Consider the following 57,671-nt stretch of genomic DNA (forward strand, 5'->3'; position numbering starts at 1 on the left):
CATGCTTCCACCGTGCAGGTCCTTAAGGGCGATGGCCGATTCAAGCGAAATCTCGAGCATTAATAGATCGTTCACGGCGTTGGACGGGAGCCTGGGAACACGTGTTTTAGGTGACCACAACCGAGCAGCTGCACGAATCTCTGAGAGAGCGAGTACGCATTGCGCAATGTGAGTGTCGTAGTTTTGCGAATAGACGTCCAAGCCAGACCGAGTGATGCTGCATAGCACCAACAAACTGATTGACTCAAAAACAGAAGGAATGCGACGCATGAAAGTTATCATTGTAGGTGGTGTCGCTGGCGGTGCTTCCTGTGCCGCACGTTTGCGCAGACTTGACGAAAAGGCAGAGATCTTGATGGTCGAGCGTGGGCCTTACGTTTCCTATGCGAACTGTGGGTTGCCGTACCACGTCAGCGGCGTGATCGAAAAAGAAGCGAGTCTGCTGGTCGCCAGTGAAAAACTGTTCCATGACCAGTTTGCGATCGATGTGCGCACCCACTGTGAAGCGGTGTCAATTTCCGCAAAGGATAAAACCGTCCTGCTGCGGAATGTGTTGACGGGTGAAACCACCACGGAATCTTACGACAAACTTGTTCTGTCGCCGGGTGCTCCGTCGTTTTGTCCGCCGCTACCAGGCGTCGACTTGCCAGGGATCTTTCATGTTCGCACCGTGCCCGATGCTCGAACGATCCGCCAATGGATCGAAAGCGGGACGACACTTTTAACTGGGATGGCTAATTATACCGGCATGCAAATGGACAACGGTGGCATCGAGGTCCAAACCATGTCCGGCAAAACTTATCCAGCCGACATCGTGATTTTTGCGATCGGTGTACGGCCCGAAACCAAGTTAGCTCAGACTGCGGGGATTGAGATTGGAGAGTGCGGTGGGATTCGTGTTAGCGATTCGATGCAGACGAGTGATCCCGACATCTACGCCGTTGGCGACGCGATCGAAGTGAAGGATTTTGTTACCGGTAAGTGGAGCCTCGTCGCGCTGGCAGGACCGGCGAACCGCCAGGGCCGAATCGCAGCCGATGTGATTGCCGGACGCGATTCAAAGTACCGCGGAACCCAAGGGACTTCGATCATCGGTTTGTTCGGAGGCGCAGCGGCTTGGACCGGGGCCAGCGAAAAAACGTTAAAGCGGCTCGGTGATGACGACTACGAGACGCCGTCAGATGATCTGGTCAAGCATCTACAAGCGATCATTGACGAAGCATTCGGACGGACGCCGGTGAGCACTGCTCCCTAACTGGACGGCACTACTTTGGGTGAGCGGCAAGGCGCTTGCCGCCGGTATTTCACGGGCAAAACCGGCGGCTAGTGTCTTGCCGCTCACTGAATGACAAGCGGGCGATGTCCCGCTAGAAACCATTTCCCGAAACCAATCCGCAACGAATTGGAAATCAAGAGAGAAAGAGAATCCGATGCCAGAAAACATACCCTCCGTCGCGAAAGCGAAGCAAACCGTTTTGGGTCTCTATGTCACGGCGCAGGAAGCCTATGCGATCTGGCAGGCCGATCCCGACAACGTGAAGATTCTGGATGTTCGCACACCCGAAGAATTCCTCTTCGTCGGACATCCACCGATGGCATGGAGGGAGATGGAAACGGAGATTCAGATAGTCCGGCTCAGGGCGGCTGGGAAAACTCGGGCTGCCCGTGGACAAAAAAAGCTCACTCCCGAGCGGATGATTCTGCCTAAAAGCCCCCTGAGTACTTGATGCCGTTGATGGCACCGAAGTTTTCATGGTTGTGAACAGCTAAGTGAAAAAGCTGTGCCCCGTGAAGAAGAGGTCCCCAGCGAAGGCTAGTGTGCGTCCGGAAATTGGTCCGAACGGGGATTTTGTTTACTTCAAAGCTACCATTTTGCCACGAAGATAACTGTTCCGCCATGATCTACCGCTGTGATTTGAGCTAGTCCCCAATTCCTGTACCACCGACTAAGGTAGACTTTTTGAGAAAAAATCGAGTAAGCTCCGGTCGTTAGTTGTCCTGGAATCAAAGGAGAGATTCATGACCAAACGACGTAGAAGCATTAGCTCGGCCGTAAAAGCAAAGATTGCTATCGCCGCCGTAAAAGAAGAAAAGACCGTTCGCGAGCTTGCGACTCAGTACCAGGTTCATTCGACTCAGATCCACACTTGGAAGAAGAAGCTGCTCGACGGAGCAGCCGAACTCTTCGAGCGAGGGTATGTAAGCAATCGCGAGCAAGAGTTCAAAAAACGCGAAGCAGAATTCTTTGAAGAAATTGGCCGCTCGAAGATGGAACTCGAGTGGTTGAAAAAAAAAGCTGCCCAGTTCGAATGACAGCCTGCGATCCATGATCGAGCCTGATCACGCTGACCTTAGCATTCGCCGCCAATGCGAAATCCTGGGCTTGTCCCGATCAACCTACTACAGCGAGCCAGCCCAGGAAAGTCCGGAGAACTTACGCCTGATGCGAATGATTGATGAACAACACTTGGAGCATCCCCACATGGGACGACTGAGCATGACTCAGTGGTTGAACCTGCAAGGTTACCACGTCAATATCAAACGGGTACGACGCCTGATGGACTTGATGGATTTGACCGCAATTTACCCGAAACCACGCATGACGATCCCCAACAAAGAGCATGTGATTTATCCTTACTTACTACGAGGAATCCAGATTGAACGTCCAGATCAAGTCTGGAGTACGGACATCACTTACCTACCGATGTACCGCGGCTTTATGTACTTGGTGGCCGTCATCGATTGGTATAGTCGCCACGTGCTGTCGTGGCGCGTGTCGAACAGCCTGGAGAATTCATTCTGCATTGATGCTCTGGAGGAAGCATTTGCAACCACACAACGTCAACCCGAAATATTCAACACTGACCAAGGTGCACAATTCACGAGCCAATCATTCACATCGATTCTCAAATCGAAGGAGATTCAGATTAGTATGGATGGCAAAGGAAGAGCATTGGACAACGTGTTCATCGAGCGTCTTTGGCGAAGTTTGAAATACGAAGCCATCTATTTAAAGGAGGATGAAACAGTAGCCGATTTAATCAATAGCGTAAAAGGTTACTTTGAGTTTTACTCATTGCAACGTCCGCACCAGGCCCTTGGCGGTCAAACGCCGATGAGCGTTTACGGGCAAGCGGCGTAACAAGGGCAGCCTTGCTGTCACCAACAACCAACCATTCCACAGACCCAATTCCACTTCAATGCCCGACCAGGGGCACTCTCGGTGTTTCTTAAATTTCGCCGCCGGTGGTACAGGAATTGGGGACTAGCTCAATTTGTGCTCGTATCACAGCTACTTGTTCAACTTTCCAGTGCCAGCGCGGACCGCTAGACAGACGATTGACGATCTGTTTTAACAAGCGGCTTTAGCGGTTATGCCGCTTTTCGTTTGCTCTGTGCTGCAAGTGCTGTCGCCTGATGACGCGAGATCAGAAGCCTGCCGAGAGTATGGAAGTTGCGACCCAATATCGCTAAGCCAAAGTAACGTTCAAAGCCTAACTCGCTTCGATCGCGACAACGATTCAATCCGTTACCTCGCTGCATCGCACCGATCGCCGATTCGATTCCCGAATGATGCAAACGTGTCTTATGGAATTGAACCGAACTTTTCTTCAGACGCTCAGCATACTGACCGGGATGACGTGGTAGAACACAAACTTCGTTAATGATTCCATGCAACTTATCTTCATTCTCATCAGAGTGAAAACCACGATCGAACGATGCGGTACAGATTTCACCGCCATGCTCCTTTGAGCAACATTCGTTTGCTCCACCACCACTTCTTGGTCTTGTGCGGTGCGATCCATCAAGTGATAGTGGCTGATAAAACCTGCGTCATCCTCGTACACCAATACTAAACGACCGTATTGATTGGGCTGTCCCGCTTTGCCACGCCGGTATAGCTGAGTGTGACTCTCAAACATACTGAATAGCTTCTCGCAATTAGGAACCGATTCGCCTAGTAGGACACGTCGCCGTGCAGTATCGCAAACCTGCTGCGTCAGATTAATCCAATGCTCAAGGGCAGTGATTTTCAATAAAACGTCGATCCGCTGCGACTCGCCCCGTGCTGTTTGGATCAATGATTTAGCTCGCCCAAGCAATTGGCCGGTCCGTTGCAGCAGATCACCATAGAGCGATTCCAGAACGTCTTTCTTCTTCGTGCTCTTACTGGCAGCGATGCGACCAACGCTCTGCACCAGTTTCTTGATCTTCTTGGGGAGATGTTTTTCTTGTCGCCAAACTGGTACCGTTTGAAGCGCAAACGGCTGGTACTGTTTGTGGCGCCAAATGACAACATTCCAAATGCGAGGACCGGGAGGTCTCATCAGTCTGTCGTGCAGAGCCAATTGATGGCTAACTACGAAAGCGGTCCGAAAACTCTCCAGGAGGTAATGCGGATATGAACGCTGATGAGAATTCAGATCAGAGCTTAGTGCCAACGAAATCAGCGATCTTCAAGGTCGAGTCCACCGTGCAGACTACCGAGCGAAACCATCTCGCCGCCTGCACCTGTCAAGGCCCGATGGTCGCACGCGACCATCGGGGATTTCGATCGTCATCGATAACTAGCCAAAAAGTGACCGAAATGGAGGAAAATCCGCTCGCCCGTCGGGTGGTTTGCACATACACTAACGGAATGGGTGAAGTTACCGAATTGTTGTGCCAATTGCGATCGGGCGATGCCGGGGCATCGGAGGGTTTATTCCGCACGGTGTATGAGGAGCTGCGTTTGATTGCCGAGAGCCAATTTGCGCGGGAGCAGGGTGAACAGACGCTTCAGCCGACGGCACTTGTGAACGAAGCCTATTTGCGGTTGGTGTCGGGTGGTCGGCTGCAAAAATTCGACAGTCGAGGACACTTTTTCGCGGCCGCTGCCGAAGCGATGCGGCGAATCCTAATTGATGCCGCTCGTGCCCGCGGAAGTCAAAAGCGTGGTGGCCATTGCAATCGCATCGAATTAGGCGAATGGGTTGACGATTCCGCGCAAGCGACCGACTTGCTACTGGACCTAGACGATGGGCTCGATCTTTTGGTCGCGGTCGACTCCGCCTCGGCAGATCTGGTCAAGCTTCGCGTCTTTGCCGGCTTATCGGTTACCGAAGCTGGCGAGTTATTGGGGATGTCGCGTAGCTCTGCCTACAAGAATTGGGAGTTTGCGCGTTCTTGGTTCGCGGTGCGCTGGGAAGGTTGAGCGTGGCGGTACCTGGCTCTGTTGGTCCTGCCCTTCCTCATTCTGCCAATGCCGCGTTGGTGATTTTCGGAAGGCAGGACGAAAACCTCACGATACCATCAAACGCCGAGATAGAATGTTTTTTGGTGGACGATGCCGCGACTCTTTTCGCATGGAAGAACAGAGGTAGTGCGAAGCATGGAGCTGGGAATCTTTCGGTTGCTCTTGTTTGCTCCTGCCGAGCCTTAGCGAGGGAGAGGGCTGGTGTTGCTGCATCGAGTAAAGACCCTCCCCCTCGCTGCGCTCGACCCCTCCCGCTGCGCGGGCAGGGGTTCTTTGCGCAACTCACTTCTGAACAACGACTTAAGAACGGCACGACGCCTTCGCGGTGGAGGTGACTGTATTGCTTCGATACGGAACGTAATCAGACGCCCTCGCAAATCCCGAACGTCTTGCCAACTTCCGCCCCGTCTAGAATCTAAAACTCGCACATGTCTGATCCATCGCAAAGTGACTCCATCAAGTCGGTTTTCATTAAGGCGATCGCGATTGACGATGTTGACGAGCGGCGGAGGATGGTCGAGCAAGCCTGCGGATCGGACGAAGTGATGCACGCGGCTGTGGAGCAATTGTTGGCTGCTCGTGATCGTCAGGACTCTAATGTTTTGGATGAAGTTGTCGACTATTTTGGAAGTCGCGAGACCCAGGGGATGTCGACCCGGTCGGGAATTTGTCCGCAGCCGATCGACAGCGACGTTCTACCACAGATCGATCGTTACAAGATTTGCGAGTTAATCGGCGAAGGTGGTATGGGAGCCGTCTATGTAGCCCAGCAGGAGGAGCCGGTCCGCCGCAAGGTGGCCGTGAAAGTGATTCGTGCGGGTATCGCCACAAAAGAGACGATGGCTCGATTCTCGGCCGAGCGTCAGGCTTTGGCGTTGATGGATCATCCCAACATTGCCAAAGTCCTTGATGGCGGTGCGACGACAGCCGGGCAACCCTACCTGGTGATGGAATTGGTTCAGGGGTTACCGATTACCGAGTACGCCGATACCAAGAGGCTAAGTACGGAGGAACGCTTGCAGATTTTCGTAAAGGTTTGTCGTGCGGTCCAGCACGCTCATCGAAAAGGGGTGATTCATCGCAACTTGAAACCATCGAACATCTTGGTAGCCGAAATTGATGATGAAGCGGTCCCCAGCGTGATCGATTTTGGATTGGCCAAGGCCCTCGATCATCCACTCACGGACAATACGATCTACACCGGTTTCGCCCAGATGGTGGGGACGCCGATGTATATGAGCCCCGAACAAGCCGAGATGGGGGTGATTGATATCGACACTCGCAGCGATGTTTATTCGCTCGGTGTATTGTTGTACGAACTCGTAGTCGGTGCTCCGCCTTTTGATCACGCCACATTCAAGGCGGCGAGCTTTGACGAGGTCCGCCGGATCATTCGCGACGAGCACCCACCACGACCGAGCACAGCGATCAGCACGCGACAAGCCCAGAAAGGATCGACGGTTGCTGATTGGAGACGGCTCCATCGGCGCAAGCTATACGAAACGATTCTCGGAGAGCTGGATTGGTTGATCATGAAGGCGTTGGAAAAAGATCGCCGGCGTCGCTATGGGGCGGCATCCGAATTGGCCGACGACATTCAACGATTCTTGTCCGGCGAAGCGGTCCTGGCTTGCCCACCATCACGGATCTATCAACTTCGCAAAACGTTCCAGCGTCATCGCTTGGCGATCGCGTTTGCAGCACTGGTCCTGTTTTCACTCGTCACCATCAGTGTCGTTTCGACCTGGCAAGTGATTGAAGTTCGCCGTGCCAAGTTAGCCAGTGAGATGCGCGAACGGCGAGCCAATGACTTGCTCGAGAGTAATCAATTGCAATCCGCCATTGCGGCGTATCGGAATGCCGATCTTGTGCAACTGACTCAGCTCACCGGCGATGCACTGAGTCAACGCCAGCTATCGTCACTTGACGGGATTGGCGAGCGCAGTGCATTGTTGGAATTCTTGCGTCCCGCAGCATCTCCGTCGCCACTTTGGCGCATCGACCTCTCGTCGCCCGTGCATGAGATCGCGATTTCGCCCGCCGGGGCACAAGCGATCTGTGTTTGTGAGGATGGCAACGTGATGCAGGGGCGGCTTGACGGAGCGACGATGGACTGGCGGCTATTGGGAAGTCATGGGGAACCGACCCAGGCGGTTGCGTTCTCTCCGGATGGTTCCATGGCGGTCAGCGGATCGACATCGGGAGTGATCAAATATTGGGATTTGGGACAAGCAACCTGCACGAGACAGGTGCGGCCGGTGCATAACGGGATTGAATCGCTTGTCTGGTCCCCCGACAGCCAGTCGGTTGCGGCGGGCTCTCGATACAAGGGTGTCTGGGTTGGCGATGCGGAAGGCAATGAAAAATTTCGCTTCGAAAATGATCAGCGGCACGAGACCCTTTTGTTCTCGCCCGACAGCAGCGAATTGTATGTGCCGACGCGGGAAGGTATTCACGTTTGGGATGTCGCCGCCGCGAAGCAGACTCGATCGATTGATACGAAGCCCTTTTCCAACATTCGTGCGATGTGTTGGGCAGGCCCCAGTAGCGAGTGGTTAATCGCCGGCGAACGCTATTTAGATTCGTTGGCGGTCTTTGATCGGGTTTCCGGCGCACGGATGGGTTCGTTTAACGTCAGTGCATCCTACGCGCAATCTTTGTCAGCTTCGCCCGACGGAATGTGGCTGACCGTTGGGTTCGGTGATGGACGGCTACAATTGATTCAGCTTAGGCGTTTCGATACCACGCACGTCGACGGAACGATCCATGCACAGATGACCGCACATCAGCAGGATAAGTCACGACTTGCGGTGAAATGGCTCGGCGATGACTCCCAGCAATTTGTCACCGCGGGAAGTGACGCCGTGGTACAAGCTTGGGATCGCGATGCCGTCATGTGTCGGCGTGAAATTAGCGCGGCGGTCGCGATCGAGACGGCTTATCTGCTCGACAACGCGGCGGAGCCGGTGTTGCTTCTGCGGGGACAAGAGCCGCTCGGATTGCCGATTGAAAAGTTTTCTCCTCAGGTCGCCAGGGGACTGGCGGCGATGGAAAGCGCTCATCAGATTGCGATCGTGGAGTTGCGAACTCAGCAACCGCTTGCCACGATCGAGTCGCCGCTCGAAAAACACGAGCACGTCAGTCTTTCGCGTGATGGCGGTCGGCTTGCTGCAGTCGGTGCAGGGCAAATTTGCATTTGGAAATCTGCCGATCGCTGGGCCAGCCATGAGTTGATCGCGGCGTTTCAAACCGTGGACGATGCCAATGCCGTCTTCGCTGATAACAATCAAACGTTGATTTGCGTTACTGCTGAGGACACGCGGGTGCAAGAGTTGGATATCGAGTCGGGCAAGATCCACCGTTGGCACCGTTTGGCCGATCCCGATGTCGTCGCTTTAAGTAACGATCAACGCCTGATTGCCGCCGGAAACGATGTCACGCTGCAGGTTTGGGATCGCCAGTCCGATCGAATCTTATTGGACATTCAGAACCAATCGAGTCTCTGGGCACTTTGTTTCCTGGCCGATGACCGGGTCTTGATCTCGGGTCACAACGACGGCCGGATCATGGCATGGCACGTTCCAACCGGCCAACCACTCGGGGTTGTATACCATCCGAGAAACGGATTACGCCGGCCAAGAAGCATCCAAGTGTCGCCTGACGGACGACGAATACTGATCATCTACCCCAGCGAAAACGGTTACGTCCCCGTGCTGCTGGGCCGCTAGACCCTGAACTCCAGCATTCTCAGTCCAAACGTTGGAGTTTAGGCTTTGGCCGCTGACCGAGATTTTTACGGCAAAACGCTTCACAGCGTTGCCTGACGGGCCTCCGATTCTTAGTTTGTTTTCCGATTCGCTGGGTAGGGGACGCCCAAGATGGGGAGACGGGCTTTGTCGTCGGGCGGAGTGGCATTCGATCTGCAACTTAAGCTTGAAACCAGCTTTTCAGAAATAGTTGTGGACGGATTGGGCTCGGTTTTCGCATGTTTTCTTGAGACGCCGTTCCCCCTGCGTTCAAGAAAAGATCGCTTTTTCTTGCATAGGGTGTCCCGTTTGTCTGAATGGCCGCAGGTATGTGGCTAAGCAAACGCTCTTCCCCTCATCCCATTTCCCACTCGGCTTTTCCATGACATTTTCAGGCATTCGCAAGCTCGACCAGTTCCTTGCCTCCCGCAAATCGCAGCGTGTGCATCGCAAACACGCTTTGATCGCCGATTGAGCTGATCCCTCCGACGCGCGTTCGCATCTGGAATCACCCGATCGTTTCTCCCCCACTTTTCTCGTTTTCCGAGCTCTTTCAATCTCATGTCCCGTAAACAAAACTCACAGCGCTCGTCTGCCCCGCGTCGCCGCCGCTTGCTTACTTGCTGAGCGGTTAGAACAACGCTGTTTATTGGCTGGCGATGTTCTACTTTCGAGTAATTTCGTTGACGAAAAATTGCCAGTTGATTCTAAAGTGGGTCTGTTATCCGTCGTCGATCCCGAGGGGACGCTTCCGTATAGCTTTGAGTTGGTCGCCGGAGAAGGCGGAGAGGACAATGCCCGTTTCGACATTGATGCCGACCAAATCGTCACCGCCGATTCATTTGACGACGAATTGCAGTCTGCCTATTCGGTGCGCGTCCGCGCGACCGACAACTTGGGAGTGATCACCGAAGCCGCGTTTGTAATCGATGTGCTCGATACGGATGCTGACTACCACGATGTGATTGGTACCGTCGGCAATGATGCCTTCACGGCACAGTACACCGGCAGTGGAACCAACGAGTGGTTGGTCAGACGCGGAGGGACAACGGTACGCTCAACACGGCGACCCGCTTTTACGATGTCGAATCGCTGGTCGGCGGCTTGGCAGACGATACGTTCCAGTTTATCGGCAACAGTTCGGACTACATTTACGGAACGTTGGATACCGGTGCTGGCTGGGATACACTCGACTATTCTCAGTACACCTCCACGGCGTTTGTCAGCTGGAGTAAGAACCAGGCCAGCGGCGTCGGTTCCAGTAGCGGCGCCCCGGGAAATGCCCTGGGCTTTGAGACAGTCGTCGGCTCGGGCGCCACGAACCAGCGAGTGCAGGGTCCCGACGCGATCAACCAATGGCGAATCAGTGGCGAGAACTCCGGTACGATCAACAACGGTCAGTACGGCTTCACCAACATCCCTTTGCTTCAGGGTGGTCCCCAGGAAGACGTGTTCCTGATCGAAGGTGGCGGATCTTATGCTGGTTCCTTCATTGGCAATGGCGGCACGGATCGGCTGGAGCTTGCTGCACGCAGCGAACCGTTGGAGGTGAGTGTCAACAGCCTGAGTATTCCGGGAATACTCGGCTCTTACAAATTTGATCATCGATATCGATCCGGAAAATCTAGTCGCCTCCGAAATCGTTACAACGTTCAGCGCCACCAATACGACGGACACTCTCATCTCCTTCAGCGAATCGCTGGGCGGAATTATAGTGAGTAACGTGACCGGAAGGCTGAGTATCCAGGGCGACGCGGTGGACGGTGACACCATCGTCCTCGCCGGACTCGGCACTTCTATTGCTGCTGATGTCGTCGTCGACGGTGTTGGCGGAGTCGATCAAGTACGCTTCGACGACAATTTCATTCTGAAAAACAATGCTGATTTGGAAGTCTTCGCGGAACAGATCACTGCGGCCGCCAACGTGGTCGTGCAGACCCAAGGGGCCGGACGCGTGATGCTCTACGGCGACGAACTTGACCTGGCTCTCACATCGACCATCGAGTCCGCAAACTCTGTCACCCTTGCACCTCTCTCTCCTAACCGGGATATCGAGGTGGGAACAACCAGCGCGAACACGCTGAGTCTACCGGCATCAGTACTCGATCGAATCCTGACTTCATCGCTAACGATCGGACGCGATGGTTTGCTCAGCGGTTCGCTTTACCAGGGTAACATCACGGTCGCCGGTGATGTGGCTTTGGCGCCGAAGACCAATCTGCAATTCATAACAGCCGCAGATATTATTCTCGCCGGTACAATCGACACCTCCGGCGGTGTGCTTTCGCTAAGCCCCGGTGCTACGCCCCATGCCGTACAGGTCGAACTATCACACAACGCCGTGATTGCTAGCGAGCTGGTCATTGCTGCGGGCAGCGACCTTCGCTTTACAATCGATGGCACCACGGCGAACAGCGAATACTCTCAGCTCAACCTCAGCGCGACCCTGGATCTGACAGGCATTAATCTGGTCGTCGACGGCCAGCATCAAATCAGTCTCGCGGAGAGCTTCGTCCTGATTAGCAACGATGGTACCGATCCCATCGCCGGCGCCTTTTCAGGTTTGCCGGAAGGAATCGCGATCCGCAACTTCCTTGGATCGCCACTGAGTGTTCAGTTGTCTTACCTGGGGCTGGACGCTGCCACCGGAAACGACCTGGTGTTGACGGTGATTGAACCGCCTAACTTCCCACCTGTCGCCGATGCTGGCGGGCCTTACCAGGTCAATGAGGGAGCTACCGTGCAGTTGGATGCGTCTGGGTCGAGTGATCCTGACTTACCGGACGACACGCAGCTATTCGAGTGGGATTTGGACGGCGATGGAATCTTTGGAGAAGTCGGAATCGGTGCGCAACGAGGCGACGAAGTCGGAACCAATCCAAGCTTCAATGCCAGTGGGCTGGATGGAGAAACGAGCGTGCCGGTCGCAGTACGCGTGCCTGATGATTTTGGTGATTCCGACACGGCTGTTGCAACGATCAACGTGAATAACGTGGCTCCGACGATTGAAATGGTATCGTCGATCACCGTCGAAAGAGGCATCGCATTTACACTCGATGGCTCTTTCGTTGATCCTGGGCAGGATACTTGGGTGGCCACCGTCAACTACTCGGACGATACCGGCGTTCAAATGCTGACGCTCGTTGGCAACGACTTCCAACTGGCCCACACATACAGCACCGCTGGTGTCTATACCGCTGTGGTCACCATCGACGACGGGGATGGCGGTGTCACCCGCAAGAACGTGACTGTTGAGGTTGATCTACCGCCGTCGCCGGATTTGAAGTTGATCTCGTCGGATGTGTTGTTCAATCCGATCAATCCAGACGCCGGTGAGGTGGTCAACTTTGAGATCGATGTGACCAACCAAGGGACGCTGGCCGCGACCGACGTGCCTTTCAGTGTTCAAGTGTACGACGGGGACAGCGAAGAGTATGTGGATATTGGTGGTGGTGTGATTGCCTCCCTGGATGCCTGTGCCGTGGGCCAGCAACCGAATGATTGTCCGGAAACTCAGGTCACCTTGACCTGGGATGGCAACGGCGGTCAGCCTGCGTTGCCGACCGTGGACTCCTACCTGCTGGTCCGCGTCGTTGTAGATCCGGACTCGATCATCGAAGAACTCGACGAATCGAACAACGAGGCCATTCAAGTATTACAGATCAGCAGTCCCGATTTCGGTTCAGCCGGACTGGTTGCCGACATCTCGCCTTTCACTGCGTACCGAGGTGAACGCGTCGCGGTGGGCGGTCAGGCATATTATGATTTTAGTTCCATTCCGGGCGACTACGACTTCCCCGTGCAAAACGCGAGTGTGACCGCTCGTTTGATTCACCCGAGTACTGACGAAGTGCTACGGGTCTCCGGGGGCCGCACGGTGGTCAACGGTAACATTTTCCATACGATTCGAGTTCCCGAGATAGATGATGTTTACTGGCTTCAGTTTGAAGTCAGTGATGGGACGTTTAGCCGTGTGTTTGAGACGACACTCACCGTCGAGGGTGAATCCCCTGACCCTCTACCAGAGCGGCCGCTGATTTGCCACCGGGATCGGCATACCTGTTCAACACCGCGATCGTTCTCGATTCCACATTCCTATGGCGTGGGCCATGCGGCGTTGACGACCGATTATCAAATCGATGTTCGCGTTACCGACGCAACCAGTCAGCAGGATTCGGATAGCGTCAGCACCGAGGTGCCGACGGATCAGATCTCGCCACTTGCGAGCACTGACCGCTATGACGTTGACCAAGCAACAACGCTTTCGGTGGGAATTGCCGACAGTGTGCTGTCCAACGATATTGCAGCCACACACGATCCACTCGAAGCAGTGCTGGTGATTGCGCCGGAGCGCGCCAGCAGTTTTGTATTGAACACTGATGGTACCTTCACCTATACGCCACAAGCGGATTTCCGAGACATCGACCAGTTTGTTTATGTGGCTCAGTCCAGTGGCAGACCCAGCGCAGAGACCGTTGTCGAAATCGAGGTTCGTAATCTTGCTCCGACCATCACTTCCGTAGTGATTTCGGGATCGAGCGAACAAGTCGTCGCGGGTGAGACTCTGACGCTTGATGGATCGTTCCTTGATGCTGGAACGGTTTTGGCTCATGCCGGTACGGTCGATTGGGGCGACGGAGGTGACCTACAGTCATTGTCGTTGTCCTTCGATTCGGGCAGCGGGACTTTCCAGGCGACTCATGCCTACGCGAGTCCAGGAACCTATACGGCAACGGTCACGATCAGCGACGGTGAGATGGAAGCGATCGATGAGAACCTTCAAGGTGAGTCGCTGAATGATCAAATCATGGCGGCTTGGAACAGCAACGAATCCTACACGGATCGAACCGACGCACTGACAGCTTTGATCGATGATGTTGACGACAACGAATTCTCTTCCTGTGACTACGGTTCGCTGATATTTGAAGCTCCAATGTGATTGCGCCAGAGGACAGTTCCGTAACGGACATCATCTTGTCCGCTGCTTTACCGTCGCCTGTTCGCCACCCTCCCTACTTACCAAACCTTCCATTGATGAGTTTCGGTTTCGGCGCTGCTTCGCTTGCTCTTTTCAAACGGGCCAACACTCGGATCCGTCACGTTTCTTGGCTTTTCAAGGTAGTCCAAGTCGAGCCGATACGGTTTGCCATTGGGTTGCTCGTACGGCAGATCGGGGGTCTTGGCCTTGCCCAATCGTTCCGTTGTCACTAATGCGCTTTGTGTGTTCTCAATGATAGGATCAAGGGTTGCTCTCAAATAGACGCTGTCGCCTTTCTCAACGACCTGGAAACTCGGGTCGATGTCAGACAGCACCACCGGATCTCGTTCATGCCGCGATGGTTTTGCACCTTTGAGGAACACATTGCCAGCCATGTAGACGGGCAATACTGCGGAATCGTATTCGGCTAACCCGCCTGAAACAAAGAGGTTGTTGTAGTATCGTTCATCGCCGCTTGGGTTTTCCGCCAGCCCCGCAACCTCGGACGAGTGAGCATCCAAAAACGGAGTTAACCGCTTTTCGCCGACGAGCACATGAACGCGACCCGCGATCAGATTGTGTACATAAGCGGCTCCTTGCGAGTTGACCAAGATACTGTTGGTCGACAGCATCAAGTTGTGGTCGACAAGTGCGGGGCCATGGTTGACTTCCAAGAAAAGATCTTCACTGGGGCCATTGTCATACAACAGGTTTCGGCTCACGCGTGTGCCCTGAGTCATCCAGTCCAGCCAAATGCCGCGACTACAACGGTAAATACGGTTGTGACAGATTGTCGAATCAATCGCTCCGTGAAACTTGATTCCAGCCATCTCAGCACCCGTGAACAGGCGGCGGATATGGATATCATGGATCACATTATCCGTGACGTTGCTGAATGTGGCTCCCATACTGCCAACGATTCCTGCCTGCTCGCAATGAGAGATGTGGTTGTTGCGAACAACGTGGTGACCGATCTTGTCTTTAGACCAGCCAGCTTGAGTGGCGCGATGAATCGTCTCGACATAGCCCTCCGCTGAATTCTGGGATGTATTGTCAAACTCGTCGCCGTGCTTCCCGAGCGTAATCCCGGTGCAAACGGAGTAGCCAATCTCATTGTCCTCGATAATCCATCCTTTGCTCCAATGCGTGCCAATCAAACCGATCTGCTCGGACGTTGGTGGTGCCCATGGCGTCGCCGCGTGAACCAGCTTGAACCCACGAACGGTAAGGTAGTCGATGCCTGGCTTTGACGGGTAAAGGATTGCTTGCCGAACATTGATCTCAACTTCGGTCTGATTCGGATCTACGTCCTTAAACTGAGCCCAGATGGTTGTCTCTTTGTCATCGACGGTGGCGAACCACAATCGCAGATCGGATTTTGATTCCTCTTCAAAGCTCTTGAAGAGGAGGCAAAGTGAGTGTGTTCCACTCGTCGGTTTGATCTTGGCGTTGACGGTGGACCACGCTTGCCAGTCGCCAGTCGAGGGCACCTTGCATGTGCCGAGCAACTCGCCATCCGGATCATCCATGTGAGCTTCGATCATCCCACCGCGGGTAGCCGAAGCGACGCGGAACGCGATCCGGTCGCTGTGAGTTCCGAAATTGACGTTTTCGTAACAGACCGAATCGCCCGATTCGATCCAGCCAATGCACTCCCCTCCTTCGGAGCAGGGAGCCTTTTGAATGCCATGTTGCGACGTAAAGCCGCTCGCATCCAAATGGCTGGTCGCTCGATCTCCACTACCGGGTTCCAACCAAGCTACATTCAACAACGTCCCAGAACTTCGCCGTAGGTAAGAGGATGTCGCTTCGCCGATCGGTTTGAGTACATCGGTTTCGTTGGCGGCTTCGGTCAACCAGTGACCGTCAAGGTAGACTGCACCGGAGTGGTGTACTCGCCCGAGAGGATTAAACCAGTCACCCTTGATCACATCGGAAAAGGGATTGAAGCTACCAAAATCCTCGTTCGGCACCTTGACCTTCCAGGTGCTGTTTTGCACACGTTCCCATCCCTTCACGATTTCAGAACCTTTGATGCAGACCTGCTCTGCTTCCGCTGCTTGATACACAATTCGCTGAAGATCGGAAGTGCCACCGCGAGGCGGATCGATGCGTTCGCGGTAAACACCGCCGTGGACCGTGATGGTGTCACCCGGCTGGGCAACGAGAGACGCGGCGGAGATTGTTTTCAGCGGAGCAGCTTCCGTACCCCGGTTTGTATCCGATCCGCTCGGCGAAACATGGTATTCCGTAGCCGAAACCAAGCTGGAGGTTAGTAACCAAGACGCAAGCACCAAGAGACATCGATTCATCGGAATGGCTCAATTTGTGGAGTGGAGGGCGATTTGAGCAGGTGGGAAGACGCCATCTTCGTCGGACGGGAGGACGCTGTCAATGTCGTCGTAGATGTACGTGCATTTGCAACCACAAGCGTCTACAATGGCTCGACTCATTGACCCACCCCCACCTTTCACTTTTGGCTTCCCACCATGAAACGACGAACCCTGCGTCCTGGATTAAGTCCGCTCGTCTCGGCAATTGTTGTGCTCTCCTGTTTGCTCGGCTCGGATGCATTTGCGGAAGTTCGCTTACCAAGCATCTTCAATGATCACATGGTGATACAACAACAGATGCCGATTCGCGTTTGGGGATGGGCCGATCCGGGAGAAACGGTCGAAGTCAGCCTCGGTGATAACCACTTCGACGCCAATGCGGATTCATCAGGCCGTTGGCAAGTTGAACTGCCAGCGATGCCCGCTGGCAAGACTCCGCTAACTCTCGTTGCAAAAGGAAGCAACACCGTCGAGATCAAGGACATTTTGATCGGAGAGGTTTGGTTGTGTTCCGGACAATCCAATATGGAATGGACGGTTCGCAATTGCAGCAACGGGGCGGACGAGGTTGCGGCAGCTCAGTATCCGATGATTCGGCACATCAAAATCCCTCGCAACCCTAACATGCTTCCACAAGAAGAGGTTGAGGCGACGTGGGAGATTTGCTCGCCCGAAACGGCTGGCAACTTCACCGCGTGTGGCTACTTCATGGCTCGGGAGTTGCAAAAGGAACTCGATGTCCCGGTAGGTCTCGTGAATGCTTCATGGGGTGGGACTCGTGTTGAGCCCTGGACACCGCCCATCGGTTTTCAAAAGGTGGAAGCACTTCAAGACATCTATCAGTCGGTCGTGGGGCGCACTCCTGGAACCGCCCAGTACGAAAATCGATTACAGACGCATGTTGCGGCATTGGAAGCTTGGCTAACAAAAGCGACGAAAGCCTTGAACACCTCGGAACTTCTCGAACCAAGTCCAAGTTATCCCGCAGAGCTGACTCCGTTTACCAGTCACCAGGATCCAACGATGTTGTACAACGGCATGCTTCATATGCTGGTTGGCTTCCCGATTCGCGGAGCAATCTGGTATCAGGGGGAATCGAATCACAATGAAGGAATGCTGTATTTTGAAAAGAAGAAGGCTTTGATTCAGGGATGGAGGGAATTGTGGGGCGAAGGCGATTTTCCGTTCTACTACGTTCAAATTGCTCCCTACCAATACGGCACCGAGGACCCCGCGATTCTGGCGGACTTCTGGGAAGCACAAGCTGCGGTCCAACAGCTCCCCAGCACGGGGATGGTCGTCATCAATGACATAGCAACCCTTGACAACATTCACCCACCGAACAAGCAGGATGTCGGCAAGCGCTTGGCGATGTTAGCATTGAAGAACGACTACGGTCGTGAAACTTTGGTTGCGAACAGTCCTGAGCTCGAATCCTTAGACGTACTCGACGGTTCCTTGCGAGTGAACTTTAAGAACACGGGCGGCGGTTTGAAGACTCGCGACCGCAAAGCACCCTCGCATTTTGAAATCATCGGCCCTGGCTCTTCTGGATTTCATGCCGCGACCGCACGTATTGATGGGGATTCGATTGTGCTCACCGCGGACGAAGTCAAGAATCCTGTCGCGTTTCGTTTTGCTTGGCATAAGTTGGCAGAACCTAACCTGACGGGCGGAACCGGATTGCCCGTTGGAGCACTTCGAGCGGGTGAGCTGCCCGATTTTCTAAGTCAGCTGCCGATCGGGACGGACTACAAACTCGTTTACGACCTGGACTTATCGAAGTTGGCCAAAGAGGTCCGCTATGACGTTGATAACAGTGGCACGGTGGATTCATTTGAGCGGATTGGCTATCTGTTGGAATTGACCACTGCTGGCGGCGAGGAGCAAAAGGTGTTCGTGTCGATGGATGCCTTCACCGACAATGTAAAGACGATTGCGATTCCCACCTTTTCTTCCAAGGCGAACTATCAACAGAATATTGAGTCGATGGATGTCTACTCGACGGTGAGCGGCGTGACCACTGGTACCGGAATTACGACGGGAAACATCGAATTTTGGCCCAACAACTATTCGGCAGTCAGCGGCTCGGAAGTCAAGGGAGCATCATCGTCGGTCTTTGACTTCGGAGACAAGCCGGGTCCGCCTGTGGATGGTTACGGCAGCATGCAAGTTCATAACTACGGTGAGAAACAAACCCTCTTTGCGATCAATCACTGGGGGGCGAATGCCGATATCGGAATCGGTAACAGCGAGGGCAATACGCGAGATTGGACCTTCGCTGGGAATGCCGCCTCGTACACAAGTAAGCGTCTAAGGGTTTATGTGAAATGAACTCTCGGTGAGGTGCCCTTTACGCGGGGCGCCTCCGATTCATCGATGTCCACCCACTGGAATCATGCCCGGCCAACCGTCGTCCGATGGAGCTGAGGTTGATGGCGTTTGATTTGTGATAACAATCGAGCCGTCGCGGGGTCGTGAATTCGGAACGGTCCTAGATCGAATGCGGCATAAAGGTGCTGCAGTTGGCCGACGGGGTCGTACAGCATTTCATCAAAGTCAATCACATGCAATTGACTGGCGGGCAAAGACTGACGAGCTTTTTGAATGCTCTTGGAAAATGCGTCAAACGAGTCACACGATCGCCGCCAAAGATTGCGCTGCAATTCGTCATGATCAACGACGGTCAGGGAGGTGTGATTGAGCAGCTTGGACCACATCGTAACGGCCGATGCGATTGTGGCGTCCCGCTCGCGTGTGATCACAACGAACTGTGCATTGGGATACATTCTTAGAAGTGTTCGCCAACGCATCGTATGTGCAGGCGATTTCAAGACGAGCCTTTGGGGGCAACGGACGGTTAACGCCTTGAGGAACCATTGCAGTTTTTCAATGAAGTCCGATTCTTGACTGGCTGACATTTCGGCGGAGCGAAGCTGGGAAACCAGATCGAATCCGTTGGACGGGGTCGCGAGCAAACGGTACGGCGACGGTGCACCGAGCCCCAACAACGCGAACTCGTCCTCCTGTGGGCCACTCGCATCCAGGACCAAGTCGTCGATCACCCGAGTCGTCGGTGCCAGGGCGTTGAAATCGTCTGCAAACATCCTTTCGGTCAACAGAAAATGATGGGGACAGAAGCACGCGTAGCTACTCGCAAACCCGAATTGTGGGTCCGCACTCAAGATTTGTTGCAGCACGGTCGTCGCGCTACGCCAATGCCCCAAAACAAACAGCGGCGATTTTGGCTTACAGTGTTTGATCCGACGACTGTAAACTAATCTCTGAATCCATCCCAGGACCGAATTGAACGCGCTGATGCATAAGATTGCAGCGATCACAATACGGCTCTGCCAAAGGAGGGGCTGGCCTTTGGTCTGGCGGACAATGGAGAGCCAGGTCTTTAAATCACAAGCGGTCCAGATATTCAAGAGGGATAGGCGATTGCGTTCCGACATCACGTATGGATTCCTGACGCCGTTTTAGGATGGTACGTCCATTCGAACACTGCTCTCGATTTGGGATGCTGCATGGCTGACGATGGTCTACCAAAAACGAAGAATGCCATGAAAGATTTGAAGCCAAGGATCGAGGTCGTTTGCACTTTCCTGATCCTGGTCCGCCAACTCGATTTGGTTCTGTTCCCGATAAATCTCGCCCCGGCTTAAGTACGCCAGTGCCGCCCGTTCGTGATCGGGGCCAATCAAGCTCGAGTCGCTTGTTGGGTAACATTCGACAGCCTTGGTGAAAGCTGCGATCGCCTGCGTTGGGTCGCCACGTTGACGATGCACTTCGCCAAGGCCCTGATAAGAGTGTCCGAAAGCTTCATGCGCGGCTGCGGACTCGGCAAATAAGGCTTCGGCATTCTCCAGGTCGCCCGCCGAAATACTTTGCATGCCTCGCTCGTACAATGCAATGGATTCCCCCAAACGATCAAGCGTTTGCTTTCGCCAAGCAAAGTGAACGATCGATGCGACGCTCAATGCAATCACCGCGGCAAAGATCGGCCAGGGATGGGAACCGCGATTGGAGCCGTATTTCCAAAGGCCGACAATTCCGAGCAGCACGGCCAGCCCGACAGACCACCAGCCCCAGGCAAGTGAACTGATGGCGAGAAGTAGCGCGAACGCCATCATCCAATTTCTTTCCAACAGCGGTTCCCCCGAACCGCTGCGGAAGTAATCGCATTGGCGCCCGACGTCGATTCGGTAGCGACGATAGAAGAATCCGCATCCAGCCAAGAAGACAAACAGGCCAAGCATTGCAAGTCCTACGCCCTCGAACACAAATCGGGCTTCCTGGAATCGCGTCAAGTTCTCATACGCATCGCTCCAATACCAAGCTTCCAGCATCCATATTCCGAGGAAGGGGAGAAACAACAGGCATCCAATCAAACCGATCGGTAGCAGCCAATAGTCCCACGGGTAAAGGTCATCGGGGTACTCATCAAGGTGTTCCTCCAAGTCGCTGACCAACCGCCCAATGTCTCTTTGTAAGTCTTTGTCCGTTCGAATCCGCAATGCATGTTGAAATGTGAGTGGCTGAAGAACTGATGGAATCCGTTCAGTCACGGGCATGACCGCGCGATCGAGTAAGACGGGAATGACCCGCATCGAATCTCGGCCAAATGCATCTGCGATTCCGGTTGACTCCATCGCGTCGAAATCATCAAGCGGCAGGCCTGGCGTCGGCCCGCGTTCGCTGTCTTGGCTCAACAATGCAATGACCACCTGCGACTCGCCACGATGCTGAGGCAATTCGTTTTCGCATCGCAGATGCGCTGATGAAAAGTACTCGGAGAGCGTTTCCGAGATACGATGGACAACGGGCGCGCTGTCGCGAAACAGAACGATGATTTCTTTGCTCATCTTTGGGTCCGACAACTGTCCTCTCCAATCAATCTGTGGCCATGTCAGGGAAAATTGCCAAACTGACGTAGTTGGTTTAGAGAATCACGCGTCAACATCGGGAATCGGCAGGGGTGGCGGGGGTACCTCCGATTGCGGTTCTTTCCTCGCTTCATCACGATCGTCAAATTTCGGAATGGCATCGAATAACCTATCCAAGAACGAGGAACTCGATCCGCCTACGGATTCCGATGCCCGCATGTCGGTCGACGCTCCCTCGCTGTCTCCGAGCTGTTGCAATGCGTTGCCGCGAATTTGATAGGCGTTGCGCAGAATATCTCGTTGTTCCTGACTGGCATCTATGGGGTCGGAGGAGTTGTAAACCGATTCCCGGACTGCCAAGATCGGGGACAGAACGTCAACCGCGTCCTGATGTTTCCCCTGCACGCCCAACGCTCGCGCGAAGTTTACCAAAGCGATGTCACTTTCATCCGTCTGGGGCTCAAAGAGCTGCGACGCCAATCGGTAAGACGTCAACGCCGTTTCCGAATCTTTTTGATCCAACGCTATTCTTGCGGAGTCCATTTCGCGTAACCATCGATAGAACTTCCAGTATGGCAACTGGATCGAGAGCGTGGTCACAATTCCAAGCATGCCAGTCAGCATTCCAATGATGGCGAGCGAGCGACCACGGACCCAACCATGTCGGCGGCCTGTCGTCAGAACAGCCCAAACTCCAAACAAAATTGCGGGTATCGTGGCGAGCACACCTAAACCCATCGAGGCCAAACCGCATGCCAAACTGACGACAGCAGAAGTGCTCTTGGGTGCTCGCCGCCGACCAATGCCTGATGAAAAATGGGCCCTTCTAGCCGTCGATTCTTGGGTCAAACAACACCAACGTTTTCCAACGACAATTAAGACTGGGCCAACCGCAAGCGGAAGTGTGCAATAGAGGATCATATCCAGTAACGCCCGAGAATATGCGGCCATCCCCAAATCGCTTTCGGTCAGCCCCATCTGCTCAAACCGGACGTCGGGCAGCGGCAATTGCCAAAGCATGAAATCGGCATCCCCGGGCAAAAGGGACAAGGACGCCACTCCAATCCCAACGAGAAGGATACCCATTGGGATGAGGATCAACTCCAGCGGGAAACGCGAATCGGGTGACAGGATGCCGTGCGATTTCGCCAGCCGATCGATCAGCTTTTTGACGTCGCTGTTGAAGGGGACGCCGCTGTCGATCGGGATGGGGTCACAAGAGGCAACTCCGGCAATCGATTCCGGCAATCGTTCGGATGGAGGCAGGGACGCGCCGTGGATCAGCACGGGAACGAGACTCTTGCCCTGCTCCACCGCGGTTTCTACTTCAATTCGAAGCTGATCATCAGGATTATCCAGTCTCCGCTTGCCGAAATCGTCGACGATGTCCAACCACTGTTCGCCGATAACGACCAGCACAACATCGCACTGTTGGATGATCCGAGCGATCTGTGTCCGGTAGTCCTTGCCGGCTAGCAAGTCATCCACGTCCATGAAGACACTATTGGGGCCATAATAACCCTGCAAGCGATCAAACATTCGTCCTGTGAAGTCTTGCGATTCCTTTCGGCGGTAGGAGACAAACAGCTTTTGCATGGTGACCTCGCTACGAGGACGTTGCGGAACGGAGGTGGTAAGTGGCAAACATTCCGAAATCTTTTGCCAAGGGAGTTTGCCCGACATACTCGCATTGGAAACTACAGTTCTTTTGATGTGCAGCCAGCGCCGCAAAGGACTCGCTGGCGTACACGTTTCCAGGTGGAGTCACGGGTTCAATACGAGCGGCGTGATTCACGTGGATGCCAAAGTACGTCAATTGCTGGCTGATCGGATCATAGCACCCGTAAACGGGTCCAGCGTGCAGGCCAATGCGGATCCCAAGATCGACGGGCAAGCCATGACGAGCCCACGGGACCGATCCAATCGCGTCGGCCAATCGAAGCGCATACCGACCTGCATCCTGAATCTTTTCAAAAGTAAAGTACAGTCCGTCGCCCCACGTGTGCTTCGTATTGGGTTGGACGACCAGGTCTCGCATGCATTCCGAAACGGTGCCCAGAAACACCTTGGCGAACGCCACCAATTGAGACTCATTGAGTCGACTGAAGCCCTTCACATCCGCGAACAGCAGTGACATGACCGTCGGTTGATGATCGACAATGCACTCATCCAACGATTCGATGGTGCGAGATGCAATGGGGCCAATCATGTTGGTTTGTCGCATGCCCAGACCCTCCTCATCGATGCTCGTTTCCTTGATTTCAACCGCGATGGGATTCTCTGACAAAGAAAGCGTTACACAGGATGGATCGGCTCCAAATTGCTTGGCGCGCATCATGGCTAACCCCCGCAGCACATTCGCGGAGTACTGATCAGCCATTTCGCTTGATTGTCCGGCGCATGCGGTTACGGTGTGAATGTGTTCGCTTTTGTGAAGCAGTTTTCTTCGTACAGGGTCGCCGTCAAATTCCGTCGGCTGAGCCACTGGTTTTCCGCCATCCTGCAACACGTGAATCTCGCCGCCTGAATCCACGACGGCTTCAAGGAACAATCGTTCCCAATCACTTTCCAACGTCCCGAAAGCAATGAGCCCCGAATGACGTTGGATGAATGCGCTAACGCACTTCTTGACGAGTGGGATCATTGCAACAGGCATCTCCGCAAGTCTTTCGGATGGCTGTGCAAAGACAACGATCTTGGGAAGGGGAAAACAAGGGCTAAGTCGGTACCAATCGATGTTGCGATGATGGGCAAGCACGCGTGCTTGCCGAAAGGTCGAGGCGATATTACCGAACCGTTGTCCGGCCGACTTCGTCGCTCGCTTGTACCAGTGGACCGCGGAATCCAGTTTTCCTTGAATCAGGGCGGCTTCGGCGATCGTGGCCATGACCCAATAGTTGGGTGACGATTTGGACGTGTTCTGGTCGATCAACTCCTTACATTGTTGCTCGACTTCTTTTGCAACCGTCGAAGCAGTGGCTTCGTCTCCACGTATCAGCGCCAAAAAGGCGACGTTGACACCCGACCAATAACCCGACGTTGCTTGATAGGAATAGCGGTATGCATCGAACGCTCTGTTCAAATAGCTTTGCTTTCGGATGGCATCGGTTTCATATTCCCACAACGTCTTGTAAGTGCGAGCGAGGTTGCCAAGGGTTTCTTCGTCGCGATGTCCAGCATCACGCAGTTGTTGAAAAATCTGATTCGCATGCAAGGTCGCTCCGGCTCGTGCCAGGCTAAGACCTTGCAGTTGCATCAGCCTGACCTCGTTGGGAAAAGATTCTAAAGCTTCGCTAACAAAATCAAACGCCAAGATGGGTTCGTTGCGTTCCAGTAAATACTGTATCAGTAGTTGGGCATTCGAGCGGTTTGACCATCGCACCCTAAGAGGAACCGACTTGTGTTTGGCAACGATCGAGATCAAATCAACGGCGTCCGTTTGTCGTAGCAGCCGTTCCATTTCAATCGCGTGGGTGCCGTACTCATTGGCGCCTGGGGTGGGAGGAACCGGGTAGGCCGAACCCGATCGCTCAACGGAGTCATCGGGTCCCACGATTCGATAGCCATGTCGCAGAATCGTTTGCAGCGTTTCCCACGCGGTAAGGCGATCGTAGTCCCGTTCCGAATCGGCAAGCTGGGCGTAGGGGACGAGGTCAGGGTGCGTTTTGGCAGAATCGTCCCGTTCGGCACCATAGCACCATCCTTCCTCGGAACGCTGACGTGCCCAGGTATTGTGCACGTTCTCTGCAATGATCTCGCGAAGGTCTTCTAGGCCACGGGGCAACCCGAGGGCCCGGTCCGAGGGGGGCTCACTCTTGCGGTTCACGACATTTCTCCGGCATCCTTTCCGGGGGGCCGCTCCATTGGCGGTCGCGTGAACAACCTACGGCCCACAAGCCATCCAGGATGAAATTAACATCCCGTAACGTAAGACGCCGACGGGCAATTGTCAAATCTGCTTCAATTGAGTGCAGGAGACACAGGCCGACATCGAGTGATTTCACATCAGCTGGACAAAATGCACGCCAAGGCGGGGAACCTTAACGCTCCGTTCTTCATCGATCGGGCTGAGACGCTTATGACGCCAAACGTCGAAGACTTGCTGTGATCCCTTGCGAACGAGCTCGGCTAGGTTCACCGCAATCTCGCGAGGGTAGGGGGCGAGGTTGAAAATCCCGACCGCTAGCGAACCATCGTGAAGCGGTTTCGCGAGAATGAGTTGGTGGCGTGTTTGTTCGATGCCCCTGGGCTGGCGTGTTTCCCAATACCGCTTGAATAGGACTGCTCGCCAATGCGCAGCGGCTTTCCAGTGATCGAGAGATCCCTTTGCGGTTCTCCCCAACCCGCACTCATTGTAGATAGGTCGAGTGGGCTCAGCGAAGTCGTCGCAGCGGACAGGCTCAAGATGCCGCTCAAGACGAGAAGGGGAATCAGGATGCACTTCATGGAATTCGACTCTGTGGCGTAGCGAGAGGTGGGGGGTTGCGCACTTTCGGTCGCCACAATCCGCCTTGGCTGTATTGTTGCCATCCCCAATTGAGCCAACGCAGCAACGCCGATGCGAGCCACAAAGCCCAAAAAAGCATCATCAGCCGATAGAACCATACCGACACGGACACAACATACGGCACGGGCAACGCCGCAGCCGTGCGTGGTTCAAACCAAGTCAAATGATTGCCCGATGATCCGCTTCCGAGAATAAACATCTCCGGATTTCCAAGCAGCCCCGCGGCAACCGCGAACAGCAGAATCACAAGCGCAGCGAAGCTTGCAATCGGCAGGAATAGCTGAACCAGATTGAATCGCCAGCGGCCCAAGCGATCTGCTTGCAGGCCGCGCCAGGCCAACAGGAACAACCAACCGACGACAATCAAGGCGGGAATCAAATGCACCTGAGTCAGCCCCAGGAACAACAGCCCCCATTCCCAACGTCCCAGCGGTGAGAGCGAGAGACTGCCGAGTGCCAATGCCGCCAGCATCGCCACGACCAGCACCGTCCAAAACCGTACCGCCGGGCCTTGTAGGGGACCATCGGCCCACAAAATCCAGCGATTCTTGGGCAGGTTCATCGTGGTGGTGATGTTGGATGCTTCGGTTGGCAACGTGATCGGTGTTTTGCGGACCACCGTCTTGATCGCCTCATTCGTTCGCCACTGCAGCGTCACGGTCTGTTTCCCGGGGTGGACGGGGACAACCAACGTCGAACCGTCGCGCTGCCTCGGAATCGATTGCCCATCGACGGCCAGTTGAGAAATTTCCGCCGTGGGATCCAACGTCATCGAAAAGTCGCTGGCCAAAGAACTCTCCAACTCGATTGACAAGTCGTTCGTCCGTCGGCGGTCACCAAGCATCGTTTCGTGGTTGACACGATGCACCGTCATCGTCTCGCCGATAATGGGAATCGGTTTGCTGAGCCGCAGTTGGACACTCTCGGACGGCCAAGGATGCCAAACAGGGATCAAGTTGTTTCCATTGCTCTGGAAGACCGGCCGCAAGCCCGATAGTGAAACACTCCACATCGCCGATGTCGTCAGCTGCCAACTCTCAACCCATGAAATGGACTCGGATGCCGTCATTAGGATCTCGGAACGAATCGGCAATTCGCTGTTCCACGCGGTTTGCGATTGAGTTGCCGCGAGTCGAACGGCAATCTTGCCCGCTTCGATATTGCGGCTTGACGATAGAACCTTTTCGCCTTGCAACAAAGGCACTTCCAGCGAGATCGCTTTACCGGACTCCGATAACCGCTTCACCGTTGTGCGAACTTTCCAAACCAAGCCGAGTTCCAATTCACGCTTCACCTCGACGATTGTATTGAAGTGGGATTGGTCGTACGCCGCCTTGTCGCCCGTGACTTCCTGCTCTTTGACAAAGAAGACTTGTCCGTCCGGTGTACCGTTGGGGTTGATCCCCGTCACTTTCCAACCCTCGGCCTCAACCGTAACGTAGTGCGGCTTCAACAAAAACGTCCACTCCCAGTTTGCTTGCTTCGGCAGCAGCCCTTTGACTTCGACCTCGTGGACCCCCTTGGGAACCAATATCCAAAGGTATTCGTCTCGCCGGCAAACGATCACACCGTCCGATCGACCGTCGAGCAAAACGGAAACGGGTGACCAAGCAGGCAGCCGTCCGGGCAAGGGAACCGCAACGTCGATCGCCGCATGAACGGTCACCTGCATCTCAAGCCTATCCTCGACAATCGACAAATCAGCAGACGGGATTTCAGCGGCGTTGGGATACACCTCGGGTGTTTCTGTCAATCGCTGACGCAGCATGCCGAGCATTGCCTCGTCGGGCATTTGAGCCGATCCCGAGCTGGGCAGCATGAGTAAGATCAGGGCCCCGGCTGCAACGCCGGACGTTTGTCTCGGAAAGGGCCAGCGGATCTTGCGAACTCCAAACAAGATCACCGAAAGCAGGATCAGCAACGCCAATCGCAAGACCGTCAGGATCCGATTTCGAGTAAGTGAAAGCAGGACCGGGCGAACCACTTGCTCGCTGGTCACCGGTCCACTCCATCTGCAATCGACATTATTCCAATTCCATTTCGGTTCCGCGGGACCCGTTTGAATTCTGGCGCTTGGGTCGTACGTCAAGTTGGCGTGCGTAGCCAACCCAATCTGTTTCATCTGCCGACCTTCGCTCACAGCGGGCTCGTATCGAGAAAGGCTCCCCGATTTGCTGAAGCCGTTCGGCGAAGTACTGGAAAAGTCAAAGTGGGGCCAAGCAAAAATGCCGCGACTGCCGTAAGTCACCCCCGTCGTTTCTAATTGTGGATAGAGGACACTTTGCGTTTGCAAGACAATAAACGGAATCAGACACAGCAGCAGTACGGCAATCGCAACATTCTTCCAAGCGACAATCCATGGCTTCAATGCACCTTTCTCAACGACTTTCAATAGCGCCAGCGGAATCAGCAGCAACAACCAAGTGAAGCGAGGCGCATACGGTTCATGGTACGCCAACCCAAACGCAAGCAAAGCGATCACGCCAGGAACGACTCCGTACAAACGAAAAACCGCGAGCGCAAAGATCAATAACAAAAACAGATCAAATAGCGTCCATGCGGTTAGCCAGTCGCCCGCGACGGAATCGGCTCCGAGGACCGCCAAGGCTCGCCATCCCGGAGGCAGCGTCAATGTGAGACGCAAGGCGTCCGCATCGGTTTGCCAACCGGTTGCTGCGAATTGGTCGGATCGGTCAAGTCGTCCGATGGCCTGCATCTTCAGATCACGCGAGCGAACTTCGACGCCGCTTGCCCCCGTGCTGGGGTTTTCGGTAATCAGCTGAGGTTGATCATCGATGCGCACGTGTCCAAGCTGATGCGCCTGAGCGACGTCCAGTCGCCAGATCTCTTGACGTTTACCTTTCAAATGGTCTTGGTAGGTCACGCCCACACCGTCTTCGTCCAACCAAAGCCGCCGATGGATCTCGAGCCCCTCGGCGGCCTGATCGCCCATGCCTCGCATCTTTTCAACTAATCGAAATGGTTTCGAAGTGTCCCAAACGTAGATCCCCGTGCCTCGCCATGGTTCGGGATACGTCGTTTGCGTTGCGTCGACCATCAGCAAATCTTCGATTGTGGCCGCGCGAAACTCGGTATCCGTTTTCAGCCCGACCCATTCGCTTCCAACCATCGGTGGCGTGTCCGCCGCATACTCGATGACGCTCGGATCGGTTGTGCGAAACGCACTGAGCGAGATCGTCCATTTGCCGGGGCGTACTTGCGCTTTGACAAAACCACGATCGTCCACCGCGACCGGAATTTCACTTTCCACCGTCGACAATTGCCAATCGAAAGGCAACGCAAACCCCAGCGATTCTTCACGACTCTTACCCGACACGGTCAATTCAATCTGAGTTCTCAACCACACCGGGATTCCGTCCTCGATGCGGCGATAGACCTTGACGCCCATTGAGTTCTTGCCCGCAACGCCGGACGCCGTACGCCGAAGCCAGACTTGGCCACCTGGATCCCACGTCGGTGTAGGAACCTGGGCTCCCTGGATGGAAAGCGACAAAATGCCAATCGATTGTGGGACCGTGATTCGCTGGGGCATCGTGTTCCAGCGAAACTCACCTGAGAGACTCACTTGCCCTGGGGGCAGTTTCACCGAGGGACGCCCGTCCTGCTTGACGACCACCAACGCTTTATCGCCTGAGCGAACCTTGACCGGCCAAACCTCCTCACTGCCCGGAAGTGGAACCCAAGACTCTTCGAACACGTCGATCGTGGCGCTGAAAGAACCGCCGCTGTCGTTAACCGAAAGGTTCAGCGTCGACGGCCAGAAACAAATCGGCTGATCCGCAGCACTGTAGATTGTCGGGCAATTGCCGTGTTTCTTGTCCCACATGACCCAATCTTTCCAGGGTAACAGCGGTTCGGGAATCGACGGCTCCTCCGCAGCCAACTCGGACCCAGCCATCCCAACGAAGGCAATCAGCGTGATGAAAAGCAGGTGGATTCCAGATGCGATTCTAATTCTGGGAGGCATGGTGGCACATCGGCAGTGTTGGCGGGGGAATCATGAAGTAGGCTTCTATTCTAGCCTGCACCGGTAAGAGATCCCGTTTAAGGGTGAGCAGCGCGCGGAAAAGCGGCAGAAAGATGTCTTGTTCGAAATCCCGTTGAGGCCTCGGATTGCACGCAATTTGCTTGATTCAATCCGGAATACATTCTAGAGTGGGGTCATCTGCGGATTGAAGATTCCCCCGGCACAAATGGTTAGAATTGTGGATATCTATACATCCTTTGATGGCTTGGGGGTCGTAAGGCCTAAGAAGGATCTGCTGATCAAGACGCTGATCAATGCCGCGAAGCACTTGGTGTGGTTCACCTCGGTGGATGGCAGCCAGTTGCTTTACATCAATCGTGTCGCCGAGCGTATCTACGGGCGACAGCTCAAGAAACTGATTTCGAATCCCAACTATTGGATTGACGCAGTTCATCCTGACGACCGTAGTGGTGTCTTAAGTAATCTGAGCACACTGCTTGAACGCAAACACATCGAACAGGACTATCGCGTCGTTCGCCCAGACGGATCGGTGATTTGGCTACACGATCGTGTGAGCGTCATTCACGATGCCAACCATCAACCCCAATACATTGGCGGGATTGGAACGGATATCAGTCAGATTCGTGAATCGGAGGCTCTCTACTCGTCGCTGGTCGAGCGGATGCCGATGAATGTCGTTCGCAAAGACACCAAAGGCAGAGTTGTCTTTGCAAACCAAATGTATTGTCAGTTTTTGGGTCGGACTTTGAAAGAGATGGTCGGAAAGAGTGACGCCGACCTCTATCCCGCAGAGCTCGCGAAGCAGTATCGCGAGGCCGACCGGAGCGTGTTGAAGACGGGTGAAGTCCTCAACCGTATTGAATCTCATGTCCGACCCGACGGTGAGACCCACTATTTCGAGAAATTGAAGGGACCTGTTCACGATGCTGCTGGCAAGATCAGTGGAATCCAGGTCATGTTTTGGGATGTCACCGAGCGCATTCGAGCGGAGCAGGAAGTTCAAGATGCCCGAGAGATGGCAGAACAGGCAAATCGTGCCAAAAGCGAGTTCTTGGCCAACATGAGTCATGAAATCCGTACCCCGATGAATGGGATCATCGGAATGACGGAGCTGTTGTTGAACACGGAACCCACCGCGGAACAGCGAGACTACTTAAATATGGTTAAGCAATCGGCCGACTCGCTGTTGCGTTTGCTTAACGACATTCTCGATTTTTCCAAGATCGAAGCCGGCAAGCTCGATCTTGAAGATCGGCCCTTCAGCCTTCGCGACTGCATCGGACACACGGTGCGTACACTCGGGCTTCGTGCGGGTGAGAAGGGACTTGATTTACTCTGTCACTTCGATCCAAACCTTCCCGACCAACTTGTGGGCGATGCAGGGCGATTAGGTCAAATCGTTGTGAATATCGTGGGCAACGCCATTAAGTTTACCGAGCAAGGCGAAGTGGAAGTCGACGTATCGGGCGAGGTCACTTCAGATCGAAGCATCTTGTTGCAGTTCTCGATTCGTGACACCGGTATTGGAATTCCCAAAGATCGACAGGAGGCGATTTTTGAGTCGTTCCGTCAGGCGGATACGTCCACAAACCGGCGTTTCGGTGGTACCGGTCTCGGTTTGACCATCTCGACCCAGCTCGTCGAGATGATGAACGGTCGAATCTGGATTGAAAGCGAAATCGACCAAGGAACGACCTTTCATTTCACCGCAAGATTTGATGTGCACGACGAACAACCGCAGCCGGATGGCTCAGAGTTACTGCGAGGATTTCCGATCTTGGTCGTGGACAACAATCCAACCAACCTGCACATTCTCGACGAGTTGCTGCGAGGGTGGGACCTTGAGGTGACCGCAGTGGACAGCGGATCCAAGGGAATCGATGAATTGAAACGTGCGGCCGATGCAGGACGACCTTATAAGATCGTCATTCTTGATTGTCGTATGCCCGAAGTCGATGGATTTGACGTGGCAACGTTCATGCGAGAGGAACAGGGGGGCGAAGACTACCACACGATCATGATCTCCTCGGCCGCTAAGCCCGGAGACGTGGAGCGGTGTCGAAGTTTAGCAATCGCCCGCTACATGCAGAAGCCGGTCGTGCAGTCGGACCTGCTCGGAGCGATGCTGCAAGTGACTGGCAACGAGCATATCAAACGCAACGGGCTCAGTGGTGATTCGAAAAATGAAATTCGCAAACTGAAGATTTTGCTGGCCGAAGATGGCTTGGTAAATCAGAAGGTTGCGATCGGATTGTTGAAGGGCTTGGGACATGAAGTTGTCCTTGCCAGTGACGGTGTGGAAGCCGTGGCGGCATTGGACAAGCAGCAATTTGACCTCGTTCTGATGGACGTTCAAATGCCACGCTTAGACGGTCTCGAAGCAACGCAGATCATTCGCCAGAACGAACAGGCCATTGAAAGACACACGCCCATTGTCGCGATGACAGCGGGTGCGATGAAAGGCGACGAAGAACACTGTCTTGCATCGGGAATGGATGGATATATCTCCAAACCGATCGACCCGACGTTGCTTGCCGAGACCATCGGGAAATGTGTGAAAGAGTGAGCGGAAATCAATCGTCTGTTTCACCGCCGCAAAAATCGCCCAGCAACGGTGTTCCACGAATCATTGGAGTTCTTTCCCGTGAACACCATGGTAAACGTGCGGCCGTCGCTGCTCTGCCACTTGGTTGGGAAATTCCAATAGAAAGTCGAGACTTCGAGATGGCCTTCGGCCCAGTGGTCTTCGTAGGCAACCGTGGTCCACGGCCCCCACGGCTGCGGCGCATCGAATAGCCCGAATTTACCGTCATGCGTTGCCGAATGTTCGGTTGCGAGCAAGTAGCGATTCAAGCCCGCGTTGAAGCTGACGCTGACGTTCCAGCCGACGCCGTTGTCGTCTCGAAAAACAGCCTGCTTGTCGCCAATCGATCTCGTCCAAGTCGGTTGGTTCTTGTCGTCCCGACCTGCAAAAAACTCAAACCGATCGCGCTGCATCATTTGTCGTTTTGGCACACGAGCGAGATGAATGCGTCCGGGTTTGTGGACCTCGAATCCGTATTGACTCTCAGCCGGAGTCTTCGGACCCCACTGTGGTTCGATGAAATAGCTGTACAGGAATTCGTCTCTCGCGCCGGCATTGTTGCGTCCAAAGTTTAGGAACGTGGGAATGCTCAGCCCCTGGTCGAATCGAAATGCCCAGTCGGCCTGCTGCCAAGTCTGACCGCGATCGCCTGATTGAGCCAATCGGCATTCACTCAGGTGTGGCCCCGGTTGGGGAACGAGCCACATGGCAAGCGTTGTATCAACTGACAAGATGCCGTAGCTCTTGCCGCCAAACGTCGCAGCATGTTCCGGTTCAAAGCCCCCCCACACATTCTTGCCGACGTAGTTGTCGGCGTCGCCTTCAATCCTCGCGACGCCCAGTGTCACGCGACCTTTGGAATTCGTTCCGTCAAATCCACCGCCGTCCCCCCAGACGGCATACAGATTCCCGTCATCTGCCCATGTCGTCGGCCAGTTGTCACTACCTTGTGCCAACCGCCGGTGCGTCCGGAAATCAAACTCCACGCCGCCGATTGTGGGGCTCGGCAGATAAGGCCGACCGAGCTTTGCAAACAAATCGGTGTAGATCCGTTCGCGGTCCAACCGCACTGCGACACGGACCGGATAGCGATGCGTCGCCTGCTGCCAATTGCCGGCATCCGTCAGCAAGGGACGGGTGACAATTTGGCTCGTCACCGCGTTCTCTGGATCGACAAGCCAGGCGATCGTGGCGATGTCCCAAATCACTTTGCGCCAGGCGTTTGAGCCGGATCGTGGTTGGCCTTTGTTGGCTGCGGTTTCCTGATAGTACATTTCCACGTTACGATAAAGCGCGTCGGCGATTGGCGATTTGCCTTTCAATCCTATCTCGAGTTCCGGCAACGAAATGGTTAGCGATGCCGCCACATCGCCGGCCGGAACGTGAACCAACGGCACGCCAACGCCGAATAGCACCTGAGCTGCAGCGATGTCCTGATTCAAATTGAAGTCTCGCGCGTGATCCCAGTCGTAAGGATGTCCCCCGATCCATACCACCATGATCCGATCGGAAATCGTCGGCTCGATCAGCAATGCGGAGGCAATATTCGTTGCGGCTCCCAGCCCGACGACAACCAGTGGACCCTGACGATCCTGTTTCGCCAGTTCGATGATCCTTCGTGCAGCCGGGCTGTCGACGGCCGTGTGCCGATCGGGTAAGAACGTCTTCGAACCACGAAACACGAATTCATCGCTCGACCGCTGCAAAATTTCAAGCACACGCAACGTCTCGTTATAGCTCCGTTCCATGCCGTCGCTTGCTGAAGTGGAACGATGGTTTTTGAACGGTGCTGCACAGACCGCTTTGAGATCAATTCGGTCTGCTGAGTGCAAGGCGTAGGCTAAGGCGAACTGGTCATCCACTTCGTTGTACATGTCCGAATCGAGTACCACGTCGATGCGGCCTTTCGGCAGTGTCAGTTGCTCGCGGATCGTCTCAGCACCTTCTGCCTGCGGCCCTAGCCATACCAGCAACATCAAACCGTACGGCATAAGGCTCCTCACGATGGACGGTACCCCTTGCCGGGTTTGTGTGCACGGCAACGATGGCGAATTCATCGGTAAGCCAGGATGTCTAAATGGCATGGGCAGTCACTCATGGTGAGATCGTCGACAAATTCCTAGTGCGTTGTCCAGACTAAAAACTAGGGTGAGACCGGACGGCTCGCGCCGTTCCGCTACAAGTTTTAGCGGCAGGGCGCGAGCCCTCCGGTCCCTCGAACCCAAAAACTAAAGATTGACAAAGCACTAGTTTTTATTTCCTAATAGTGTAAACGCCGCTACACTCTTCTTGCAGCCCTCTTAACGGCTGACCGCCCAACCGGCGGACTGGGGAAAACCGCTGCAAAGACGTTGACTCAGGTAACGCAGCAGTGGAACAAGCTGCGTTAGTCGGCCGGCAATCGTTCGACATTGGCCAACTAAGGTTTGGAGAAAAACTTGCCATTTGAAAAATCCAATCGCGTTCTCGTTTGTGGTGCGACAGGCTATGTCGGAGGGCGTTTAGTCCCAAAGCTGCTTGAGAAGGGACTTTCGGTTCGATGCCTTGTTCGAAGCCCTGAAAAGCTGCGTGCCTTCCCCTGGTGCAACGATGAGCGACTGGAGGTCATTGAAGGTGCCTTGAATGATGTAGAGACCGTTAAAACCGCCGCCGTTGGTGTTGATGCGGCCTACTATCTGGTCCACGCAATGATCAGTGCGGGTGAAGATTATGCCAAACGTGATCGCGAGCTGGCGAGTAATTTTGTCGCGGGGCTGAAGGGTTCCAGTTGTCAACGGATCATCTATTTAGGTGGTTTGGGTGAACTCGGGCCAGACCTCAGTGCACATCTTCATAGCCGGCGAGAAGTTGCCGAGATCTTGCAAACGAGCCAGTGCGAAACAACCGTGTTTCGCGCGGCGATGATCATCGGTTCGGGATCCGCGTCGTTTGAAATTCTACGCTACCTCGTGGAGCGACTTCCGATCATGATCACACCCAGATGGGTAAAAACGGAGACGCAACCGATTGCAATTCGAGATGTACTCCGTTACTTGGTCGAGTGCTTGGAAGTTTCGGAGACAGTAGGTCGCGTCGTCGACATTGGTGGACAGGATGTCTTTACCTATCAAGAGCTAATGCAGATGATGGCCAAGTCGCTCGGTCTTCGTCGACGCATCATTCTGCCGGTCCCGGTACTTACACCGAGACTCAGTTCCGCTTGGATATCCTTTGTAACACCCGTCAACGCGCGGATTGCACGCCCCTTGGCCGAAGGTTTGCGGAACCGAACCGTTTGCCGCGACGATTCCGCGCATCGGCTAATGCCTGGCCCCCTATTCGATGTCCAAAGTGCAATCGATGCAGCTTTGGGGAAACTGAAGTCCGGTGATGTCGAAACCCGATGGTCGACCGCTGGTGAAATGCCCGGTGATCCGGAGTGGTCCGGTGGCAAGGTTTTTGAGGAGGAGCGTTCCGAGACGGTAAACGCGTCGGCAAGCGATTCGTTTGCCGCACTCAGTCGAATCGGTGGGCGTTACGGTTACTGGGGTGCCGACTGGCTTTGGTGGCTACGTGGACTCATGGATAAGGCAATTGGTGGACCAGGACTACGCCGTGGTCGTCGACATCCAGAGAAGTTGAGCTATGGGGAGGCGGTCGATTTTTGGCGTGTCAACGGATACGAAAAGGATCGGTGGTTGCGATTGCACGCGGAAATGAAGTTGCCTGGCGATGCGGAGTTGGAGTTTCGTGTTGAAGCGATTGACAGCGCTACGTCGCGGGTGATTCAGACCGCTCGGTTCCGTCCAAGAGGGCTACTGGGTTTGGTGTATTGGTACGCTGTACTGCCGCTTCACTTCTTTGTCTTTCCGACGATGGTCAATGGCATCAAGAGAGATGCGGAGGCTCTACATGCCTCGCAGTCGGCTTAAGACGATTGATCGCTTTGCGGGTCCTTGATCAATGCCTCAATTTGGTGACCCCGAATCGAGTGAGACGAGAGCCTTCCTGTTTCACCTAACCAAGCTCGTTCACTTCACCAAGCTCGGTCTGGTCACTGACCCGGCCAAGCAACCGGAATGGCGCGAGCAGACTGTTTTTTAGCGGCGTTCTGCTACCGGTTGCCTCACACAACAAAATGGTCGTATCGTCCCTTTCGAGACTGCGGACGTCGATCTGACCTATCCGTTGAAGAATCGCTGATATCAGATCCGCCGGTTGATCGGAATTCAGATCCGCGACCATACGCAACACCCCCTCGCATCCAAGTTGCTGTCCGTTCGCATCTTCCGATTCACTCACCGCATCGCTGTAACTAAGGACCATGTCGCCGGGACCAAGCTGAATATCTTGCTGGAAATAGGCGGCTTCATTGCATACTCCCCACGGGATATCAGCGATTCCCTCGGCGGGTTCATTCTTTTCCGAAAGCTCGCTCCATACGCCTGAGGCTTTGCGGTACAGCAGTGGGGGAGGATGCCCAGCATTGCAAAGTGAGTAGGTTCTTGTCGGTGCAAAAAAGGTGCTCACGAGCGCTGTGGCAAATTCACCATCTACATTGACCTCGGCGAACTGTTCATTCATTCCAGCAACAAAACGCGATTGATTGATGTAATTGATGTTGCGTCGCATCAAGTCGCGAAGTCCAACCGCGATTTTGGAAACGGCTTCACCATGTCCGCTAACGTCTGCCAGCAGGATCCGTGAGATTCGTCCCGAAGCACAGGAGGAAAGATAGTAAACGTCACCACCCGAGCTGGATCCCGGATAAGGCTTCGAGTAGGCCCAAATGCGGAGTCCCGGAGTTTCGATGTTGCGATCGACTGCCTGGTTGCCACCCCACACCTCCATACACTGCATTCGTTCGGAGCTAACGGTACTCACTTCATTGACTCGTTTTGTTCTCGTGACTCTGTTTGGGATGGCGCTGCAGGATCCACGATGGCGAACTCCTGAAGTAGCCCAGCAGCTTACTGCATTCTACCCAAAAATGCATTCGCCGTTCTCAAGTGCTGCTCGCGTTTCTCGCTGTCCATTTTCGTGGCCATGCTGCACATCATTGCCCATCTCGGATTCTTTCTGAGGTCATCCGCGTGGTTCCAGATCCAACGCCAGTACAAACCGTCCCATACATCACACCACGATTCTTTTTTATAGTGGCTCATTTTGCGAATGTAGGAAGAACCTGAGAAGTAGGGCTTCGTTGTGATCGCGCCTCCATCGGCGTTCTGACTCATCGCATAAACATTGGGAACCATCACCCAGTCGTAGCTGTCGATGAACATTTCCATGAACCAACGATAGATATCGTTGGGATTGATTTCACAAAGGAACATGAAGCCACCTAACACCATCAGTCGCTCGATGTGATGGCAGTAACCTGTCTCAAGAACTCGGTGGATCGTGTCGTCGATCGGTGCGATCCCGGTTGTGCCGTTATAGAAAGACTTGGGCATCGCGCGATGATGCTGCCAATGGTTGGTCGTCCGCATGGCGACACCAAGGTCCTGGTAGGTCGCACGCATGAATTCGCGCCATCCGATGATTTGACGGACAAATCCTTCCAGCGAGTTCAAGGGTACCTCATTTCTTTTTGCGAAGCGAAGCGTTTCCTTGATGACCTCATCGGGTGTCAGCAACCCCGTATTCATCACAGGCGTCAGCACGCTATGCCAAAGCCAGGATTCACCTTCGACAATCGCGTCCTCGAACGCGCCAAACTGCTCCAACCGATTCGCAAGAAAATGATCTAACCAACGCCTCGCTTCGCGATGGGACGTCGGATAGATAAGATCCTTCAGGTAGCCCGGGTTGTCGGGGAACCGCTTTTCAACGTACGCCTTCGCCTCATCGTCGATATCATCACGCTTGATCAGCAAGTTCGCAGGGATCGTCGCCAGTTGTTTTTTCGGCAACTTCTTACGGTTTTCTTCGTCGAAACTCCATTGGCCGCCCCGTGGTTCATCGCCGTCCATCAAAATATCGAGCCGGCGACGCTGCCACTTGTAGAAATCGGCCATGAACCAACGCCTCTTGCCTTGACGATACTCCTGATTCTCGGCTTGCGAGTTGATGAATCCCGGATTTGGAAGGAATTCGCAGTCGATCCCCAGCTCTTCACTCGCTTTGCGAAGACGCTTCTCAAGAGCGAAATCTGTCGGGTCGACGACGCAAAGTTTGGTCCCTTTGTGGTGTTGGGTCCTGATCAACTTTTGTAATTGATCGGACAACATCGGTTTCTTTGCATCGTGCTCCACATACTGTACCTCGAATCCTTGATCACACAGGTCACACGCATACCGCTTCATCGTAGCACGATGGAACCAAAGCTTCTGCTTATGCATCTGCATCGGGTATTGCTTGTCGCCGAAGTACAGCGAATCCTCCAGCAGAATCACTCGCGAGGGATCGAGTTTGAGACCGGGATGTTTGGCGAACAGCTGATTGGGAAAAATGAGCAGGATCAATGTTCACACACCTGTGCTGGCCGATAGGACGTGCACCAGCATCCAAACCACGAAGCCGCCTCGGGCAGTCCAGGCGGCCGTACGAATCCAGTTGGACCGGACCAAACGGTGGTGCGTCGCTTGATCAAAGCCTCGAAGCAACTTGTTATGACAAGGCACTTGAATTGCAGCGGTCGATATCCAGATCACAAGGAGCAGGCCGACGCCTGCAAGAATCATCCAATTGTTGACGCCCGTTGGCGGATTCCACACCAACAACAGCGAACTGAAGGCTTCGATCAACATAGGTGGCCCCACAATCAACGTGATCAAGAATTGATGACGTTTCTGATAGGCGATGAAGCTTCCCTCGCCAACACCGTTAAACAGCGGATAGTGAACGATTTGTACCATCCAAATCAATCCGACCATATAAAGCGTGGCAACAAGATTGATGATCAGTAGAAGAATAGAAAACGGCAATGTGATTCCGGGTGGGGTGGTTTGGCGGATGACTATTTCTTCTGACATTGGCAGCAAGCGTAAATTTTCCGGCCGCCCAGTGGCCAACTGATGATCCGGCAATCACATTCGGGACATTTGTCACGTTTGTAAACGTTCAATCGTTCTGATGGTGTCGATCGACTTCGCGGTCGATCGTTTTTGTCGAGTCCAGCCGCAATGATCCGATTGTGTTTCACGCCGATCTTCAACAGCTTGGTTATCGTCTCCCAAAGTTCATCAAACTTGCACCGATTGAGCTGATTGGCGGGAAGTTCGGGGTGAATGCCAATGAGAAACAATAATTCTGCGCGATACACATTGCCGATGCCAGCGATCACCGACTGGTTGAGCAAGAGGCTACCGATTGCAGCTCGGCTGCGGGTGAACCGATCCCATACCTTGATCGCGCAAGCATCGGGGCGAAGCGGGTCCTCGCCCAGTCGCGTTCGCAGCGATTCATAATGTTTCTGGTCGATGAGTTCGCAGCAATTCGGGCCATTGAGATCGAACGACCTCGTCCGTCCGACCATGCGAACACGAACTTCGCCGCGAGGCTCAGGCGCAGGATTTTGATGGACACGAAACTTGCCGTATAAACCAAGGTGAACGTGCGTGGTGACACCTCGAGTCCAATGATAAAACAGATGCTTGCCGTGCGCCGAGACTTGACATAGTTCCTTTCCACTGAGTTTCGAGGCCTCTTCACTGAAGCGACCTTGAGGAGAGGAAACTCTCAGCTTCTGGCCTGCAAACCACCTTTGGTGATCGCGAGCAATACGGTGAATGATGTGACCTTCGGGCATTTTCAACTACTCGAGGTAGCTCTTGAGCATCCAGATCGTCTTTTCATGTACCTGAAGCCGACCGATCATGAGATCCTCCGTTTCTGAATCCTGCGCCTCCGCAGCGCAGTCGCGACCGGTTTGCAGATCGGCGAGGAGCTTTTCGTTCGCCTTCACCAAATGCTGAACCATCTGATGGGCGCTCGCGTCCTCAGCAATCTCCTCGATTCCTGCCATTTCCGCCAGCTTCGACAGCCCTCCCGGCGCCAGCGCGTTCTTGGCACGGATCCTCTCGGCAAGTTCATCGACCGCCTCAAACAGCTCGGTGTACTGTTGCTCGAACGCCGTGTGCAGCGAGAAAAAGGATGGACCACGCACATTCCAATGACAGATGTGCGTTTGCCCGATCAGGGCATAGGTATCGGCGACCACTTGCCGCAACGCAGAAATGACGGTTGCACTCACAGTTGAACTTTCCTTTGAGAAGTAGCGTTTCACTTAGGAACGTTAAGACTTTACCGCCGAGTCAAGTAAAGCCTCGGCGAGGTGTAGCCGAGTCATTCACGGATCTTTTCACTCTTCGTCACAGTCGAGTGAGCTTGGATTCATGAGTCAAGATAGCGATGTCGTCGTTGCCGCTCGACCACTTCATCGGCATATGAATTGTCGAGCGTATTCTGAAAGGAAGACGCGGCTACCTGACGACTCAGGGGATGGATCGAAAATGCAAGACCGTTCGACGTAAAACTTTCAATCTGCGTCCGAACCTACTCTGCTGTGCTACGTAGGATGGCCGCACGAACACAGAGCCATTGGTTCTTCACGCTGGTTAGCCCGTTAAGTCCAAATTGATCAATCAAGCTGAACTTTTGATCGTGTGGCTGCTCATCTAGTGCATAGACAACAAAGCAATCTGCTGAATGGGATGCTGAGAAGTATTCGTCGTGATGCCACTCTCGGACTGGCAAACAGACGAAAATCGGTTTGCCCAAACGACGCTCTGAGGAGCCGACGGAGCCAGTCAACGTAACCTGCCGATCGAGCGATGGTGCGTCAACAACGCGGTAGGCCTTGTAGTGATCTAAACCTCCAGGGATCGCGTCCGGAACGCCTGACGTGATGAGTTGCGATGGGGAAAGCAGGTACTCCGCCTGCTTAATCTTTAACGTCTTACTGGAATCTCCGCGAACCATGTCAAGAATGAATAGTTCCCTTTCCGGCTGCTCCGGAGACGCCACGATTTTGAACCAATTCAAATAGGCCGGCTGCTTCTTGGCGGCTCGCCCCATGCACCCGACAGAACGCGAGAAAAACAATGGACCTTCCAGATCAGTCTCAACCCTCTCTGAATCAAACTTGCCCTGAAGCTCAACCGTGTGCTGAATGCTTCGCGCCGGTTTGACCGAAAGAACTTCAAGAAAATCGACCGGTGAATGTGCCAAAACCGTCGTAACGCCAGATGAGAAGAACATCAAGCAAATGAGAATGCATCGAAAACCAGGCATGATGTTTTTCCTTCCTGAAAGCGGGTGCCTTGGGGAATCGTCAGTGCAATTAATAATGGACGCAAAACGCCAGCTACTCGGCGTAGCTGGCGTCGAGAACGAGTCGTCTGGATAACTTCGTGACTACTTCTTCGGCAAGATCACCGTATCGATGACGTGGATGACGCCGTTCGAGCACTTGATGTCCGTCTTCACGACCTTTGCCTTGTTGACCATGACCGTGCCGTCTGTGACCTTAATCTTGACGTCCGAACCTTGAACCGTCTTAGCCTCCGTCAGCTTGACGACATCTTTCGCCATGACAGTACCAGGAACGACGTGGTAAGTCAGGATGCTGACGAGCTTATCCTTATTCTCGGGTTTCAGAAGGTCTGCAAGCGTTTCCTTGGGAAGCTTGGCGAAAGCCTCATTCGTCGGCGCGAAGACGGTGAAAGGACCCTTTCCAGAAAGCGTGTCCACCAATCCAGCTGCTTTGACGGCAGCGACCAAAGTTGAGAAATCCTCGGTGCCTACCGCATTCTCAACAATCGTCTTGTCGCAAGTCCCGCAGCCTGCATGTGCAGATTGAAATCCGATCGTCATGGTTAACGCTGCGGCAACAAGCCCTAATACTGTTTTTCTCATCCGTTCTGTTTCCTCAAATGGTTTGTTTCGGTCTTTGAGCGGCCGAGCGGTGGAAAGCGTCTTTTCAGACTTCTCTACAGGTTCTCCTCGACACGCAGGTACAGACTTACTGTTAGGAACTTGATCGTGTTGACAAGTGCCATTTCTCAAATTGCCCAAAAGAATCCTTGGAATCGCTACATTTCAAGATGCTGTCGAACCAGGACTCCGTGACAACACTCGCCGCATTGGTGGGAAAAGAGCTTCCCGAAGGTCCGAGGGCTGATGGTGGCCAGCTCGCCAGCCTGCTGAAGGACAAGGGCTATACCACAGGCCATTTCGGAAAATGGCACCTTGGCACGTTGAGCCGAACACAATCGTCCAAAAGACGCAAGGCGTCGCCCTCAACCGAACTACGCTCCGCCATGGGAACGCGATTATGACACCTCGTTCGTTACCGAATCGGCGGTTCGTCCTTGGGATCCGGGCAGTGGAAAACGGTCGATTGACAATCCGTCCTACGAAAACGGCTCTCCCGTCGATGCCGATGAACCATGCCTGAAAGGCGGCGCGTCACGTGTGGTTGTCGACCGCATGGTTCCGTTCATCGAGCAAGCCGTTTCCGAAGAAACTCCATTCCTGGTCGCTTGCTGGTTTCACGCGCCGCATAGCGATAAACGTGTTGATCAAGATCGCTGATTCACTCCATCGCAATGGATTGCCCAACCGATCGGACGTTGCGCGGATTTCTCCAAAGAAGAAACAGACCTGACACCACAATCAGTCCGCACCCAGTCAACATCGAAACACTTAATTGCTCATCAAACAGGATCATTCCAAAGGCAATACCAAAGAGCATCCGCGAATATCGGAATGGAGTCACAGCTGAAACCTCCCCGCTGCGCATCGCTTTCATCAAACCAAAGTAGGCGACAACCCCGAATGTCACCGCCCCTAAAAGCAAGAGTGTGGTCTGGACAGTCGGCCACGCAAACGGCGTCGCGTCCCAGATTGAATAGAGAGCACCGGCAGCGACAACGGCCAGAAACCCGTAGAGCCCTAGGACCGACGCGCTTAGCGTCAATGGAGCTGCGCGGCTGGTGAGATCACGACCGGCAAAGCCGAGCATGCCGAGCACGGCCAAAACAGAGAGCAAGGAGAAACGATCCATCCCAGGGCGAACGATCATCATCACCCCTGCCAAGCCAACAAGAATTGCGATCCATCTTCGCCAACCTACGGTTTCGCCAAAGACCAAGGCTGCGCCCGCAACGACGACAATCGGTGTCGCTTGAAGAATCACCGTTGCAACGGACAATGGGGTTAGCGCGATCGCAAGTACATAGAAAAGCCGGCCCAGAATCTCGAATAACACGCGAAGCCGCATCGGGCGGGAAACGACGTCTGATGTGAACAGACACTGCTGGTTCCAAATGGCTACACACGCGAATACAAAAGCTCCACCCAAGCCGAAAAGAATCAGAATCTGACCGACAGGAAGTGTTTTGGAGGCTGCTTTGACAAATACATCTTCGACAGCAAACGCTGCCATTGCCGCAACCATCCAGAAACTGCCAACCAAGTTAGCCCGACGATCCGTTTCAATGTATTTCGACACGAAAGCTCCTGGAACGGTTTTGGTCGTCAAACCGATTGACGGCAATCGCTTTCGTAGCGACCAGCAAATCGTGTTCAGTCGGCTTTGGTTTATCCAAATTCAACGTCCATCAATCCGTTCGGATTGTCAGGGGAAGCAGCGTTTCGTTCACATCAAAAAGGTGACATCAGGCTGTGACATGGGGGTGGAGGTTGTGACCTTGCGAGTGGTTTGGTGATCTTCGATTGCTTCAGAGTAGTCCCTTGCCTGCTTGTCTGACAAGATCGCGTCCATCACGACTGTGTCGAATGCAGAGCAGGACCCATCGGACCGCGGCGCAAAAACCGGCTTAGCTGGGTTTCTTTTCGATCCAGCATAGCTAGAATGAGTTTCCCTCCTTGAATGCCCACCTCTCGAAGTACTCGCCCATGAGACTCACCTTACTGACGACACTATTGTGTTGTCTACCGGTCGCGATGGGGACCGCCGGCTCTTCTCACCGGACGTTCTATGTCGATTCAGAAAAGGGCCTCGATCGCCACAGCAACACCGCCGACACGTCGGGGTTCGAGGTGAAGCACAACCTTTTCTACCAATGGACGGATTGGGGCAGTCGCTACACCGGAGGATGGAAAACACTGCCAGAGATGCACCATAACCTGTGGTACAGCGATTCCGGCATCATGGCTTGGGTGTTTCAAAAGAAACTCACGAGCTTTGAGGAATACCAAAATGCAACGGGTCTGGACAGTGACTCCGTCTTTGCCGACCCGAAAATAATCGCTCCTGAACAAGGCGACTACCGCCCAGCCCCCGACAGTCCCGCGGGAACCCTGCGCGCCGGCCGCGACGTAAAACTCTAGCTCGCGACGACGATGCGGATGGCAAGCTGCGAGCATTGCCCCACTTGTGAACGAGAGAATGATTGTGATGCGATTAACTTCCTTTCAATATGCATGGGTAGTCACTTTTCTGGTCAACCTAGGATCCGTCTTCACTGCATTCGCTGAGCAGGCGACAACGGTTAAAGAGTGGTCGTTCAATACCGCAGGTGACAAAGAGAATTGGATCGGAGCGAGTTTCTTGAACGAGGTGGTTTCTCAAAATGGAGTTCTTCGCGCGACCATCACCGGACGTGATCCGTTTATTTCGATTGCTGACTTGGACATACCGGCACGTCCTTGGAACCTGTTTCAAGCGAGAATCCGCATCCTCCAAGACGAACCGCTGACACAGACAGACGGCGAACTGTTTTATGCCAACTCCAATGAAGGCCCGTACGGCGGATTTTCGCAAGCCAAGACAAGTCATTGGACTGCGGCGGAGGCCAATACTTGGCAGACGATCAACATCTATCCGTTTTGGAGCCGTGAGGGCCGAATCACGAAACTGCGGCTTGATTTCCCAGCTCTGACCGAGAACCAGTTCAACAAAGCCATCGTCGAAGTTGACTGGATAAAAATCATCGACTTGAAGCTGGAAAATCAGCCGGATATCAAACCCGCTTGGACGATCCACCCGAACGCGACCGATTCATGGGAATCACCCCTGTTTTCTCTTGGTACCGAGCAAATTGGAAATTGGCTGACAATCGACATGTCGGCGGACACACCCTGCTCCGGCGAGTTCTCTTGGATGAACGAGCGTGGGGTCTTTCACTCGACCCTGGTGGAACTCGGCAACGGTTTGCTTAACGTTGATTTGTCAAGCAGTAAAGACTGGATGGGACAAGTCCATCAATTTAAGTTGCGACGACTGCAGGATGCAGAATCGCCAGCCCACGTTTCATTTCGGTCACTCGCGGTGAACTCGCATCCACAGGGACCAGCGACTGTCAAATTGATGTTCAGCGGGATTGAAGACGCCATCGTCCGAGCCGGATACGAAACCGCATTCTTCCTGGATTTGGCTAACAACGGTGGCGAGGAAACGAGCGTGTTAACACTCAATCGCGTCGAACTGCCTGCGGGCGTGTCGTTGCTCCATCCAGAAAATCCAATAACGATTGAACCCTTCAAGGTGGGCGAGCGCCGTCGGATACTGTTTCCCATTACGGTTACCGAGCCCTCAGAAGGCAAGATTTCCTTGAACCTTACCGCCTCGCAGCAAAGTGCGATGCAGCCCGTTGCGGTGGAGATTCCTATTTCCATCTTACCTTCTTTGAATCTACCCAAAGCAGACTATGTGCCGCCACCCAAGCCTATCAAATCGGAATACGAAATCGGTGCGTTGTATTTCCCGGGTTGGTATCACGGGCATTCCTGGTCCCGAGTCTGGAACCGCTGTCCTGATCGGCGTCCACTACTGGGATGGTACAATGAGTCCAGCCCAGAAGTGATCGATTGGCAAATCAAGTGGTCGGTCGAAAACGGGATTCAGTACTACATGGTCGATTGGTATTGGAACAAGGGCAACCGACATCTGGAACATTGGATCAAGGGTTTTCAACAAGCGAAGTACAAGTCGTACTTGAAGTGGGCAATGATGTGGGCCAATCACAACGGGCCCGGCTCTCATTCGATGGAGGATCAGGCAGAGGTCACGAGGTACTGGATCGACAACTATTTCAACACACCTGAATACTACTGCATCGACGGCAAGCCCGTCGTGATGATCTGGTCCCCCGAGGGAATGGACAAGGATATGATTGAGATTGAAAAGAAAAACGGGAAGGAACTCAACAAGGGCGAAGGCGTCAAGAAGCTGCTGGACCTATCACAGCAGATGTCAAAGGAAGCCGGATTCAAGGGGATCTATTTCGTAGCGATGAAATGGCCTGAGGCATCGACGGACGCCACCGATATTCAGTGGCTAGCCGATGCGGGGTTTGAAATGACGTCAATCTATCATTTCATGGACGACGGTGGTAAAGCCGCTAACCGTCGCAAGTTCAGTTTCGATCTGGTGGTGGATGCATCCAAACCGTATTGGGACAAGCGGAACGACACTGGGATCTTGCCGTTTTTGCCAAACCTTTCTACTGGCTGGGACGACCGGCCCTGGAACAACCACTGTTGGATCGACGACCGTACACCCGAAAAGTTCGCCGCAGTTTGTCAACAGTTCAAACAATTCTCCAGCGAGACGGGTATCAAACGCGCCGTTTTAGCACCGGTCAATGAATGGGGTGAAGGTTCGTATGCCGAGCCATGTCGCGAATTTGGATTCGGAATGTACGAAGCGATTCGCGACACGCTATGTGAAAAACCCGAATCCGGCTGGCCACTCAACTTCGGTCCCAAAGACGTTGGATTGGGACCGTACGAATACACCCAGGACGCGAAGTACTGATCGTAGCGTGCGATTCCAACTTGCATTCTTCTTGCTGACGATCCACGGGAAACAATCCCCCTCCTATGCATAACGACTTGCATCGAAAGGCAACAAACGATGAATCGAACGAACCTGTCTGCAGTATTGGCAATGCTATTGGTTGCCGTGACAACCGGTTACGCACAGGTCAATCCGGATACCGCCGGCTGGTTTGTGTTTGATGTGCCTGCGTTGGCCCTATCCAATGGGGGTGTCGCTGATCTTTCTTACCTCAACTCGGATAGGATTCCTGAGGCTGGTTATGTCAGCGTTAGCGACGGGCACTTTGTCGACGCAGAAGGCCAGCGGTTGCGGTTGTTCGGGACGAACGTGACCGGCGACAGCTGCTTCCCGGACCAGGACGTTGCTCCACTGCTTGCTCGACGGCTGCGCCAATTCGGATTCAACTGCTTGCGGCTGCACTTCATGGACCACTCATGGAGCGGTTCGAGTCGTGACAGTTTGTGGGACGATCCCGCTATCGGCAAACTTTCGGAACAGAGCCTGGCCAAGCTTGATCGACTGATTGCAGAGTGCGCCGCCAATGGGATCTACTTGAATCTGAATTTGCATGTTGGCCGCGAGTACCCAGGGCAACCGACGGTGGCGAGTAGCCGGGCCTTCCGGTACAGCAAGAATTTGGATCGTTGGCATGAGCCGTTCATCCGTCAAATGGAAGCATTTTGCCGTGACTTACTGGGTCACGTGAATCCCCATACAGGGCGGCGGTACGCTGAAGAACCGGCGATCGCGTGTATTGAGATCAATAACGAGAATACGATGATTCGAGACGACCTATCGGATCTCAGACGATTGCCCGAGCCGTTCCTGCACGCCTTGCAGCAGCAGTGGACGAGGTGGTTACAGCGCCGCTACGGTACGACCGAGTCGTTACGCCAAGCTTGGAATGCCGATGTCGTGCCGCTGGGAGAGGAACGGTTTACGAGCATGGACGAATGGAGGGCCCAGAACGCCGGCGGAGCAGAATCGACTTTAGAAAAAGATCAATCACGTTTGACCTGGACCGCAACCCAGAGCGGGACCGCGGATTGGAATCTGCAGCTTCAATACAAGGGATTGCAACTTGATCCGGGCCGATACACCTTATCGTTTCGGGCCAGAAGCCGTGACTCCAAACGAGTCGGAGTCAACGTGATGCTTGACTCCGAACCTTATGGCAACGTCGGATTGAACGAGGCGATCGGGCTTTCACCCCAGTGGCAAACGTTCACCCTGTCTGGGCCGATCAAAGCTGCATCGACACCGGGCCACTTGCGGTTGAATGTCTCGTTGCGAAATGAAACGGGGCAAGTCGAATTCGATAACGTGAGTTTACGACCGGGAGGCGGCGAGGGATTGCCGGAGACTGACACTCTCGAACGTGGCGTCGGACTACCTGGGGCAACCGCCGTTGCTACTGTGCGGCTGGACTGGATGCGGTTTCTCATCGACACCGAAATGGCCACGACCACGCGCATTGTGCGATTGCTCAAAGATGAAATCGGATGCAAGATGCCGGTGGCCGACACGCAAGTTTCCTACGGTGGAGTTGCCGGTGTGCTCCGTGAATCAACACTTTCCGACTATGTTGACATCCATGGCTATTGGGAACATCCATCCTACACACGCAACGACGCTGGCCATGTGACTGCGTTTCGGATTGCGAATACCAGCCAAGTCGCTGCCGCTGATGGCGGAACGCTTGCGCGGATGGGCGTCAGCAGGATCGCTGGGCGTCCCTTCAGCATTTCCGAATACAACACGCCTGCACCCAACGACCATGGCGCGGAACTGCTGCCGCTGTTTACGGCGGTTGCGGGCATGCAGGATTGGGACGCATTCTATAGCTATACCTATCGGGACTTTGGGAAAGACTATGCGAACACGTTCATGCGGAGTTACTTTCATCTGATCGGTCGTGCCAATGTGCTGGTCCATGCACCAGCCTGCGCGCTCGCTTTCCGCAAAGGACTGATTACCACGTCCGCAGATGGAGTCGCATGTCGCATTCCCGTTGACCAGGTGCCTCAGGTGACGTTGCAAGACGGAGCCGTGGAGGACGTTTGGCGCAGGGTGGGCGGCGACCCTGCGGCAGTCTGGCTGCGAAAGGCCACCGTCGACTTGGTCAATTCAGGGGACGACGCGGTCCTAAGTGGAAATACGACGGTATCGGCGGGGCTGCGGGTCGCTGACACGAATCAAATCCGCTGGTATCCGAACGATCCCGACGGAGCTTGGTTCTCGCTCGAGGCTCCGGCGGTTCGTCTCTTGATCGGTCATGTCGGCGGACGGACATTCGAAGTGGGAGACGTTCAAGTCGCAGTGCTTGATCGGCCGTGGCCTCGAGACGTCCCGGCTTACGCATGCATCTCGCTGGTTGCTCTGGACGCCAAACCGCTTGCCGAGAGTCAGGAAATCCTCTTGGCGGCGTCCGCGCGCACCGAGAACGCCGGCATGCCCTGGAATGAAGAGCGTACGGGGTTTACGTCCAATGATTGGGGACAGTCTCCCACGCTCAGTGAAGGTGTTCCTTTGGATCTCACCGTTCCCGGTACTCCCGTCCGCGCGTGGCGACTTGCCGCTGATGGTCGCAAAACAGAAGAGTTGGCGATCCGCAACGGCGCCGTGTCATTGCGCCCCGAACACCAAACGCTCTGGGTGCTGTTAACGCGGCGATGATTTCGTGTCGATCTCGTCGTGGATTCCGAGTGGGGGAAGCGGAACATCATTTGCTTTTCGCCATTCGACCAACTCCTTGAGCAATGCCTGCGTTTGCTCTGGATGCTCTGCGACAAGGTTCTGCTCCTCGCGCGGGTCATTTTTCAGGTCGTAAAGTTCCAATTTTCCGTCGGCGAGGAACTGAATCAACTTGCGATCGTCCTTACGGATGACAGAACAGGTACCGTGCTTGTAACGACTCGCCAAATGCCAGAACAGAGGGCGATTCCGCAACGACGCAGGCTCGCCATCAAAGAGCCCTATGATCGATTGTCCGTCGAGCACGCCGTCATATTCGATCCCAGCCAAGTCCATGAACGTCGGAAAGAAGTCGAGGCAGCTGACCGCGGTGGATGTTCGCCGAGCGTCGATTTTGCCAGGCCAGTTCAAACAAGTGGGAACACGGATACCGCCTTCGTAGATGTATCCTTTCTTGCCACGTAGCTGATCGTTACGGCCGATATTTTGGCCGTTGTCCGATGTAAAGATGACAAGCGTGTTGTCACGCAACCCGTTCTGATCCAGGAACTTCGCGATCCGGCCGACGTTGTCATCGAGTGATTCGATCATCGTCGCGTATTGGGCCTCACGTTCCTTGACAGACCCCTCGCCGGTTCCCTGACCGGTGACAGGATCGCCTGGCTTGTTCATGTACTTTTTGACGAGACCTTCGCTGCGCCCGCGAATGGGGCGATGAACGGTATAGTAATGCAGATTGATGAAGAATGGCTCTTGTTGGTGTTGATCCATGAACTCGATCGCTTCGTCGGTCAACCGATCGGTCAGCCACGTGTCATCGGGTTTCGACTCGATGAACGGGTTGCTGAACGGAGCAAAGTAGCCGCCGGTTTCACTGTTGTACCCACCGACCTCCAACGCAGGGTCACCGCGGTACGTACCGCCAACGTTTTTCAAATACCCACGGCCTTCGGGATAGTATTGCCGGCAGTGTTCTTTGTGATACGGCACCCAGCTGAAGTCCCAGGGACTGGGCTGCCGAAGCTTCTTCTTCAAAGGAAATTCCATCGCCAGCTCTTCTTTCGGATACGGTCCGACCAAGTGCCACTTTCCAAGATGGATCGACTTGTAGCCTGCATCAGCGAGCGGTTGACTATACATCGTGTGTTCTTCACCCACCGTCCAGCGCGAAAAGATATTGGATTGATCATCGCCCTGCTCAAGAACGGGTACCGTGTAGACACCTGTGCGAAACGATTGCTTGCCGGTAGCCAGCGCCGTGCGTGAGGGAGAGCAGGTCGGGTACATGTAGGCGTTTTCGATCACCAAACCTTCGCGAGCCAGCGTGTCGATGTTGGGCGTTTCGTAGAAGACCGATCCATTGAAGCCGACATCCGCATGTCCGAGATCATCGACGAGAATGAAAACGATGTTCGGTTTCGACTCGGCGGTCGCGCTCATTGCGAGGAAAAGCACCAACGCCAGGATGGCACAGAATTGGCAGATCATCGTTGCCGAACGTTTCAATCTCATCTCTTCCTCTCATTGTACTTACGGTATTCAATACGCAGACTTGGTCATCTCTTTTGGCAACGACGGTTTTCTCAGCCAATCGACAAAACCGCCGCTGTCGGCTCGCTCAATCAGGCGTCGGGCGGCTGGTCCGTAAAATTCGACTTCTTCATGGTCGTCTTTCTGCTGCGAAATGATGGGCAAATTCTAACCCATTTTCCTCACAGAAAATGGCTCAGCGTTTTTTTACGGCTCTTCCCCAGAATCGGTGGGCAAGTCATTCGATGTTCGATTGCCGCTTTAATCCTTAGCTTACTCACGTGATGTGCCCACCCTCTCCTTGCCGCTCTCACCTGCTGTCTTTGTCGCCTCCTTTCCCTCGCCCACCCCGCGTCCTCCCTTTGCTGCCCTTTGCCCTGCGATGACCTTCCTGTCTGCCTCTACGTTCGCACCCGGAAGCTCCTCAACGCCGATTCCACAATTCTCGATCTGCTTGCGCAGTTCGGCTTTCATGTCTCTCAACACAGTTGCGTACTCGAGATTCCCTGCCACGTTGTGTTGCTGTTGCGGATCCAATTTACGATCAAACAGTTCGGCCGAAAAAAGATCGGATTCGACGTACGTGAACCTCTTGTCGCGCACTCCATAGTGTTTTGGAGTACCGCCCCAATAGGTGTAGAGCTGTGAGGTTCGCCAATTTGGAGGAACGGGTTCACCCTTCAAGAGCGGCACCAAGCTTCTTCCTTGCATTGTTGGAGGTATCTCGGCGCCGGCCAGTTCCAACAATGTTGGCGCAACATCGATATTGATCGTCAAGTCCGCATTCACGCTTGCCGGCATGATCATCCGCGGGTATCGAATCAAGAATGGCGTGCGGACCGAGGACTCCAATATCAGACGTTTGTCGTAGAGGCCGTGTTGCCCGAGCCAGTAGCCTTGGTCGGAGGTGTAAATCACAACGGTATCATCAAGGATGCCCTGTGCCTCCAGAGAGCCGAGCACCCGTTTAAGGTTGTCGTCATTGCCGCGAATGCAGCGAATGTATTTATGAATCTGATGCTGATACGCAGCGCGAATTCGGTCGCGGTCGCTTTTCGCATCGTGCTGTCCCATCGCATCGGGAACTTGGTCGTTCTGATGACGCTCATAGTACGACCTACGCCCTGAATGAAGCATATGGAATGCCGAATCACGAATAAACAGCTTCTTTAGATTTGAATCTTCTCGACGGACGTCTTCGTAAAGCGTCGGGGGCTCAGGAATGGTCACACCGGCCAGCAGGTTGTTGTATCTTTCTGCGTGGCCATAGTCGTGATGAGGAGCCTTAAATTGAAGACTCAACAGAAATGGTTTCTTTCGGTCCCTGCTTTCCAACCAATCGAGTGCAATGTCCGTGTAAACATCGGTAGAATAGCCCTCTCTTTTCCACGACCCTTCCGAACCAGAAAGCTGCGGATCAAAGTAGGCTCCCTGCCCCTTCACGGTCATGTGCTTGTCGTACCCTTTCGGCGAATTCTCGAGGTGCCATTTTCCTACCAAAAAAGTTTGGTAGCCCAGCTTTTGTAGCTCCGCAGGATACTGTGGCGAATCCTCATTGATCCTGCCGTTGAGTCTCAACACACCATTGACGTGGCTGAACTGCCCCGTCAAGATTGCCGCGCGACTCGGCGAGCAAATCGAATTGGGCACGGTCATGTTGTCGAAACGCATGCCCTCATGAAACAGCCGGTCGATGGTTGGCGTCTGGGCATAGTCTTTCAAATGACTTTCATAGGCCGAGATCGCTTCATAGGCATGGTCATCCACAAGCACCACAACCATATTCGGTTGCTCGGCTGATATCGCCATCGACGAGAGGGCAGCGTAAAAATAAACGATGAACCCCGCACTCCTATTTCCCTTCATTACCATTGCTTGCTCCAGCCGCCGTTATTCAAAAGGCCATAAAAATCCACTTCTCTTCCCGTTCGATTTTAGGGCATCGGGCATCGTCACGTGGGCGACTTGTTGGTGTGTCCTAGACACACGGAACATTCGACTGTGGCTCTGGTATCAATCTAACCCGTTCCATCCGGAATTTTCCAGGAATTCAGAAGGATGCCGCACCAAGAACGCGATAAGACAACACTTCGAAAAATTCCAGAACCATCAAGGGGGCGATCCTCAGCCGCATGCGCACCTTGAACCCTGTGTGCTTTTCCATCGCCTCTGGTGAACAGGACAGCCGACGGGTCATCGGACAGCGGCAATGGCGCCGAGGCCGACAGCCCACTGGGAACCTCACGTTGTCGCGTCAAGAGCTCTCGTCGATCAGTGCTTTGGAAGCACGCGTTCCCAACACTCCCCAAAGCCCGTAGGTGCTTGGCTGACCAGACTAAGCGAGCGGTTCTCTCATGATTCCTTTACAACATCGCTTCGCCCAGCCACGAGATAGCCCAACAAGACCATCACCAACGGACCGATGACAACGACCATGAAAGGATGAAAAGGACTCGAGAAGCTTTCCAAGGATGTCGGCCAGCGATCGGTCACGGAGAGGGTCATCCAGCCGATCACAAGGATCCCCACGCCCACGACCCGGATGGCACGGCGGTTTGTGATCGAAGGAACCATCAGACCCAACAAGAACAGACCAATGATCGCAGCACCCAAGACTCCTGAAAGGAGCCACCAAATATCGAGCACGCTGTCGGTCAGTTGCACGAGCGTGAGCGCCATCAGCGTCCCCAACACGCCCCAGGCGATCGTGGCACCTCGCAAGACAGCGAGTTGAGTTCTGTCACTCGATCCAGGCCGAAGCAATCGCTTGAAGAAGTCGCTCATCACCAGCGTCGCCGACGAATTCAGCGAAGTCGATACGGTACTCATCGCCGCCGCAAAGACCGCCGCGATCAACAAACCTCGAACGCCTTGGGGCAACTGGGAGACGATAAAGTGGGGGAAAACGCGATCGCCCAAGTCGGTTTCGGTCAGTTCACCGGCCGCGAGCTGGAGCTTCTCGCGATAGTCGGCCGAATCAACGGACACGCCAGCCTGCATCAAATGCTGCTCCGCAACGATCACACGAACCTCCTGAATTTCGGCAGGATGACGTTCATAGAAAGCGTACAAGGACGACCCGATGAAAAGGAACAATGCACTGACCGGAACATACAACAATGCACCGAGCCATACGCTTTTCGCTGCTTCTCGATCCGTGCTGGCGGCGATGTAACGCTGAACATAGCTTTGGTCGACGCCAAAGTTTCGCAGATTGTCGAAGAAGCCGAACGCGAGCACGACCCAGATCGTCGGTGTGGAAAAGTCCAATAGAGACGCACTTCCCAGCGAAAGCTTGTCGTGTTCGTTTGCCAGTTCCATCACTTCCAATGGTCCGCCTGACATCCCAAACAGTAGGATTGCCAACGCCAACAGCGCGCCGACCAACAACACGACCGCTTGAATCGCATCGGCCCAGATCACAGCAACGATTCCACCGACAAAAGAATAAGCGGTGACGATCACACCGGTGACCATGATGATCATGCGAATGTCCCAGCCAAACAGCACCGCCATTGGTAACGCCATCAAATACATGACCACGCCGATCCGTGCGACCTGATACATCAAATAAAAACAACTTGCGAAAACTCGAGCCCACAACCCGAAGCGTTTCTCCATCCACGAGTACGCCGAAATTTCGCCGGATCGGCGATAGAGCGGCACAAACCAATGCACAGCCACAAAAGCCGCAAAGGGAATCGCCAGCGAAAAGACAAACACATTCCAGTTGTCGACGAAGGCTTTGCCCGGCAATGCCAGATAGCTGATGCTGCTGAGATAGGTCGCAAAGATGGAGAGCCCGCACAACCACCCAGGAAGCGTTCGCCCGCCCGCAGAAAACTGGTCCGCCGAGTTGTTTCGCCGCCAGAAAAACAGGCCCAAAGACAAAATTCCAACGAAATATCCGACTAACACCAGCCAGTCGAGGCCGTTGAATAACACGGCAGCGATCATAGGATGCCCACCCTTGCTAAGACGTCGGCAACTAGGTTTCGCTGCGGTTCAAGGAATCGGTTGAAAGGATCAGCCGGCAAGTCGCTGCAGATGTTCAAGATCGACAGTGCTGACTTCGTCGCTTTAATGTGTCGCGATGCGTACTTGCCGACATCGTAGATTTTCTGGAACTCGCGAATCTTTTCGGATAGCTTTTCTGCGGTATCCATGTCACCATCCACTAGTGCGCGGTGACAACCGGTAAACAACTGTGGTGCGACGTTCGCGCCGCCGCAAACGCCTCCATCACCACCCAGTGCGTGAGCTTCGGCCAGTAGCGCTTCGGGCCCGAGCAAAATGCTCCAATCAGGACGAACCGTTTTCAGTTTGCAGAGGTTTGCGTAATAGCCCAAATCACCACTGCTGTCCTTCACACCAACGATGGACGAAATCGTGGAGAGCCTACGGAGGGTCTCAATCTCAAACCAAACTTTCGTCAACCCTGGCATGTTGTAAAGCATCAAAGGCAGCGGAATCAGCGGCGCGAGGTTTTGCACATAAGCCGTCAACTCGGTTTGTCCCACCGGAAAGTAATAGGGGGTTGTCAAGACAGCCGCATCCGCACCGCAATCGGCCGCATGCTGGGCTAGGGCGACCGATTCAACAAACGCCGTGTCGGTTACGCCGACAAGAACAGGGACGCGACCCTCCACCCGTCGCGTCACTTCTTTGATCATTTCACGGCGGAGTCGATAGCTTAGACTCGGTGCTTCGCCCGTGCTGCCGAGAATGAAGACGCCGGCCACCCCGCCGGCAATCACATGATCGATCAGACGCTGCAATCCTTCGATATCCAGTGTGTCCCTTGCTGCGAGCGGCGTGACTAACGGTGGAACGATGCCGGACAAGGCGAAGTGCTGCGGATTCGAGGTCTGCTTGAAAATCGTCGTTGCCGTCATTGAGATGCGTAGCCTGCGAGAATTGAAGGCGAAGCCCTGCCTGTCTGCAATGTAGTCTATAGAGAACGTGGATGCAAGCGACTGCGGGGGCGTGCGAGGGCAACTCACTTGCCTCGGGAACGTGCGAAAAGAAGTTGCCCGAATCAAGTGTAGCGGAATGAAACCGCAATCGGATCGCGAGTCTGATCAGTCGGCGTTTTCCGCCTCGGCTTGCTCGTCAATCGTCGCAAGAGAATCAAGCAGTCCTCTTTGAATGTGCGCTGCCGAGGCGGCTCGGGCCTGTTCCGCGTTTCCCGTTCGAATCGCAGCCAGAATTCGCTCGTGCTCGTCGCACGTGCGTTGCATTCCTGCGGAGGTGTAGGCGTGTTGGCGAATGCCAAAGACAAGTGTAAGGACGTGCGATTGGGATGCGGTGCGCATCAAAGCCTGGTTGCCAGTTGCTTCAACGATCAGCTTATGGAATTGATAGTCCGCTTTATCGAAGCGTTTGCTGATTCGTTTCCCCGCAAATTTCCGTTCGGATTGCCGATGCTCCACCGTGAGCGCCCGCATGTCCGAAAGCTCCTTCTCGATCTGCGCGAGTTGACGAGCAATGATCCGCTGGGCCGCCAGTGCCGCCGTTGCCGGCTCGATCACCTCGCGAACCTCATAAATCTCAATCAGATCGTTCCGATTAAGGCTACACACGATTGCCCCCATGTTGGGCACCAGGTCCACCAATCCTTCATTGGCCAACTGGCCCGCAGCTTCTCGAACAGGTGTCGCGCTGACGCCGATTTCCTTTCCAATGGGGCCGTAAAGCAATCTGCTGCCGGGCTCGAAATCGCCGGCTATCAGCTTATTGCGCAAGTGCTGATAAGCGCGATTCGCGTTCGTTTCAATCGCCATTCGATTTGTCAGAAAATCAAGACTTTGTAAGAAAGAGTAGGCTCTTAGTGTAGCTGTTCGAGGAGCCCGTGGGGAGGGTGTCTCTGGAGGCTCGCTAGAAACGAATCCTCCGTCATGACCATTTATGCCGACGAAGTCATTGAAAACGCAGCGATTTTGCCGCGAGCAGACTGGTCGTGATTGCGAACAGTGCGATCAAACCGAGCGGATTCAAAATCTCCGCTAGACCTCCGCCAAAACTGATCAACTGGTGCATCGCATCCATTGCCCACGCGGTGGGAAAGAGTTGACCCACTTGGCGAGCAAAATCGGGAACAATCTCAAGAGGCCACCAACAGCCTCCGAGCGCAGCCATCGCGATCGAGCCTAACGTACATAGCCCTTGAACGCTCTCTTGATTTTTGACAACCGCGGCAATCAGGACGCCGAGTGAAGCGCAGCCCCAAGCAAAAACCACCAACGTGACACCAATCAACAACAGGTTGTCGCCATAGTCCATGCCAAAAACGAGTTTGCTGATCAACAGCAAATAGACGATCTGTACGATCCCTAACAGAAATCGCCCAAGAATTTTGCCAACGACCAATTGCATTCTTGATACTGGATGAACGGCGATACGGCGTAGCACTCCGCCCGATCGCTCCTGTGATA

41 protein-coding genes (1 of these 41 running past the window's edge) are annotated in these 57,671 nt (G+C 54.2%); 15 read left to right on the plus strand and 26 right to left on the minus strand.

All coding sequences use genetic code 11. The features are described 5' to 3' along the window. The coding region (locus Poly41_RS35185; protein WP_231616039.1) for a hypothetical protein at nucleotides 1-270 on the minus strand (270 nt) is incomplete at its 3' end. Between Poly41_RS35185 and Poly41_RS29145 the strand changes: the two genes are divergently transcribed. From Poly41_RS29145 to Poly41_RS29160, 4 genes are all read left to right on the plus strand, one after another. Then, nucleotides 269-1,255, plus strand: a complete 987-nt coding sequence (locus tag Poly41_RS29145) for an NAD(P)/FAD-dependent oxidoreductase (RefSeq protein ID WP_197231776.1) — start codon at nucleotides 269-271, stop codon at nucleotides 1,253-1,255. The two genes, Poly41_RS35185 and Poly41_RS29145, sit on opposite strands and share 2 nt — an antisense overlap. A 175-nt stretch (nucleotides 1,256-1,430) precedes the next feature. After that, a complete protein-coding gene (locus tag Poly41_RS29150; RefSeq protein ID WP_146530904.1) occupies nucleotides 1,431-1,727 on the plus strand; it encodes a rhodanese-like domain-containing protein in 297 nt (98 codons plus the stop codon). Between the two features lie 292 nt (nucleotides 1,728-2,019). Then, a complete protein-coding gene (locus Poly41_RS29155) occupies nucleotides 2,020-2,313 on the plus strand; it encodes a transposase (protein ID WP_146530905.1) in 294 nt (97 codons plus the stop codon). Between the two features lie 13 nt (nucleotides 2,314-2,326). After that, on the plus strand, nucleotides 2,327-3,142 hold the full coding sequence (locus Poly41_RS29160; protein WP_146530906.1) for an IS3 family transposase: 816 nt from the start codon (nucleotides 2,327-2,329) through the stop codon (nucleotides 3,140-3,142). Between the two features lie 469 nt (nucleotides 3,143-3,611). Here Poly41_RS29160 and Poly41_RS29165 read toward each other — a convergent pair whose 3' ends face one another. Beyond that, on the minus strand, nucleotides 3,612-4,328 hold the full coding sequence (locus tag Poly41_RS29165; protein ID WP_146530907.1) for a hypothetical protein: 717 nt from the start codon (nucleotides 4,326-4,328) through the stop codon (nucleotides 3,612-3,614). A 311-nt stretch (nucleotides 4,329-4,639) separates the two neighbouring features. Between Poly41_RS29165 and Poly41_RS29170 the strand changes: the two genes are divergently transcribed. From Poly41_RS29170 to Poly41_RS29180, 4 genes are all read left to right on the plus strand, one after another. Further along, entirely contained in the window at nucleotides 4,640-5,194 is a 555-nt protein-coding gene (locus Poly41_RS29170; RefSeq protein WP_146530908.1) for an ECF-type sigma factor, read from the plus strand. 470 nt (nucleotides 5,195-5,664) lie between these two features. Continuing rightward, on the plus strand, nucleotides 5,665-8,964 hold the full coding sequence (locus tag Poly41_RS29175) for a WD40 repeat domain-containing serine/threonine protein kinase (protein WP_146530909.1): 3,300 nt from the start codon (nucleotides 5,665-5,667) through the stop codon (nucleotides 8,962-8,964). Between the two features lie 1,041 nt (nucleotides 8,965-10,005). Further along, the gene (locus Poly41_RS35190) at nucleotides 10,006-10,704 is read left to right on the plus strand and encodes a hypothetical protein (RefSeq protein ID WP_231616040.1); all 699 of its coding nucleotides are present in this window, start codon (nucleotides 10,006-10,008) and stop codon (nucleotides 10,702-10,704) included. Next, nucleotides 10,697-13,921, plus strand: coding sequence for a PKD domain-containing protein (locus Poly41_RS29180; protein ID WP_231616041.1), 3,225 nt, complete (start codon nucleotides 10,697-10,699; stop codon nucleotides 13,919-13,921). Before Poly41_RS35190 ends, Poly41_RS29180 begins: the two co-directional genes overlap by 8 nt. Nucleotides 13,922-13,998: 77 nt before the next feature. Here Poly41_RS29180 and Poly41_RS29185 read toward each other — a convergent pair whose 3' ends face one another. Continuing rightward, nucleotides 13,999-16,272, minus strand: a complete 2,274-nt coding sequence (locus Poly41_RS29185; protein ID WP_146530910.1) for a carbohydrate-binding protein — start codon at nucleotides 16,270-16,272, stop codon at nucleotides 13,999-14,001. A gap of 177 nt (nucleotides 16,273-16,449) precedes the next feature. Here Poly41_RS29185 and Poly41_RS29190 point away from each other — a divergent pair, with 177 nt between their 5' ends. Further along, nucleotides 16,450-18,627 carry a sialate O-acetylesterase gene (locus Poly41_RS29190; protein ID WP_146530911.1) on the plus strand — a complete coding sequence of 726 codons (2,178 nt, stop codon included), beginning with the start codon at nucleotides 16,450-16,452 and terminating at the stop codon, nucleotides 18,625-18,627. 62 nt (nucleotides 18,628-18,689) lie between these two features. Here Poly41_RS29190 and Poly41_RS29195 read toward each other — a convergent pair whose 3' ends face one another. The 7 genes from Poly41_RS29195 to Poly41_RS34505 form a co-directional block, all read right to left on the minus strand. Further along, entirely contained in the window at nucleotides 18,690-19,751 is a 1,062-nt protein-coding gene (locus Poly41_RS29195; RefSeq protein WP_146530912.1) for a sulfotransferase family protein, read from the minus strand. Nucleotides 19,752-19,838: 87 nt separating this feature from the next. After that, nucleotides 19,839-21,161, minus strand: a complete 1,323-nt coding sequence (locus tag Poly41_RS29200) for a tetratricopeptide repeat protein (RefSeq protein WP_146530913.1) — start codon at nucleotides 21,159-21,161, stop codon at nucleotides 19,839-19,841. An 84-nt stretch (nucleotides 21,162-21,245) separates the two neighbouring features. Further along, nucleotides 21,246-22,778, minus strand: coding sequence for a TIR domain-containing protein (locus tag Poly41_RS29205; RefSeq protein ID WP_197231778.1), 1,533 nt, complete (start codon nucleotides 22,776-22,778; stop codon nucleotides 21,246-21,248). Nucleotides 22,779-22,788: 10 nt separating this feature from the next. Continuing rightward, nucleotides 22,789-25,008 carry a TRAFs-binding domain-containing protein gene (locus Poly41_RS29210; protein WP_146530915.1) on the minus strand — a complete coding sequence of 740 codons (2,220 nt, stop codon included), beginning with the start codon at nucleotides 25,006-25,008 and terminating at the stop codon, nucleotides 22,789-22,791. A 174-nt stretch (nucleotides 25,009-25,182) separates the two neighbouring features. After that, nucleotides 25,183-25,422 carry a hypothetical protein gene (locus tag Poly41_RS35830; protein ID WP_390621502.1) on the minus strand — a complete coding sequence of 80 codons (240 nt, stop codon included), beginning with the start codon at nucleotides 25,420-25,422 and terminating at the stop codon, nucleotides 25,183-25,185. Continuing rightward, nucleotides 25,365-25,628, minus strand: coding sequence for an NPCBM/NEW2 domain-containing protein (locus tag Poly41_RS35195; RefSeq protein WP_231616042.1), 264 nt, complete (start codon nucleotides 25,626-25,628; stop codon nucleotides 25,365-25,367). The genes Poly41_RS35830 and Poly41_RS35195 overlap by 58 nt, the downstream gene beginning before the upstream one ends. Then, on the minus strand, nucleotides 25,625-29,677 hold the full coding sequence (locus Poly41_RS34505) for a hypothetical protein (RefSeq protein ID WP_197231781.1): 4,053 nt from the start codon (nucleotides 29,675-29,677) through the stop codon (nucleotides 25,625-25,627). Before Poly41_RS34505 ends, Poly41_RS35195 begins: the two co-directional genes overlap by 4 nt. Before the next feature lie 238 nt (nucleotides 29,678-29,915). Between Poly41_RS34505 and Poly41_RS29220 the strand changes: the two genes are divergently transcribed. Beyond that, complete coding sequence (locus tag Poly41_RS29220; RefSeq protein ID WP_197231783.1) at nucleotides 29,916-32,264, plus strand: PAS domain-containing hybrid sensor histidine kinase/response regulator; 2,349 nt, start codon at nucleotides 29,916-29,918, stop codon at nucleotides 32,262-32,264. A 20-nt stretch (nucleotides 32,265-32,284) separates the two neighbouring features. Here Poly41_RS29220 and Poly41_RS29225 read toward each other — a convergent pair whose 3' ends face one another. Beyond that, nucleotides 32,285-34,273, minus strand: a complete 1,989-nt coding sequence (locus Poly41_RS29225; RefSeq protein ID WP_231616043.1) for a nucleoside hydrolase — start codon at nucleotides 34,271-34,273, stop codon at nucleotides 32,285-32,287. A 447-nt stretch (nucleotides 34,274-34,720) separates the two neighbouring features. Here Poly41_RS29225 and Poly41_RS29230 point away from each other — a divergent pair, with 447 nt between their 5' ends. Then, nucleotides 34,721-36,193 carry an SDR family oxidoreductase gene (locus Poly41_RS29230; RefSeq protein ID WP_231616044.1) on the plus strand — a complete coding sequence of 491 codons (1,473 nt, stop codon included), beginning with the start codon at nucleotides 34,721-34,723 and terminating at the stop codon, nucleotides 36,191-36,193. An 85-nt stretch (nucleotides 36,194-36,278) separates the two neighbouring features. Here Poly41_RS29230 and Poly41_RS29235 read toward each other — a convergent pair whose 3' ends face one another. The 8 genes from Poly41_RS29235 to Poly41_RS29275 form a co-directional block, all read right to left on the minus strand. Further along, nucleotides 36,279-37,145 carry a PP2C family protein-serine/threonine phosphatase gene (locus Poly41_RS29235; RefSeq protein WP_146530920.1) on the minus strand — a complete coding sequence of 289 codons (867 nt, stop codon included), beginning with the start codon at nucleotides 37,143-37,145 and terminating at the stop codon, nucleotides 36,279-36,281. Between the two features lie 86 nt (nucleotides 37,146-37,231). Continuing rightward, nucleotides 37,232-38,728 carry a cryptochrome/photolyase family protein gene (locus Poly41_RS29240; protein ID WP_146530921.1) on the minus strand — a complete coding sequence of 499 codons (1,497 nt, stop codon included), beginning with the start codon at nucleotides 38,726-38,728 and terminating at the stop codon, nucleotides 37,232-37,234. Between the two features lie 3 nt (nucleotides 38,729-38,731). Next, the gene (locus tag Poly41_RS29245; RefSeq protein ID WP_146530922.1) at nucleotides 38,732-39,238 is read right to left on the minus strand and encodes a hypothetical protein; all 507 of its coding nucleotides are present in this window, start codon (nucleotides 39,236-39,238) and stop codon (nucleotides 38,732-38,734) included. Further along, nucleotides 39,223-40,014: an Fpg/Nei family DNA glycosylase gene (locus Poly41_RS29250; protein WP_146530923.1), complete on the minus strand. Its 792-nt coding sequence runs from the start codon at nucleotides 40,012-40,014 to the stop codon at nucleotides 39,223-39,225. Before Poly41_RS29250 ends, Poly41_RS29245 begins: the two co-directional genes overlap by 16 nt. 6 nt (nucleotides 40,015-40,020) lie before the next feature. Further along, entirely contained in the window at nucleotides 40,021-40,458 is a 438-nt protein-coding gene (locus tag Poly41_RS29255; protein WP_197231787.1) for a Dps family protein, read from the minus strand. Nucleotides 40,459-40,760: 302 nt separating this feature from the next. Then, nucleotides 40,761-41,498 (minus strand): DUF7450 family protein, encoded by a 738-nt coding sequence (locus tag Poly41_RS29260; protein WP_146530925.1) that lies wholly within the window; start codon nucleotides 41,496-41,498, stop codon nucleotides 40,761-40,763. A 123-nt stretch (nucleotides 41,499-41,621) separates the two neighbouring features. After that, nucleotides 41,622-42,122: a fasciclin domain-containing protein gene (locus tag Poly41_RS29265; protein WP_146530926.1), complete on the minus strand. Its 501-nt coding sequence runs from the start codon at nucleotides 42,120-42,122 to the stop codon at nucleotides 41,622-41,624. A 679-nt stretch (nucleotides 42,123-42,801) separates the two neighbouring features. Further along, a complete protein-coding gene (locus tag Poly41_RS29275) occupies nucleotides 42,802-43,719 on the minus strand; it encodes a DMT family transporter (RefSeq protein WP_231616045.1) in 918 nt (305 codons plus the stop codon). Here Poly41_RS29275 and Poly41_RS29280 point away from each other — a divergent pair. From Poly41_RS29280 to Poly41_RS29295, 4 genes are all read left to right on the plus strand, one after another. Further along, nucleotides 43,706-43,936, plus strand: coding sequence for a hypothetical protein (locus Poly41_RS29280; RefSeq protein ID WP_146530927.1), 231 nt, complete (start codon nucleotides 43,706-43,708; stop codon nucleotides 43,934-43,936). The genes Poly41_RS29275 and Poly41_RS29280 overlap by 14 nt on opposite strands. Nucleotides 43,937-44,126: 190 nt before the next feature. Continuing rightward, nucleotides 44,127-44,561 carry a hypothetical protein gene (locus Poly41_RS29285; protein ID WP_146530928.1) on the plus strand — a complete coding sequence of 145 codons (435 nt, stop codon included), beginning with the start codon at nucleotides 44,127-44,129 and terminating at the stop codon, nucleotides 44,559-44,561. Between the two features lie 67 nt (nucleotides 44,562-44,628). After that, nucleotides 44,629-46,989: a glycoside hydrolase family 99-like domain-containing protein gene (locus Poly41_RS29290; RefSeq protein WP_197231789.1), complete on the plus strand. Its 2,361-nt coding sequence runs from the start codon at nucleotides 44,629-44,631 to the stop codon at nucleotides 46,987-46,989. A 99-nt stretch (nucleotides 46,990-47,088) separates the two neighbouring features. After that, entirely contained in the window at nucleotides 47,089-49,689 is a 2,601-nt protein-coding gene (locus tag Poly41_RS29295) for a beta-galactosidase (RefSeq protein WP_146530930.1), read from the plus strand. Here the strand turns inward: Poly41_RS29295 and Poly41_RS29300 are convergent. From Poly41_RS29300 to Poly41_RS29325, 7 genes are all read right to left on the minus strand, one after another. Then, nucleotides 49,675-51,219 (minus strand): sulfatase, encoded by a 1,545-nt coding sequence (locus Poly41_RS29300; protein WP_146530931.1) that lies wholly within the window; start codon nucleotides 51,217-51,219, stop codon nucleotides 49,675-49,677. The two genes, Poly41_RS29295 and Poly41_RS29300, sit on opposite strands and share 15 nt — an antisense overlap. A gap of 27 nt (nucleotides 51,220-51,246) precedes the next feature. Then, on the minus strand, nucleotides 51,247-51,402 hold the full coding sequence (locus Poly41_RS34510) for a hypothetical protein (protein ID WP_197231790.1): 156 nt from the start codon (nucleotides 51,400-51,402) through the stop codon (nucleotides 51,247-51,249). Between the two features lie 108 nt (nucleotides 51,403-51,510). Next, nucleotides 51,511-53,103 (minus strand): sulfatase family protein, encoded by a 1,593-nt coding sequence (locus Poly41_RS29305; RefSeq protein WP_197231792.1) that lies wholly within the window; start codon nucleotides 53,101-53,103, stop codon nucleotides 51,511-51,513. A gap of 486 nt (nucleotides 53,104-53,589) precedes the next feature. Further along, complete coding sequence (locus Poly41_RS29310; RefSeq protein WP_146530933.1) at nucleotides 53,590-55,194, minus strand: sodium:solute symporter; 1,605 nt, start codon at nucleotides 55,192-55,194, stop codon at nucleotides 53,590-53,592. Continuing rightward, the gene (locus Poly41_RS29315; RefSeq protein ID WP_146530934.1) at nucleotides 55,191-56,132 is read right to left on the minus strand and encodes a dihydrodipicolinate synthase family protein; all 942 of its coding nucleotides are present in this window, start codon (nucleotides 56,130-56,132) and stop codon (nucleotides 55,191-55,193) included. The genes Poly41_RS29310 and Poly41_RS29315 overlap by 4 nt, the downstream gene beginning before the upstream one ends. A gap of 186 nt (nucleotides 56,133-56,318) precedes the next feature. Beyond that, nucleotides 56,319-57,020 (minus strand): GntR family transcriptional regulator, encoded by a 702-nt coding sequence (locus tag Poly41_RS29320; protein ID WP_146530935.1) that lies wholly within the window; start codon nucleotides 57,018-57,020, stop codon nucleotides 56,319-56,321. A gap of 136 nt (nucleotides 57,021-57,156) precedes the next feature. After that, nucleotides 57,157-57,671 carry the 3' end of an ABC transporter permease gene (locus tag Poly41_RS29325; protein WP_146530936.1) on the minus strand. Its footprint extends 622 nt past the window's final position, so only the last 515 of its 1,137 coding nucleotides appear in the window; the start codon falls outside the window, past its right edge; it ends in the stop codon at nucleotides 57,157-57,159.

It is taken from the genome of Novipirellula artificiosorum, from assembly GCF_007860135.1.
Lineage (GTDB): Bacteria > Planctomycetota > Planctomycetia > Pirellulales > Pirellulaceae > Novipirellula_A > Novipirellula_A artificiosorum.

Excerpts from the sequence above, each read along its gene's own strand:
- Poly41_RS29320 (WP_146530935.1), bottom strand. The coding sequence starts at position 57,020 with ATGGCGATTGAAACGAACGCGAATCGCGCTTATCAGCACTTGCGCAAT.
- Poly41_RS29190 (WP_146530911.1), top strand. The coding sequence starts at position 16,450 with ATGAAACGACGAACCCTGCGTCCTGGATTAAGTCCGCTCGTCTCGGCA.
- Poly41_RS29290 (WP_197231789.1), top strand. The coding sequence starts at position 44,629 with ATGCGATTAACTTCCTTTCAATATGCATGGGTAGTCACTTTTCTGGTC.
- Poly41_RS29260 (WP_146530925.1), bottom strand. The coding sequence starts at position 41,498 with ATGCCTGGTTTTCGATGCATTCTCATTTGCTTGATGTTCTTCTCATCT.
- Poly41_RS29200 (WP_146530913.1), bottom strand. The coding sequence starts at position 21,161 with ATGAGCAAAGAAATCATCGTTCTGTTTCGCGACAGCGCGCCCGTTGTC.
- Poly41_RS29300 (WP_146530931.1), bottom strand. The coding sequence starts at position 51,219 with ATGAGATTGAAACGTTCGGCAACGATGATCTGCCAATTCTGTGCCATC.
- Poly41_RS29305 (WP_197231792.1), bottom strand. The coding sequence starts at position 53,103 with ATGAAGGGAAATAGGAGTGCGGGGTTCATCGTTTATTTTTACGCTGCC.
- Poly41_RS29245 (WP_146530922.1), bottom strand. The coding sequence starts at position 39,238 with ATGTCAGAAGAAATAGTCATCCGCCAAACCACCCCACCCGGAATCACA.
- Poly41_RS29145 (WP_197231776.1), top strand. The coding sequence starts at position 269 with ATGAAAGTTATCATTGTAGGTGGTGTCGCTGGCGGTGCTTCCTGTGCC.
- Poly41_RS35195 (WP_231616042.1), bottom strand. The coding sequence starts at position 25,628 with ATGAAGTGCATCCTGATTCCCCTTCTCGTCTTGAGCGGCATCTTGAGC.
- Poly41_RS29185 (WP_146530910.1), bottom strand. The coding sequence starts at position 16,272 with ATGAATCGATGTCTCTTGGTGCTTGCGTCTTGGTTACTAACCTCCAGC.
- Poly41_RS29285 (WP_146530928.1), top strand. The coding sequence starts at position 44,127 with ATGAGACTCACCTTACTGACGACACTATTGTGTTGTCTACCGGTCGCG.
- Poly41_RS29280 (WP_146530927.1), top strand. The coding sequence starts at position 43,706 with ATGTATTTCGACACGAAAGCTCCTGGAACGGTTTTGGTCGTCAAACCG.
- Poly41_RS29295 (WP_146530930.1), top strand. The coding sequence starts at position 47,089 with ATGAATCGAACGAACCTGTCTGCAGTATTGGCAATGCTATTGGTTGCC.
- Poly41_RS29160 (WP_146530906.1), top strand. The coding sequence starts at position 2,327 with ATGATCGAGCCTGATCACGCTGACCTTAGCATTCGCCGCCAATGCGAA.
- Poly41_RS29310 (WP_146530933.1), bottom strand. The coding sequence starts at position 55,194 with ATGATCGCTGCCGTGTTATTCAACGGCCTCGACTGGCTGGTGTTAGTC.
- Poly41_RS29225 (WP_231616043.1), bottom strand. The coding sequence starts at position 34,273 with ATGCCGTACGGTTTGATGTTGCTGGTATGGCTAGGGCCGCAGGCAGAA.
- Poly41_RS29265 (WP_146530926.1), bottom strand. The coding sequence starts at position 42,122 with ATGAGAAAAACAGTATTAGGGCTTGTTGCCGCAGCGTTAACCATGACG.
- Poly41_RS34505 (WP_197231781.1), bottom strand. The coding sequence starts at position 29,677 with ATGCCTCCCAGAATTAGAATCGCATCTGGAATCCACCTGCTTTTCATC.
- Poly41_RS29315 (WP_146530934.1), bottom strand. The coding sequence starts at position 56,132 with ATGACGGCAACGACGATTTTCAAGCAGACCTCGAATCCGCAGCACTTC.
- Poly41_RS29205 (WP_197231778.1), bottom strand. The coding sequence starts at position 22,778 with ATGCAAAAGCTGTTTGTCTCCTACCGCCGAAAGGAATCGCAAGACTTC.
- Poly41_RS29165 (WP_146530907.1), bottom strand. The coding sequence starts at position 4,328 with ATGAGACCTCCCGGTCCTCGCATTTGGAATGTTGTCATTTGGCGCCAC.
- Poly41_RS29155 (WP_146530905.1), top strand. The coding sequence starts at position 2,020 with ATGACCAAACGACGTAGAAGCATTAGCTCGGCCGTAAAAGCAAAGATT.
- Poly41_RS29175 (WP_146530909.1), top strand. The coding sequence starts at position 5,665 with ATGTCTGATCCATCGCAAAGTGACTCCATCAAGTCGGTTTTCATTAAG.
- Poly41_RS29250 (WP_146530923.1), bottom strand. The coding sequence starts at position 40,014 with ATGCCCGAAGGTCACATCATTCACCGTATTGCTCGCGATCACCAAAGG.
- Poly41_RS29170 (WP_146530908.1), top strand. The coding sequence starts at position 4,640 with ATGGGTGAAGTTACCGAATTGTTGTGCCAATTGCGATCGGGCGATGCC.
- Poly41_RS29150 (WP_146530904.1), top strand. The coding sequence starts at position 1,431 with ATGCCAGAAAACATACCCTCCGTCGCGAAAGCGAAGCAAACCGTTTTG.
- Poly41_RS29195 (WP_146530912.1), bottom strand. The coding sequence starts at position 19,751 with ATGTCGGAACGCAATCGCCTATCCCTCTTGAATATCTGGACCGCTTGT.